Raw genomic sequence first — 57,671 nt, 5'->3', positions numbered from 1 at the left:
CTCCGGGAAATCTGAACGGAGTGTATACCATTATTGATGAGTGGACAAAATCGAATGAGCATAGGCAAACATTGCGTGTTTTAGGTAGTTTTTATGCAAATATCGATCTTGGTAATATATGGAATCCATTAGAAGGGTTGAGTTTTAGAAGCAATTTCGGCCCTGATTTCAGATATTATCGCCGTGGCATTTATATCGATAAGTCTTCAGCTGTACGTCAGGGCAGCACAAGTTATGCTTCCTGGAATTATGACAGAAGATTCTCATGGGTATTGGACAATATCCTGGCTTACAATAAAACGATAAATGACCATAGGTTTGATGTGACATTACTGCAATCTGCCTCTAAATACGATATTGAAACCGCCAGTATGAGTGCAGAGAATATTCCCAAAGAAAGTTATAAATGGAACAATATGGGTTCTGTGGATATTACCAATTCGACTTCGAGAGCTTCTATGGGTACAGGATTAACTCAATCGCAACTTGCTTCTTACATGGGGCGTATTAATTATTCATTTAAAGACCGTTATTTACTGACTGTTTCGGGTCGTTACGACGGATCATCCGTCCTTTCGGCAGGCCATAAATGGGCATTTTTCCCCAGTGCGGCTTTGGGATGGCGATTGGATCAGGAGGCATTTATGCAGGATATTTCATGGTTAGATCAGTTGAAGCTCCGCTTGGGTATGGGGATGACCGGGAACTCCGCAATTGATGCTTATGCTACTTTAGGAAGTATCCGTTCTTTTTATATTCCTTTTGGTGGTACCGGTAATGCATTGGCTTACGGGACCAACGAACCCTATTATTTTTCAAACTCCGTATTGATGGCTAACCCGGCGCTTGAATGGGAAAAAACCACTCAATGGAATCTCGGGCTTGACGTCACTTTCCTGAGAGGACGAATCGGAGGTGCGATTGACCTGTACAAGTCAAATACAAAAGACCTGCTGATGCAAATGTCTATCCCTACCCTGACCGGTTACAGCAGTACAATGGCTAACGTCGGCAAAACCAAGAATAAAGGTGTAGACGTTTCATTGAATATTATTCCGGTTGAAACAAGAAACTTTAATTGGAATTCTACATTGAACGCAGCCTGGCAAAAAGAGGAAATTGTAGAATTGGCTAACGGTAAAAATGATATGGTCGATAACTCATGGTTTATCGGACAATCTATTAGTGTCTATTACGGATATGACAATGCCGGTCTATGGCAGGAAAGTGATGCTGCGGAAATGGCTAAATTCAATGAAAATGGTGAAAAATTCACTGCGGGTAGTGTAAGGCCTGTCGATCAGAACGGCGATTATATAATTGACAGTGAGGATCGTGTAGTTTTAGGAAATCGCAATCCACGCTGGACTTTGGGATGGAGTAATACTTTCAATTATAAAGGTATCGAGTTAAATATTGAGCTCTACGGACGTATGAATTATTTGGTATCAACCGGAGGTGAAACTCAAAACGGCATCCCCAACCAACGCAAGATCGATTATTGGACTCCGGATAATACAGGAGCCGAATACCAGAAGCCGGTTTACACGGGAACACCGGGTGTAAGTGGCGATGCGTACTCCAGTCTGCTCGGCTTTAAGGAAGCTTCTTTCGTCAAATTTAGAAATATCTCTTTGGGATACTTCTTGCCGAACAATATTTGTAAAACAATCGGGGTCAATAATCTGAAAGTCTATACTCAATTACGCAATCCGGGTAACTTGTATTCTTCCATAGATTTCCTCGACCTTGACTTTGGTACAACTTACTATAACAGGGGAGTTACATTCGGTATTGAAATAGGATTTTAATTTATGAATTTATTAAATAAGATCATTTTATGAAATATTTATATAATAAAATATTGATTGCCACAGCTTTATCGTTTTCTATTGGTTTTTCATCTTGTGGTGATGATTTTCTTTACGAAGAAAATACCACTGCCTATACCACACAATATTTTGAAACAGAGGAAGGTCTTACAGCATTAGCCACCTCTCTTTATGGAAATATTCGCTGGCATTTTGGTTATGAATGGGCCTACGGTATTACGCTTTACGGTACCGACGAGTTCACTAACGGTGCAGATTTAACCAGTGAACCGTGGAACACTTACGACAACCGTTTAAATCCTTCAAATGCTACGGTTGCAACCGGTGCCGCCAATAATAACTGCCCTCCGGTAGACGGTTTATGGAATCAGATGTATTACGGCATTTCTTCCGCCAATTTACTAATAGCCAACGGAGATAAAATTTCAAATGAAGAAATCCGTAACAGGTGCATGGGAGAAGCCTATCTCCTGCGTGGTTATAACTATTACCGACTGTTTGCCCAATACGGTGGCGTAGTTGTCCAAACAGAACCGCTGAGTGGAGTAGTACGATACTTTGAACGTGCCAATGAAGAAGAAACCATGGCCCAGATTATTTCTGATTTTGAGAACGCATATGCACTGCTTCCAACTACAAACTGGAGGGGTGTGGGTACATGGACAAAATATGCTGCGGCCCATTTCTGGGCGAAAGCTTTGCTATTCAGGGCTTCGGAAAGAAACAGTAGTTGGAACTCTAATTATATTGAAGCAGATCTTACCAAGTGCATTTCACTTTGTGACGAAGTAATAGCAGCCCGTCCGTTGGCAAGCGACTATTGGGATCTGTTTGCCCGTTGGACAGGCGTGGATAATCCAAACGAAGGATTACCCGAAATATTGATGTCGGCCCAGCACAATGCCGATGCGTCTAGCAAAGGACGTTTTGGCAATCGTACACATTCCTATTTTACTCCTCAGTTTAACACGTTTAGCGGTGGCTGGGTAAGTCGTGGACCGCATATCGGGGGGCAGGATTTTCAACGTTGCCGTCCTACCGAATATAATTACACCACGTATGACAATATTAGTGACGCTCGTTTGTGGAAATCATTCAGGACGGTGTATGGCGTGAATAACATAGTAAATAACGAATTAAATGAATCATTCGGTGAAAGTGCCGTTGACTTAGGGGACGAGGGTATTATCTTTATTCTGAATAAAAAAGACGACAACCGTTTTAACGGAGAACCGTATGGTAAATTCGGACGCCCTGTTACCGGCGGAAGTACATTTATTAATCCGGAAACAAACAAATGGGTGCCGAATGCTTTTCCGTTGTTCCTGAATGGACAATATGTATTGCCTAATTACAACAGTAACGGCGATGCCACCAAGTCCAATGTATTCTGCGGATTAAATAAAACGCAGGACGGAACACGCACGGCAGAAGGAGGAGATGCTTTCCGCGATGTAACGATGGCCCGTACGGGCGAAACATACCTGATTAAAGCCGAGGCACAAGTCCGACAGGGAAATTATCAGGCAGCCATTGCAACAGTAAACATATTGCGTGCACGTGGTCAATGGAAAGCTGGTGAAGATCGTGAATTGTATGTCGATGGTTCTATTGCTTTTCCGTTAAGCAATCCGCTTCATTCAACAACGACTAATTATGCCAAAAACGGCAAAACGGATAATTATGTGAATTGGTTTAGAAATTCCCATCCGGGATATGACAATGGTAATCTTAAGGACGCAGCCGGTAATATATATCTGTCCCGGAACACTTATTATCTGTCTACGGGAATTGAAAGGACAACAGCGGCATCTTCATTACAAATCAGTGATTACAACCAATTACCTGCCGAAGATGAAAGCATTCTTTCTGCATTGGGTGTGACGAGTGATTATGACCGTATGTTGAACTTTATTTTTAACGAGCGTACCCGTGAATTGAACGGTGAATGGAATCGTTGGGAAGAATTGAGCCGTACCGGCTTGTTAATAAAACGCGCCAAAGCGTTTAATCCGCAAGCGGCTCCCAATATTGCAGAGAAACATGTTCTTAGACCAATACCTCAAACCTTCATCGATGGTTTGACCCAAAACGACGGTTCACCGCTTACTGACAGTCAAAAAGCAGCCTTTCAGAACCCGGGATGGTAATAATTTCATTGTAACACAGGCTTTAAAAGTTATAATTAAGGATATGTTAATATGATACATTAATAATAAAGAAAAAGGAAGGGTGCCCCATTACGTATACTCAAAAATCGCCTTCGAGCAGGCACTCTTCCTTTATAATCTTGATTATAACCGATTAAATATCTGAACTTCATGTATACGCTTAAAAAAGATGTGATGATTTTTGGAATTTCTTGAAATGGAATATCGATATAGCTATATCCTCGTCTGCTTACTGATCCCTATAAACAATGTCCTACCCTCCCGGCCTGTTTACGACTACACAAAATAACATCTGCACCCCGGCTTTTATTTTGGCAGCAATTTAATGGAAATTTTTCCGGAAAAAGCGATATAAACAACTTCGGATGTCGTAACTTTGAAAACACCGGATCAAGATGGAAGTTACATACCGGGGATATGCATTGAAAGATCATGTTGATATTATGTTTACAAAATGAAATAGTCTATGAAGAAAAAATATTTTACTGTTTTACTCTTTATTATATCGTGTATCATTGCGTTACCATCCTACGCTCAAAAAAAATCGGATCCGATAAATGATTTTAATACACCACTTCATTTATTACAGCCCGATTATGCTATCCCCTATGGTATCCCCGACAAAAAAGAGATAAAAAGTACACTCGACAGGATATTGACATACCTTGATAATGCAACCCCGGCCACCCTTATAGATAACGCGACCGGAAGAGAAATAAATCTATCCGACATAAACCACAACTCAGGTCTTAAAAGAGGTGATTTCCGGTTAGCCAGCTACGAATGGGGTGTAACCTATGCAGCAATGCTCGCTGCGGCCGAAGCGACAGGCGATAAAAAATACGAGGACTATGTATTCAATCGCTTTCAGTTTTTATCGGAAGTTACTCCTGAATTCAGGAAGATAATCAATGATCATGGTACCGTTGATCCGCAGATACATCAAGTACTGGTTCCTAAAGCGCTGGATGATGCCGGTGCCATGTGTGCGGCAATGATAAAGGCCGGCAGAAAAAATGCCCAACTAAAACTCGAACCGATGATCCGGAACTACATGAACTATATCATGTACAACGAGTACCGGTTATACGACGGGACATTTGCGCGTAAGCGGCCACAGATGAACACGGTATGGCTGGATGACATGTTTATGAGCATTCCTGCTCTGGCTCAGATGGGAGCTTTCACCGGAGAGAACCGTTATTTCGACGAAGCGGCACGGCAAATAAGCCTTTTTGCCGACAAAATGTTTGTCTGGGAAAAAGGATTGTTCCGTCACGGATGGGTGGAATCCATGCAGGATCACCCCTCTTTCTTCTGGGGAAGGGCCAACGGTTGGGCACTGCTGACGTTAGTCGAAACGCTGGATATATTGCCTGAAGGACATCCTCAAAGAGAAACTATTCTGCAATTATTGCGAATGCACATAAAAGGAATAGCCGCTTATCAGTCCGGGGACGGATTCTGGCACCAACTGCTGGACAGGAACAATTCTTATTATGAGACGTCGGCAACGGCTATCTTCACCTATTGCATCGCCCATTCCATCAATGAAGGTTGGATCGATGCGTTGACATACGGCCCGGCAGCGCTATTGGGATGGAATGCCGTTTCGACAAAAATAAACAGTTCCGGACAGGTAGAAGGTACCTGTGTAGGCACAGGAATGGCGTTCGATCACGCTTTCTACTATTACCGTCCTACCAGTGTCTATGCGGCACACGGATACGGGCCTGTCATCTGGGCCGGCGCGGAAGTGATCCGTCTGCTGGATAATCAATACCCGAAGATGAACGACAATGCCGTACAATTCTACTCATCCGCACAAACCACCACCGCACCTATTTTCAGTGTCAATGATGCGACACGCCCCGACCAGATCGTCGCCGGGAGTACCCGGAAAAGTAAAAACGCTCCTGTCGTCATGCTGATAGGTGATTCTACGATGAAAAATGGCCGGGGGAAAGGGGAGAACGGACAGTGGGGCTGGGGAAGCTTCTTCGAACAGTTTTTCGATACCACCCGTATCTCTGTCGAGAATCATGCGTTGGGAGGAAGAAGCAGCCGCACGTTTTATACGGAAGGACTATGGGACAAAGTCTTACCCGGCATACAAAAGGGCGATTACCTCTTCATCCAGTTCGGCCATAACGACGGAGGACCGCTTAATACCGGCCGGGCAAGAGCCTCATTGAAAGGGATTGGCGACGAATCACAAACAGTGATTATGGAGAGGAACGGCGGTCCCGAGGAAGTATTTACCTTCGGCCATTATTTGCGCATATATATCCGACAGGCAAAAACCCGTGGCGCAATCCCCATTGTACTGTCACACACTCCCGGAAATACATGGGATGGCAATAAAATGGTACGTAACAATGAGACATACGGCAAATGGTCGAGGGAAGTGGCCGAACAGGAAGGGGTCCTCTTTATCGATATGAACGACCTGATAGCCACAAAATGCGAAACCTTGGGAAAAGAGAAAACCAATGAGCTCTTTAAAGACAGGGTACATACTTCCTACGAAGGAGCAATACTGAACTGTGAAGCGCTGATTGAAGGGATAGAGACAATGCCGAAATTGGATTTGAGGAAATATATTATTAAATAAAAATTCAAAATTTAAGATTTCTAACTTCTAATTTCTCTAAAAAACAATATCTATTATGAAACGAGATGCATTTAAAATGTTTTTGAAAAAAGGGTGTGAAGTGGAATATGAAAAACGGCATAACGAAATATGGCCTGAACTTGCACTATTATTGCACGAATCGGGAGTGTATGACTATTCCATCTTCTGGGATAAGGATACGAACATATTGTTTGGCGTACAGAAAGTAAAGGGAGATGCCTCTTCACAGGATCTGGGCGACAACCCGATCGTACAGAAATGGTGGGCGTATATGGCGGATATAATGGAGACAAATCCTGACAATTCTCCGGTATCTATCCCGTTGAAAGAAGTTTTCCACATGGATTGAAACCACTCAAATGAACGGACCAATGACGTTACTATCTTTTCTTGGGAAAACAAGTATCCTGTGCCTGTCCCTTCTCTTTTCACTATCGTGCACTACCGGAAAGAACAAAAATTACCAGTTCTATTTCGGTGAAGGGAATAAAAAAGGATTCGTAAAGATTACAGAACAAACCATATACGGCGTTAATTCACCGTATGGTTACGATCTGGACAGTACGCCTGCCGGTAATGATCCTTTCTTTTTCTCTATCGATCTACCCGAAGGAAATTATAAAGTAACTGTTACGCTAGGCGACAGGGATCAATCGACCAATACCACCATCAAATCCGAATCAAGGAGATTGATGCTGGAAAATATCGACGTACCAAAAGGAGAGACTGCCAGCAAATCCTTTATCGTTAACATACGCAATACAAAGATCGGAGAAAAGGATTCAGTAAGGATCAAACCTCGGGAGATAGGCAAACTGAACTGGGACGATAAGCTGACCATCGAAGTGAATGGCATACAGGCTGGACTACAGACGATGGTTATAGAAAGTGTTTCGGTTCCTTCCGTTTTTCTGGCGGGTAACTCCACGGTAGTGGATCAGGACAATGAGCCTTGGTGCGGTTGGGGACAGATGCTGCCCCGATTCCTGAAACCCGCGATAGCCGTCGCCAATTATGCCGAATCGGGTGAAGCGGGCAATTCATTTATCTCTGCGAAGCGCTTTGCCAAGATACTCTCTCAAATGAAGGAAGGGGATTACCTGATGATCGAATTCGGCCATAACGATCAAAAGCAAAAAGGAGAAAACAGAGGTCCCTATACCAGTTATAAGGAGAGCCTGAAGTATATGATAGACGAAACAAGGAGGAAGGGTGCCACCCCCGTATTAATCACGCCGATGCACCGCCGCAGATTCGACGATAACAACCGGGTTATCAATACGCTGGGCGAATATCCCGATGCGATGAGGCAACTGGCTGAAGAAGAGGATGTGATGCTGATCGACCTGAACAACATGAGTAAGGTATTATATGAAGCATGGGGGCCTGAAGAGTCAAAAAAGGCTTTTGTGCATTATCCGGCCGGTACCTTTCCCGGCCAGACCGAGACATTGGAAGACAATACCCATTTTAATGCGTATGGAGGGTATCAACTTTGCAAATGCGTCCTGAAAGGGTTGATAGAGAATGAATCACCATTAAAAGAATATATTGTAGAGGATTATGGTCGATTCGATCCGGCACAGCCCGATGATATAGATAACTTTCTTATTCCCCCTACACCGTTCTATTCCGTAATAAAACCTGATGGAAATTAAAACTATACAATAAATAAAATTATGAAGAGAAATGTATTGGTACCCTGTTTTTTATTCCTTTTTATAGGATCGTTGTTTGCACAGAAAAAAACGGATGAAGAAGCCGTAAGAGCTGTGGCCGACAATATCCTGTCCCAGCCTGTCACCCAATTTGTAGGTGTGGACGACGGCACCGTCTACAACAGTACAGCAGAGATACCCGAAGGGAAAGATGTACGGTTCAAAAGTCCGCTCACCGAATGGCACTATTCGAACGGTGTACTGGATATGGCCATGATCAATCTGGGAGAATATCTTAACGAGGACAAATATATAGATTATGCCAAAAGACATGTCGCTTTCGGCTTCGACAACTATGAATACTTCAAGAACACTTTCAGGCACGACCGCAATCATTGGCACTGGCCTTTCGGACAACTCTGGAACACGAAAGAACTGGATGACTGCGGTGCTATGGGGGCTGCGGTTATCGAAGTATACCAGTTGAAAAAAGAGCAACGATATCTCGATTATATCAATACTGCGGCAGACCATATCATGAACGGTCAGAACCGCCTGGCCGACGGCACCCTCAGCCGAACTTTCCCGAGAAATATGACTGTTTGGGCCGACGATGCGTATATGGGGACCTCCTTCCTGACACGGATGGGGAAATTTACGGGAGATAACCGCTATTTCGACGAAGCAGCCAAACAACTTATCCTAATGGATGAATATTTGTGGTGTTCCGAAAAACAACTCTACTTTCACTGCTATTATACTGACTGGCAGAGAAACGGAGTCGCTTTCTGGGGACGGGCGAATGGTTGGATCATGATCTCGCTGGTCGATCTGATCGAAGCCATGCCACAGGATCATGCCCAACGAGGTAAACTGATTTCCATACTGGAAAAACAGATCGTAGGCGCTTCCCGATGGCAGAATGCCAACGGAATGTGGAATCAGTTGTTAGATAAAAGCGATTCTTACGATGAGTCGTCGGTGACGGCCATGTTTGTGTATGGTGTTGCCAAAGCAATCAATAACCAGTGGATTGATCCCGCTTACCAGAGTATTGCAAAAGCAGGATGGAATGTATTAAAAAACAACGAGATAACCACTGACGGCCGTTTTACCAACGTGTGCGTAGGAACCGGTATCAGCAACGACCTGCCGTTCTACTTCAACCGCCCAGTCGGCGACAATGAAAAACACGGATTGGGATTGATCATCGGCACAGCCATCGAAATAATGAAACTAAACAGTGCACAATGAGAGGAATAAAGACGCTGATTATCCTGTGTTCTTTATGTATCCCCGCCTTTGTCTTTGCCGGATTCAGGATTTCGGAACTCACCTGGGTAAACGACGTGGGAGCACGTACCGGACCCTCCGGTACCAGGGTATTCAATGTCTCCTCCTTCGGAGCTGTCGCCGACGGAAATACATTGAACACAAAAGCGATACAGGCTGCGATCGATGCTTGTGAACGTGCTGGGGGAGGGATTGTAACCTTCTCTCCCGGAAATTATTTGACAGGATCCATCTATCTGAAAGACGAGGTTCATCTCAAAATCCCCCAGGGTGTAACCATTCTGGGAAGTCAACGAATTGAAGACTATCCCGATATCGACACACGGGTGGCGGGGATAGAGATGGTCTGGCCCTCAGCCCTTGTAAATGTTATAGGGAAAAAGAACGTCAGGATATCCGGAAAAGGAGAGATCGACGGACAAGGCAAACCTTTCTGGGATTCCTATTGGGAGATGCGAAAAGAATATGAAATGAAAGGGTTACGCTGGATCGTAGATTACGATTGCAAACGCCCTCGGACACTATTGGTATCGGAATCGGAAGACGTAACCGTGCAGGATGTGACATTCAAACGAGCCGGATTCTGGACGATCCACCTACTCTACTCCCGGTATTGTACCATAGACGGAGTGACCATACGAAACAACATAGGAGGACATGGCCCCAGTACCGACGGCATCGATATCGATTCCTCTTCTTATATTCTGGTAGAAAACTGCGATATTGATTGCAACGATGACAATTTCTGCCTGAAAGCGGGACGTGATGCCGACGGACTGCGGGTAAACAAACCCACGGAATACGTGGTCATCCGCCATTGCATATCCAGAGCCGGAGGCGGCCTGTTCACATGCGGGAGCGAAACCTCAGGCGATATCCGGTATGTGCTGGCGCATGACCTTAAAGCAAAAGGGACATCAGTCGGACTTCGTTTCAAATCGGCCATGAACAGGGGCGGCACCACGCAACATATCTACCTCAAGAATATTGAGATGGAAGAAGTGGGAATAGCCATTGAAGCGACTATGAACTGGAATCCATCGTACAGCTACTCTGTCCTTCCCGAAGAATTCGAAGGGAAGGAATTGCCCGACCACTGGAATAAGATGCTACAGGAAGTAAATCCGCCGGAGAAGGCAATACCCTTTTTCAACAATATCCATTTATCCGGTATAAGGGTTTCCAATGCCACAAGAGCCTTTAGCGTGGAAGGAAGTGAGCTCTCGAAAATGGAAGATTTTTATTTAAGTAATATCCGAATCAATGCACAGCATGCCGGCTCCGTCCGGCATACAAAAAACTGGCGCATGGAGAATGTCAACGTGTGTTCCACGGATGGGCAACCCATTCAATTAACAGTAAGTTATAATGAATAATACAGTAATTATGGCCATCGTCCTGTTCTTTATCCTGACGGGATGTTCTTCCCCCACCGGGGTTGCGGGAGACACTGATTGGCCCCGGATAACCCGGGAAAGTAAACCCTGGACACGCTGGTGGTGGTTAGGAAGTGACGTGGATTCTGCAAACCTGGCATACAATCTGGCAGCGTTGGGCAAGGCAGGGATAGGGGGCGTGGAAATCACACCTATCTACGGCGTAAAAGGGCGTGAAGCGCATTATCTCAATTACCTTTCACCCGAATGGATGAATATGCTGGATTTCACCATTTCCGAAGCGGCCCGCCTGGGAATGGGAGTGGATATGAATAATGGTACGGGATGGCCCTTCGGGGGACCTGAGGTGACCCTGGAGGATGCAGCCACCAGGGCTGTTTTTCAGGAATACCAGCTCAAAGGGGGGCAATCACTCGATGAGCCGGTCACAGTACGGGACGAAAGACAGAAACCGTTTGCCCGGTTAAATAAACTTATCGCATACACCCCGGATGGTGGGAGTGTGGATATTACGGATAAGGTATCGGCGGAAGGGAAACTCAACTGGACGGCGCCGGAAGGAAAAGAGTTCACATTGGTCGCGCTGTTTATAGGAAAAACCCGGCAAGAAGTAAAAAGGGCGGCGCCGGGCGGACAGGGTTACGTGCTCAACCATTTCGATAAGGAGGCGGTCATGCGTTACCTCGGAAAATTCGATACCGCGTTTGCCGAAAATAACACCCCTTTCCCAAACACCTTCTTCAACGATTCGTATGAAGTGTACGGCGCTGACTGGACTCCGGAACTGTTGGACGAATTTGAAAAAAGGAGGGGATACAAACTGCAGGATTATTTCCCCGAATTGCTGGCCAAAGGAGCAACGGAGCTTTCCGTACGTGTTATCACCGATTACAGGGAAACCATTGGCGAATTGCTCAAAGAGAACTTTACCCGACCCTGGACCGAATGGGCACATGCGCACGGGGTAAAAACAAGGAACCAGGCACACGGATCGCCGGCAAACCTGCTGGATCTGTATGCCGCCGTAGACATACCCGAGTGCGAATCATTCGGTATCACCGATTTCGACATCCCCGGCCTGCGGAAAGATTCCATCCGCAAAAAGAACGACAGCGACCCCACCATCCTCAAATATGCTTCGTCGGCTGCCCATATAGCGGGTAAAACATACACCTCTTCCGAAACATTTACCTGGCTCACCGAGCATTTCAGGACTTCCCTCTCGCAGGCCAAACCGGAGATCGACCAGATGTTTACCTCCGGAGTAAACAGGATTTACTTCCACGGTACCACCTACTCGCCCGAAGATGCCGCATGGCCGGGATGGAAATTCTACGCGTCGGTGGACATGTCCCCCACTAATACCATCTGGAAAGATGCTCCTGTATTCTTCGACTATATCGCACGGGTACAATCATTCCTGCAAAGCGGAAAACCTGACAACGATTTTCTGTTATACCTCCCTCTTTACGATATCTGGGAAGGATTGCGCGGAAACTATTTTGCCACATTTGCCATCCACGGAATGCGGGAAAGGATTCCGGACTTCTGTGAAGCGGTGGAAAAGATCATGGAATGCGGTTACGATCTCGATTATATCTCCGATCGTTTCATAAGTACCACTACTGTTGAAAACGAACTGCTGAAAACAGAAGGTGGAACCACCTACAAGGCCCTGATATTACCGGCAGTGAAATATATCCCGGCCGAAACAATGGAACAGATCAGGAAATTGACAGAACAGGGAGCTACCGTGATCATTTCGGATCACTATCCTTCCGATGTACCGGGATTATCCCGTCTGGAAGAGCGGAAAAACCTGTTTCAGGAACAACTGTCGCTATTCCCGGAAGTCGCCTCTTTCGAAAATGTATCTGTCAATATAATGAAAAAAGGGACGGTTATCACCGGTAACGACTACAAGGATATGCTGGCGACATGGAAAGAGAACGAAGAACTCTTCGTATCGGAATTGGGTGGACAACTGATCCGCAGAAAACATGACAACGGACATATCTATTTCTTCTCCATGTTGAAGAACAACCCCGTAGACGGATGGGTTCCATTAGGAGTAAAAGCCGAAAGTGCCCTCTTCTTTAACCCGATGAACGGGGAGAAAGGGTTGGCCAGACTGCGTAAGAATAGCGGTAGAACAGAGCTGTATATGCAGTTGAAACCCGGTGAATCAATTATCCTGAAAACATTCAACAGGAAAAAAATAGAAGCCGAAGAATGGCCTTACTATCAACTCACAGGAAACAACGTCACCCTCAACAACGGTTGGACGTTACAGTTTGAAGAAAGTGAACCGGCAGTTACCGAAAGTTTTGCATTGGATGCACTCGTATCATGGACAGATATCGGTAATGAAGTACTGAAAAAGAATATGGGTACGGGACGATATTCAATGACATTCGATTTCATCAAAACACCCGGATGCGAATACCTCCTTTCTCTGGGTGATGTACGGGAAAGCGCCCGGATAAAGATCAACGGACAGGATGCAGGAACTCTGTATGCCGTACCTTTCGAAACAACGATCGGGTCGTTGCTGCGCGACGGGGAGAACACCATAGAGATCGACGTAACCAACCTCCCGGCCAACCGCATCGCCGATTATGACCGTCGTGGGGTAGAATGGCGTATTTTCCACGAGATCAATTTTGTAAGCATAACCTATAAACCTACGATGTTCGACATCTGGGATATCGCTCCTTCCGGTTTATTAGGGCCTGTCACGATTCAGGAGCTTAAAACCATTTCACTATAATGAAAACAATCTGCCTATTACTCTTTTCAGTTCTTTCTGCCTTTTCCCTTGCAGCACAAAAAACCCGCAACGACTTTCAACGAATAACATAAAACAACATACAATGACAATTCAAAAATCAGCAATATTGATAGTGATGACCGTGGCCGTTTTTATGGTAGCGTGTTCATCCCAGCCTTCCCGTCAATTTGAGAAAATTGTCGTGGAAGCCCCTTTCCCTATGGATACGATTAAGGTGTTGATTTATCCCGATAAAGATTTCCCCATCACTGAATATGGTGCGGTAGAAGGCGGTGAAGCAATCAATACGGCGGCAATTGCCGCTGCCATCGATGCCTGCAATAAAGCGGGCGGCGGGCGTGTGGTTGTTCCCGCAGGTGTATGGTTGACCGGACCGATCCATTTCAAAAGTAATGTAAATCTTCATTTAGGAGAAAATGCAGTAGTAAGTTTTACGGATGATCCTAACGACTATCTGCCAGCGGTAAAGACTTCGTGGGAAGGGTTGGAATGTTACAACTATTCACCCCTGGTATATGCCTATGAATGTGAAAATATAGCCATCACAGGCAATGGTATACTACAACCCAAAATGGACAGATGGAGGGTATGGTTCAAACGTCCGGAACCGCATATGAACGCCTTGGTGGAGTTGCATGAAAAAGCCGTTGCAGGCGTCCCGGTAGAAGAGCGCCAAATGGCGGTCGGCGAGAATAATCTGCGGCCTCACCTGATCCATTTCAATAGGTGTGAGAACATCCTGCTGGACGGATTCAGGATACGGGAAAGCCCCTTCTGGACCATCCACCTGTATATGTGTAATAGCGGCGTGGCACGCAATCTGGATGTCAAGGCACACGGACACAATAACGACGGGGTGGATCTTGAAATGAGCCGGAATTTCCTGGTGGAAAATTGTACGTTCGATCAGGGAGACGATGCCGTAGTAATCAAATCGGGACGGAATCATGATGCGTGGCGGTTGGATACTCCTTGCGAAAATATTGTCATCCGCAACTGTACAATACTCGAAGGGCATGTGCTTTTAGGGATCGGCAGTGAGCTCTCGGGAGGCGTACGGAATATCTACATGCATGACTGTGCCGCTCCGCAATCGGTACATCGGTTTATCTTTATCAAAACCAACCACCGCAGGGGAGGATTTGTGGAAAACATCTATATGGATAATCTCACGTCGGGAAAAACACAGCGTATCCTCGAAATAGACACCGATGTGCTGTATCAGTGGCGGCATCTTGTGCCCACACACGAGACAAGGATCACGCGTATAGAAGGGATCCATATCAGCAATATAACCTGTGAGGAAGCGGATGCCATTTACGAGTTGAAGGGTGATGAAAGGTTGCCGATAAAGAATGTGGAAATGAAGAACATTCATGTCGACCGGGTGAATAAATTCCTGAAAAGATCGGAAAATGCAGAAAACATTACGGAAAAGAATATTACCTATACGGAACTTCTAAATAGAGATTGAAATGAATAAAACGCTTTTCATATTCCTACTGGTCTTTACGTCCATGTCATTTAATACTCCGGAATGCTCAACGTGGCAAGAAAATCAATGAAGTTGTATTACGCAAGAAGAGTCAACAAGGAAGAGAAAGAGCCAGGTGCAATAGAAGTGGTTGAAATCGATTTGGAAAAACTTTTCTCCGACAGCAAATCCGGTAACCTGAAACCAGCTTCAGCGTATGAAAGAGTGTGTGGGATTACCACTCCCGAAATGGGAGCCGGTGGAGACATGGCTCTCGATGGCGGAGAAGAATGGGTATGGTTCCGCGTGGGAAAGGAAGAGGCCCTGAAGTATCTCCCCGAAGGAACCGGAATAGCAGAACCTTTCGGTCCCCGTAACATGGGTCCGGGCCCGGGAGGAATGGATAGTAAATGCCGACGGTACCGGTTTGCGCCCTCTCTACCCGGGTCGGAGCACGAGTGGGTAACCCACGAAGCGGTTATCAGTCCCGATGAGGTGGCATTTGCCATTATGGGACACCGGCCTATCCCCTACACGAACGACCCGGACAGGCCGGAAGGAACGGCGGTAGGAGGTGCTAATCCCGGTCAGGAAGCAGCGTGGGGTCCTTCCGGGATCCGTGAAAAGCCTACCGGCCTCGGCATCGTTAATATCCGGACAAGAGAGATGCATATAGCAGGACAAATCCCTTATGGAAGCGGCTTCTGGCATGTTCATGGTTCACCCGACAAGCGTTTTGCCGTGGGAGATAACTTCGACCGGGAACTCTATCTCATCAACCGCGAAACGGACGAGATGATACTCCTCACGGCAGGCCACAAAACCACCGCAGCAGATCATGTCCACCCTACATTCAGCCCGGATGGTACAAAAATACATATCCAGTCGGCCATGCTTTCAGAAGATAACCGTTCAATGAATATCTGTATTGTCCCCGTACCGGAAAAATGGTTAAAAAAAGAGGAATGAATAACTATAGAAAAATGAAAAAATGGACTTTTGCGTGTCTGACAGGATTATTGATCGCCTGCGGAACGGAGAAACCGGCAAAAATCGACCGGCAAGCTTTGGTCGAAAGAAATAACCCGAAGGTCACTGAATTCGAAGAACTATCATCCCTTTCGGCAGGGAACGGTAATTTTGCCTACACAGTCGATGCAACAGGGCTACAAACCTTTCCTGAACTCTATTCTGCCGGGGTTCCCCTGGGTACTCAATCACAGTGGGGGTGGCACAGTTTTCCAAATCCCGAAAATTTCAAACCGGAAGAAACACTGAAAAACTATAATTTCAGGGGTAAAGAAGAGCCTTATGCCGTCCAGTTCAATGAACCGGGAAGGCAACAGGATGCGGCCAATTATTACCGGATAAACCCGCATCGGTTGCACCTGGGTTATGTAGGGCTGGAGTTGACCAGTCCGACAGGCGATAAAATAAAGGCCGAAGAGATTGGAAATATCTGCCAGACACTTGATCTGTGGAACGGAACCATCATTAGCCGGTATGAAGTGGGGGGCGACTCCGTGTCAGCCAGCACATCCGTTCATCCCGACTATGACCAGTTATCGGTCAGTCTGAATTCAGCCCTGATCGGAAAGGGACAGATGAAAGTCAACTTCCGCTTTCCTTATCCCACTGGTAACCATGCAGATGATGCTACGGACTGGAGCGTTCCGCAAAAACACTCTACGGAGGTGATCCTGCAGGACGACCATTCTTTCGTGCTGAAAAGGACACTGGACACAACCGTGTACTATATGTCGGTTACTTATGAAGGAGGGGCTTCCTTGTCTGAAAAAGAAGCCCATTATTTTGTCCTGAGTCCGGTGAACGACCAATTCTCATTTACCTGTGAGTTTCTGGATAAAGCGCCGGAAGGATCCGGTCAAACTTCTCAACAGGTTTTTGAGGCATCGTCCCGCTACTGGCAATCATTCTGGCAAAGAGGGGGGGCAATCGATTTTTCCGGTTGTACGGATGAACGGGCCAGCGAACTGGAACGCCGTGTCATTCTTTCCCAACACCTGATGGCCATTCAATCGGCAGGGATGTATCCCCCCCAGGAAACCGGATTGACCTATAACAGTTGGTTCGGGAAGTTCCATCTGGAGATGCATTGGTGGCATGCGGTACATTTCGCGCTATGGAACCGGGCCGATTTGCTGGAGAGAAGTATGGACTGGTACGCGACCGCCTATCCGGTGGCAAAGTCAATCGCCGAACGGCAGGGTTTCAAAGGGGCACGCTGGATGAAGATGACCGATCCCTCCGGTACGGAAGCACCCTCAAAGGTAGGTTCTTTCCTGATCTGGCAGCAACCGCACTTTATCTATATGGCAGAGCTGATCTATCGCAGCAATCCTACAGCAGAGGTGCTGGAAAAATATGGGTTCTTAGTGGAAGAAACGGCAGAGTTTATGGCTTCCTTTGCCACCTACGACGAACTGGAAGGCCGTTATGTCCTCAAAGGCATTATTCCCGCACAGGAAACATTGCGTGCTTCGGAAACCATCAATCCGCCATTTGAATTGTCCTACTGGCATTATGCCATGTCAGTGGCCCAGCAATGGCGCGAGCGTGCGGGACAAAAACGTAAACCGCAATGGGACGAATTGATCGATAAGCTCTCGCCCCTGGCATATCTGGATGGTTTATACCTGGCATCGGAAGATGCAACAGATACCTATAAGGATATTCGCTTTACTTCCGATCATCCTGCGGTATTGGGAGCACTAGGCATGATGCCTCAATGCAAACTGGTCCGCCCCGATTATATGCAAAACACCCTGGATTGGATCTGGGATAACTGGAACTGGGGAAAAACCTGGGGATGGGATTATCCGATGACCGCAATGAGCGCTGCCCGCCTGGGTGATCCGGAAAAGGCTGTGGGAGCACTCTTGATGGACAAACGCACCAACACCTATCTGGTCAACGGGCACAACTATCAGGATTCCCGTCTCCGCGTTTATCTTCCTGGCAATGGCGGCTTGCTTACTGCCGTAGCCATGATGTGCGCCGGATGGGATGGAAACGAGACTCCTAACCCCGGATTCCCTAAAAACGGCAAATGGAATGTGGTATGGGAAGATCTGGTACCCATGCCGTAACAAATTATCTGTCTTGAATCTTGTGTCTTGGTTCTTGGCTCTTAATTTTTAGTTTTTATTTCTAACTTCTTCATTCTTAATTTTTCACTCTTAATTCTTCACTTTTAATGTATGCGCCTGGTCCTATCTTTTTTTCTTCTCATCTCTCTCAACGTCTCCCTGCCGGCCCATCCTACAGGATATTGGCACGGCAAAGAACGGGAACTAAGATATATGCCTGAAGGGGAAGATTTCGTGATCCTGAATGGAGATAAACGGTTCAACAGGGCCCTTTACGGCACCAATACCGCTTTCAGGGTAGAAACAGGAGATGTCCCCGAGTTCGGATTGTTTATGCCCGGTATGGGAGGAAATATCCAACTGGGTATTCTGTCGGAAAGCGGGGATTTGTGGCTGAATGATGCAAAACAGATAAAATCGAGGTACAGGGCAGGTAGCCGGATCTATGAAATTAAAGATCCGCTGCTCGGTTCGGGCGAACTGATCATTACGGCTTTGGCGATGGCCGATGCCGAAGGGATCATTCTGAAAGTAGAATCGATAAATATTCCTGAAGATTGTAAATTGGTGACTATCTTCGGTGGGGCAAGCAACAGGGGTTTTTTCCGGAACGGTGACCTGGGAGTCGACGATCCGGACGCTTTTTCCCTGAAAGCCGGCGACTGTACCGGCAACCTGTTCGACATTCAGGATGATTCTTTTTCCCTGATTTACGGAGCCAATACGAAGAACGGCCCGAGAACAACGACAGGTTTCTTTTCAAAAGGCACTGAACTGAAATTGGGTTCTCCCTATGCGATGAACAGTGTCTCTGCGATAACACGATCAAGTATAACCGACGATAAACCGATACTTGTGGCGAAATCCGACTTGTACAGGGAAGGAACATATATAGCCATAAAGGCACAAGATAACAGGAAATTATCATCCGACATGCTGGCATCTGTTTTTAACGATGCCGAGTTTAAACGACAGGAAATAGCAGCGACCGTAAAAATACACACTCCCGATCCCTATTTCAACACCTTAGGCGGGGTTTTAAGTATCGCAGCGGATGGGATCTGGGATGATGCGACCGAAGTATGGCAGCATGGCGCCGTGGGCTGGCGCATGCCGTTAAACGGATGGCGGGCTGCTTACGTGGGTAATGCTATCGGTTGGCACGACAGGGCCAGAAAGCATTTTGATGGTTATGCCGCTTCGCAGGTTACCAATGTTGAGCCGGTGATCCCGCATCCGGCACAGGATCAGGAATTGAATCTGGCCAGAGCAGAAAAGAGATGGGGTACACAAATGTACAGCAACGGGTACATCTGCCGTAACCCACGGAATCCATCCCAGATGCACCACTACAATATGAACCTCGTTTATATCGACGAACTTCTGTGGCATTTTAACTGGACAGGCGATATGGATTATGTGCAGCAAATGTGGCCCGTGTTACAGCGCCATTTAGCCTGGGAGAAAAGAAACTTCGATCCTGACGACGACGGTTTATATGATTCGTATGCCTGCATCTGGGCCAGCGATGCACTGCAATACAACAGTGGCGGTGTTACTTTCTCATCTGCCTATAATTACAGGGCAAATAAAATGGCGGCAGAGATCGCAAAAAAGATAGGTGAAGATCCTGCTCCTTATGAGAGAGAAGCTGACAAAATACTGAATGCGATCAATTCGGTGTTGTGGCTGCCCCGGCAGGGTTGGTGGGCCGAATACAAAGATGTGATGGGAAACAAAATGATACATCCCAATGCAGGGATATGGACTGTTTACCATGCGATTGATTCGGATATCCACACACCATTCCAGGCGTATGAGGCAACCCGTTATATCGACACCCAAATTCCTCACATCCCGGTAAAAGCCAAAGGACTGGAAGATGATACTTATTATACAATATCCACCACAAACTGGTTACCCTACTCCTGGTCGATCAATAATGTGGCATTCGCGGAAGTGGGGCACACAAGCCTGGCATACTGGCAGGCAGGAAGGCATGAAGAGGCATACCGGTTGTTCAAAAGCAATATTCTCGATGGCATGTACCTGGGGACAAGTCCCGGGAACATAGGCCAGGTCAGTTTTTATGATGCCGCCAGAGGCGAATGTTATCGCGATTTCGGTGATCCGGTAGGAGTCTATTCGCGGGTGTTAGTGCAGGGACTGTACGGTATCCTGCCCGATGCGATGAACGATAAACTGGTCATCCGTCCCGGATTTCCTTCGGACTGGCAGTTTGCGTCCATACAAACCCCCGATATTAATTTCGACTTCAAAAGAGAAAATAAAACCGATACCTATACGATCAAATCATCATTTAAAAAGAGGTTGGCTCTCAGCCTTCTGGTAAAAGCACCCTATAGCAGAATCAAAAATATACTGGTAAACAATGAAAAATCGGATTGGTGTATCGAAGAGTCGGTGAACAATCCAATGATACGGATCGACTGCCCACCATCCGCCAACTATACCATTACAATAGAATGGAACGGGGATCAGATACAAAATGATCCGATCAAAATATCGGCTTACCGGAAACAACAAATAGAGATCGGATGCAATCAGACGATAGAGGAGGTGTATGATCCTCAAACAGCGCTGGAAGCGTTGAGAACTTCAGGAAAAACCCTGGCGGGAAGAATTGAGGGCGAACCGGGCCATCGTACCCTTTTTACAAAGGTACGGCAGGGGAGTATGGAATGGTGGCAAACTGTCTCCATCCATATTACCGAACCTCTGCAGATCGAATACGACCCGGAAGATACCCGATTGCGCTTTGTAGTCAGGAACAATACAGACAAAGCCATTACCACCGACATACAGGTAAACGGTAAGGTGATAGCACGAAACAAGATGATTCCGGCCTATCAAACTTCTTCACAAATACAAGTCACAGAACAGGATGCAAGATTCGGGACAAATGTCGTGGAACTTGTCAGCAAAGGGATTACTATCCTGCGTGCGGAACTGATTAACTGGAACCTGAAGAACAGGAATATACACTACGAAACGGTAAACATAGACAAGCATCTCAATGCTTCTGTTTCGCAGATCTTCAAAAATGAGTACCTGACGCCACGTTCACCCTACACTACTCTGCAGATTCCCAAACAGGGAATTGGAGAATGGTGCCACCCTACCCTGACAGCGGAGATAGATGACTCGGGATTGAGGAAATCGAGTAAGGAGATGATTTTTCAAACTCCTTTCGGTATTCCGTTCAGAACTCCTTCCGACCACTCAAACAACATTCTTTTCACCACTTTATGGGACAATTATCCGACTCAGGCAACTATCCCCCTGACAGGTAAATCATCCCACGCCTACCTGATGATGGCAGGATCGACCAATCATATGCAGTGCCATGTGACCAACGGCGCAGTGACCGTCACCTATAAAGACGGTTCGGTATCAGTATTAAAGTTGGTGAATCCGGAAACATGGATGCCTATCGAACAGGATTTCTATATTGACGGCCATGCATTTCAGTCGAAATTTCCCCGTCCTTACAGGGTAGCACTAAAGACAGGAAAAGTAAGCCGTACCTTTGAAGACGAAGTAGATCCCGACGAAGTATACGGCCGGTCTATAGAGGGTGGTGCCGGTGTAATCCTGGATATCCCACTGGATGAAAACAAAGAATTGGAAAGTATAGAAATAAAATCCATTGCGAACGAAGTGGTGATAGGGATGATGGCAATCACCCTGGTCAGATAATATAAATACAACCCTGATAAAAGAGCAGTACTCAAGTGAATAATTGAATTGTGTCTTTATTCTTGACTCTTGGTTCTAAAATTAAAATATATGAAACAGAAAATTGTCCTCGTAATCAGTTTAGCAATAGTATGTTTTTCTCAGGCAACACTGGCGCAAAAGACCGGGATATGGTTTGCCGACTCGGAAATGAAACGTGCGCCACAGGCATGGCAGCTCGATCACGGAAAACGGTTGTATTTCGGATATGCACAGGGAGTGGGATGCCTGGCCATGCTCAAGGTGTGGAAAGAGACCCACGACCGGAAATACCTCGATTATGTGATTCAATGGGCAGATACCATTATCAACGATAATGGAGAGATCCACCTCTACAAAGTGGAAACTTACAACATCGACTATATCAACTCGGGAAAGGTACTGTTTGATGTATATCGCGAGACGGGCAATGAGAAGTATAAACTGGCGATGGACCGGTTGGTCAACCAGATGAAACTCCATCCCCGGACCTTAGAAGGTGCTTTCTGGCATAAACTGATCTATCCCTACCAGATATGGCTTGACGGGTTATACATGGGTTCCCCCTTTCTGGCTGAATATGCAGTCACATTCAACCAACCGGAACTAATCGAGGATGTAATCAATCAGTTTTTAGTATGTGCGAAACACACTTATGACGAAAAAACCGGATTGTACTATCATGCCTGGGATGAAAGTAAAAAGCAACAGTGGGCAAATAAAGAGACGGGGCAGTCTCCCAATTTCTGGGGACGGAGCATAGGATGGTGGTTCATGGCCCTGGTGGATGTGTTGGATTTCATTCCGGCCGATCATCCCCAGCGACCGGAATTGATCGGAATGATCCGCGGACTGGCCGAATCTCTTCCTGCATACCAGGATAAAACCGGCCTTTGGTACCAGGTACTGGATAAAGGAGATAAACCGGGCAACTATCTGGAAGCATCTGTCTCTTCCATGTTCATGTATTCCTATGCAAAAGCCGTAAATAAAGGATATATCGATCAGAAGTACCGCCGGATTGCAGAAAAGGCGTATGACGGCCTGAAGAAAGAGCTTATTGTAAAAAATGAAGACGGAACCCTCACCCTGACGCAATGTTGCTCTGTCGGTGGATTGGGTGGAAATCCTTACCGTGACGGAAGTTTTGAATATTATATCAGCGAAAAGATCCGTGATAACGATTCCAAAGCAACAGGCCCTTTTATTATGGGATGTCTTGAACTCAAAAAATAAATAATGCAGTCATGAAGAACTACGGTCTATTTGCATTTTTACTACTTCTCTCCGTTGTCCTCTATGGACAGGATCCCCGGGAACGGTCCTATTATTACGAAATTCTGGAACCGCAACATACTCCCAAACCTTTAGTAGAGGAATACACAGAGGAACGGGTGGAAGAACAGTTCAACAGGGGACTGGTTGCAGCAAAGACATCGGATGAAAAACAGATCCATCTTAGCTGGCGGTTATTGAAGTCCGACAGTGACAAGGTAGCCTTCAATGTGTATCGCAGTGTGAACGGGAAAACCCAGAAATTAAACAGGAGACCGATCCTTACAACTACCGGTTTTACAGACAACCAACCGGTTTCAGGTCAATCGACCTATTGGGTGGAAACGGTCGAAGGGAAAAACAAGACCGTATCGGAAAAGATCGCCGTCGATGCTGCCGGGTTACAAACGACCAACTACAAAAGCATCAGGCTGAAAGAGCAGGTGACTGCAGGAATGGTAGCTGTGGGCGACCTGAACGGTGACGGTGAATACGACTATATTATCCGGCATCCGAACAGCAATGTGGATCCCGGCGTGCCCAATCCGAACGACGGAACCACCTACAAAATAGAAGCCTATCTCCGTGACGGAACCTATCTCTGGACAAAAGACCTGGGTCACGGCATAGAACCCGGAGTGTGGTATTCTCCTTTTATTGTGTACGACTTGGATGGCGACGGGAAAGCGGAGGTTGCCCTGAAAACAGCCGGTGATGATTTTGTGAAAGATGAAAACGGGCGGATCTGTGGTGGAAGTGAGTACCTCTCTGTGTTAGACGGGATGACCGGAGAAGAGTTAGCCCGGGTCGATTGGCCCGAACGGAACGAACGATACGGGAACATGAATCGCCAAAACCGTAATCAGATAGGGATGGCCTATCTGGATGGGAAAACACCTTCTATACTGGCTGCCCGCGGCACATACAAATTAATGGTAGTAGATGCCTGGCAGTTCCATGACGGAAAACTCACCAGGATGTGGCGCTGGGACGGAGACGAAGAAAATCCTGTTGTCCGGAGCCAGGGAGCACATAATATGGTGTGCGCCGATGTGGATAACGACGGACGGGATGAAATCCTGTTAGGTTCATGCATGCTCGACGACAATGGCTCATTGCTCTGGTCTTCAGGATTAGGACATTCCGATAAAGCTTACCTGACAGATATAGATCCCGATCGTCCGGGAATGGAAGTGTTTTTAGCGCTGGAACCCTGGCATGACAACGGGTACGGCGTATGTTTGTTGGATGCCCGGACAGGGGAACGGATCTGGGGAATCGGCCATAAGACCTATCATGTAGGCGACGGGATGGTCGCAGATATAGACCCAGAACGCCCCGGAATGGAGTGTTTCGCCAGCGAAGACAAGAAAGGAGGCTCTACCGATCAATACATGTTGAGTGCCAAAGGGGAAAGGCTGGCATCAAACGAGGATGTCCCTCCCTGCAGAAACTGGATCTGGTGGGATTCCGGAAATATCCGGCAGACGTTCTTCGGTAGCGACAACCGCTGGGGCGCCAGTTCTTTTTCGGGCGGCAGAGAACAGACAATAGGGTACTGGAAAGGCGAAACTGTAGCAAATAATATCCACGGGAATATTATTATGATCGCCGACCTTTTCGGTGACTGGCGGGAAGAGGTTATTACCGCTTTACCGGGTGAGATACGTATCTATCACACCAATATTCCGGCCAAAGACAAGAAAATGGCTTTAATGCAGGATGCGCTTTACAGAAGCTATGTATTGCAACGGTCCCAGGGATATCCGCAAGCACCTGTACCCTCATATATTTTTTAAACAGACACTAAAAATAATCATTGATGTCCAAAAATAATCTGTTAAGACAATTTAGCCTTATCCTATTGATAGGCTTTGGAATTTCTTCATGTACAAATAACACTACACAATCGTCATATAACTATGACTACCTGTACGAGAATCTGCCTTTTGATATGCCGGTACTGACGCCACCATCCTTCCCGGATTACGATGTCTGTATTACCGAATTCGGGGGAAAGGGAGACGGTACATTTATAAACACCGATGCGTTTGCAAAAGCCATCGAACATCTTTCCCAAAAAGGGGGAGGCCGGCTGATTATCCCTGCCGGCGTATGGTTTACAGGCCCTATTGTCCTGCAAAGCAATATCAACCTCCATTTAAAAGAGAGGGCGATCATATTGTTCTCAGCGGATAAAGATCTCTATCCCTTGGTGGAAACTTCATTCGAAGGACTGGATACGCGTCGTTGTCAATCGCCCATCTGGGGAAAAAACCTGGAGAATATCGCCATCACGGGAGACGGGGCAATCGACGGTAACGGCCATTACTGGCGTCCGCTGAAAAAAGAGAAAGTGACGGAAAGTTACTGGAAAAGGGCTACCTCACAAGGGGGAGCATTTAAACGGGATACCTATTGGATGCCATCGACACAATACCTGCATGGTGACACCATCAGTGACATGAATGTGCCACTACATCTGAAAACAGATGAAGAATGGGCAACGGTAAGGGATTTCCTTCGTCCCGTAATGATCAGTCTCCAAAATTGTACGAACGTATTCCTCCAAGGGGTGATATTTCAAAATTCACCGGCCTGGAACCTCCATCCGCTGATGTGTGAAAATGTGATCATCGACGGGGTACAGGTGCGCAATCCCTCCTACGCACAAAACGGGGACGGACTCGATCTGGAATCGTGCAGGAATACGATTGTCGTCAATAGCACGTTCGACGTGGGTGATGACGGTATATGTATCAAATCGGGGAAAGACGAAGACGGCAGAAACCGGAACCGTCCGACGGAAAACCTGATCGTCTATAATTGCACGGTTTTCAAGGGCCACGGCGGATTCGTGGTCGGCAGTGAAATGTCGGGAGGGGTAAAGAACGTATATGTATCCAATTGCCAGTTCCTGGGCACAGATGTAGGCCTTCGCTTCAAAAGTAACAGAGGTCGTGGCGGCACTGTCGAAAACATTCATATCTCGAATATCAGTATGTTCGATATCACTACCGAGCCGATACTGTTTAATCTGTATTACGGTGGTAAATCGGCGGTAGAATCACTCGCAGACGGAGATGATATCGTGGAGGAAGAAATATTCCCTCCGGTAGACGAAACAACCCCTTGTTTCCGGGATATATATATTGACCGGGTCACTTGTAGAAATGCCCGCCGGGCAATGTATTTTTATGGTTTGCCGGAACAGAATATCGAAAATATCCAGGTGGAAAATGTCATTATCCATTCGAAAATAGGCGCCGAATTGATGGAATCAAAAAATATAACATTGAAAAATGTTGCCATCTATCCGGAAGAAGGTCCGGTACTGACAATGGGCAATGTCAAAAATGTAACGATACATGGTCTGGATACCGATCACTCGATAAAAACGATTTTTGAAATTGGTGGAGACCGAACCGAAGATATTGTGATTCCATCCGGATACAACAAAGATCAATTGGTGCTGGGAAACAACCTGCCGGACAATGCGGTAAAATTCGAATAAATTTCACTCTTAATTCTTAATTTTTCATTTTTCACTCTTAATTATATGAAACGAGTATATCTATCATTATTTTGCATTATGCTGAGTTTGCCGTTTTTGGGAAATAACGTATTCCCCGACGGTACACCCATTCCGGATTGGTTCAACCAAAATGAAATTATTGATATCAATACTTTGGGAAAGCATTACCGGATTACAGATTATGGTGTGGTGAATGACAGTACACTATTACAGACGGAAGCAATCCAGTCGGTTATTGATCAGGCCCATCAAAACGGCGGGGGAGTAGTACTCATTCCCAAAGGTGTTTTTTTGAGCGGTGCGCTCTTTTTCAAACCGAAAACTCATTTGTATTTAGACCAAGATGCAGTATTAAAAGGAAGTGATGATATCAGTGATTTCCCCATCCTACCCACCCGGATCGAAGGACAAAGTATTAACTACTTTGCTGCACTGGTCAACGCCGACGGATTAGACGGCTTTACCATCTCCGGTAAAGGAACGATTGACGGGAACGGATTACGTTACTGGAAATCGTTTTGGCTCCGAAGACAAGTTAATCCCCAATGTACGAATATAGAAGAACTTAGACCCCGTCTTGTATATATATCCAATTGCAAAAACGTGCAGCTTTCGGGAGTGAGGCTGACCAACTCTCCTTTCTGGACAACCCATCTGTATAAATGCGAAAAAGTGAAGTTACTGGATTTATACATATTTTCCCCCGAAAAACCGGTCAAGGCGCCAAGCACCGATGCGGTGGATATCGATGCCTGCACTTATATTCATATTAAAGATTGCTATATGTCGGTAAATGATGATGCGGTCGCTTTGAAAGGTGGAAAAGGACCGTTGGCCGACAAAGATGAAACGAACGGAGGAAACCGGAATATCATTATTGAAGACTGTACGTTTGGGTTCTGCCATAGTGCGCTCACATGCGGAAGCGAGTCGATACACAATCGCAACATCATCTTCCGCCGTTGCAAAATCAATCGGGCTCAACGCCTTCTCTGGTTGAAAATGCGCCCCGACACTCCTCAAAACTATGAATATATCCTGGTTGAAGATATTACGGGAAACGCATCCCGTTTCTTATATATCAAACCCTGGGCTCAGTTTTTTGATCTGCAGGGACAAAAAGAAATGCCACTTTCTTACGGTAGTAATATAACCATGCGCAATATCACGCTGAATTGCGACATATTTTTCGACGTAAGCAAATCAGACCAGTATATCCTGTCTGATTTTACGTTCGAGAATCTGAATATCCAGACAAAAACACCGGATATTTACACAGATCACATTACAAATTTTACAGTAAAGAATGTACGAATAAACAGTAAAGAATACAAATTTACCTATCTGTCGCCATCATAATCAGTCACTGACCGGAAACTATAAAGTCCAGATCATATTCGGCGATCATATAAATGACATTTTCAATGTTGATAATATCGTTTTATAATGTTGTTATGAAAATTATTCTTTCTATATAGCATAAAGCCTCATACCCGTTTCACAAAGAGAAATAGTATCCTTTTTGGAGCCACTGATTGTATTTCTATTTGTTGAATTTATAATAGAAGGCTCCGCGTTTAGGAGTTGATTTATCTTTGTCACCCTGTTTTTCGAGTATATCCATTTCCAGTATCCTTTTGCGAAAATTGCATTTATCCAGTTCCTCCCAGCGAGCGTTGTGTATTTTACACAATCTTCGACGAAGAATTCAAGGTCTATCAATGCATAATAAGAACGAATTATACATATGTTTAACATTTATTATCTGCTCAATATACAGAGTGGTCTTTTGGGAATATAAGTATTTGACAATATATAAGTTGTAAAATAGGTGAAATTAAAGAGTCAAAGCCAGGAGAACCGGAAAATTACCCTGTAATAAATAATCCATTTTTTATTATAACAATTTATTCGCATTGTTATAAAATGGAAGTTTTTTGTTATTTCATTCCTATATAAAGAAATAATTTTGTGAATGAACTTTTTTTATTATTTCTTAAAATATTAAACCTATGGGAAAAACATGGTATGAGAAAATTTTCCTTTCTCTTGTTTTACATTTATTTATGACTTTCTCTCTTATTGCACAGACTTTAAAGGTGGAAGGAAAAGTGACTGACACAAATGGAGAAACTCTTACGGGCGTGAATGTTGTGCTCAAAGGAACCTCAATTGGAACAATCACGGATATGAATGGATATTACAGCTTTGAGACTCCGTCTGGCCAACAACAAATACTGGTCTTTACTTATATCGGGTTCAAGACAACAGAAGTGAATATTGTACCGAACCAGGGTAAGTACGATGTGACGATGGAAGAAATATCGACAGGGCTGGATGAAGTGATCGTCATTGCTTATGGTGTACAGAAAAAAGCAACTCTTTCCGGATCGGTTTCGGCCATAAGTGGCAATGAGATCATTAAATCTCCGGCCATGAACGTGACGAACTCCTTAGCCGGCACCCTCCCGGGACTCGTTGTAGTCGGCCAAAGCGGAGAACCCGGGAACGATGCTTCACAATTATATATACGTGGGCAGAGTAGTTTGAATAACAATAATCCGCTGGTTGTTGTCGATGGCGTTCCGAATCGTTCTTTAGAGCGTATAGACCCCAACACGATTGAGTCTATCACTGTGCTGAAGGATGCCTCAGCGGCTATTTATGGTTCTCAGGCGGCAAATGGAGTTATCCTGGTAACTACCAAACGCGGAAAGAGCGAAAAGATGAAAGTGGAGGCAAGCTATCAGACCGGATGGTCTCAGCCGACACGGATGCCCAAACTGACTAATTCTGCAGAATATGCTACATTAGTCAATGAAGTCAATTACTATTCGAATCCGGATGGGGGACACTTCCAAACCTATAGCGAGGAAGCCATTCGTAAATTTGCAGATGGAAGTGACCCGTGGGGATATCCCGATACCGATTGGTTAGGGGCTGTAATGAAAACATGGTCCCCCCAACAGAATGCAAATATAAGCATGTCAGGCGGTAATGATAATGTGCAGGCTTTTGTTTCGCTCTCTAGCCGTTATCAGGATGGGTATTTCAAACAAAGCGCCAGCAATTATACACAACATGATCTGCGCGCTAATGTGGATGGAAAAATAAACAAATATATAAAGGTATCAGTGGATGCCGGTATACGTATGGAAGATGCCGGTTTTTTAAGAATCGGATCCGGCACTATGTTTAACAGTCTGCTGCAGGCAGCTCCTGTGTTTCATGCATTCTGGCCCAATGGCTTACCGGGCCCTCCCATTGATGATCAGCAATCGAGTAATCCGGTTGTGCATGGGACAAAACAATCAGGATATAATGACAAAGAGAACTATATATTGAATGTCAATGGCAAGATAGACATCAAAGTACCCTGGATTGAAGGGCTGTCATTGACTGCCATGGGTGCAATTGACCGTGGAATTTATCTGACAAAAAAGTTTGATAATCAGTATAAACTATATACCTGGGATGGTAATACAGTTGATGAAGATGGTACACCCATACTGGAAGAGGGTCTTTATGGTGGATCTCCTCTATTGACACAAACATCCAGCATAAGCAGAAGGTATTTGACAAACCTCCTGCTGAATTATCAACGCCAGTTCGGAAACCATGATATAAATGCCCTGGCAGGGATAGAAACCATTGAAGAAGATTCAAACTGGTTCACAGCCGAGAGACGGAATTTTGCCGGAAGTTTCCCGGATGAGCTTAATTTTGGAGATCCGAATTCCCAATATGCAAGTGGCTCCACTCCCGGTAAGAACCGGTGGTTAAACTATTTCGGGCGTGTGAATTATTCTTTTATGAATAAATATATTGCTGAATTCGTGTGGCGGTATCAAGGGTCCAGTAAATTCCATTCTTCAAACCGTTGGGGATTTTTCCCCGGTATCTCAACGGCTTATCGTATTTCTGAAGAAAGCTTCTGGCAAGAGTCTTTAAAGAATATAATAGATGATGCAAAATTACGGGTTTCGTGGGGAAAAACAGGGAACGACCTGATTGCACCGTATCAATTCCTTTCCCAGTATGCAGTATATTTTCAAACATTTGTAACAGGGGACGGAAAAAATAACCCGGTCATTCGTGAAAACCTGACCGGTAACCCATACGCTCAATGGGAAGAAGCAGACCAATGGAATATAGGAATGGATTTATCTTTCCTGAATCAAAGATTAAATTTCACGATAGATTACTTTAATAATCTTCGTACCAAAATCCTTATACCTCAGACCTCTTCAACTCCCTATTTTACAGGGATATCAGGGATACTCCCGGATATAAACCTGGGAGAAGTCCGCAACCGGGGATTCGATTTTTCGTTGAACTGGAAAGATAATACGGGCAACCTTACTTACGCTGTTACACTCAATGGAGGATACGCCAGGAATAAGGTTTTATTCTTTGACGAAGCAGCCGGCGCTCTCCCCTGGCAAATGAATACAGGCTATCCGATGCACTCAGGATTGTATTATAAAGCCATCGGGATTTTTCATACACAGGAAGAGATCGAGAACTATCCCCATATGGAAAATGCACGTCCCGGAGATATCATCTTTGAAGATGTAGACGGAGATGAAGAAATCACAGGAAACGATAAGGTTCGTATCCATAAAAGCAGTGTACCTAAATGGACAGGCGGTTTAAACCTCTATTTTGCATATAAAGGATTTGACTTGTCTACGCTGTTCAATGCGCAGGCCGGCGCCGTACGGTATGTACAAGCGCGAGGAAGTGCCTCTGCCAGATTCAATTACTGGAAAACATTCTACGATAATCGTTGGACGGAAGATAATATATGGGCAGACTATCCCCGAACTTTTGACCGCAATAATGAATATTGGATGAGTTCGGAAAATCCGAATACATTCTGGCTTAAAAAAACCGATTTTATCCGTTTAAAGAACCTGGAATTAGGATATACATTACCCCATTATTTTACAGGAAAATTAGGTTTGGAAAACATACGTCTTAGCGTAGGCGCTATGAATCTTTTTACATTCTCACCGGACATGAAGGATTTCGATCCGGAACTGAGTTATTCCGGATTTGCCGGAGAAGGCTATCCATTACAAAAAATGCTTACCGTGGGCGCTTCTGTCAAATTTTAAATCAAATGATTATGAAACAGAATTTTAAATTATTAATAATCGCAATAGTGGCTGTATCTACAGGATGCAGCGATTATCTTGACACCTTACCCGGCGACAAATATGATGATGCAAGCGTATGGGGAAATGCTGTCTATACAGAACAATTTGTATTTAATATCTATCAGGGGATTCCTTATCCATACCAATGGTATATGAGTGGCGCTCTTGTCGACGAACAGGTGCCTAACCAGGTGGATGGGATCGTTACACGTGTGACCGAAAGTAATCTGACACCTGATGACTTAGGCGCTTTTGCTGACAACTGGGGTGCCTGCATGCAAGGATGGTGGTGGAATGACGCTTATACTAAAATCAGAGCATGTAACAAATTCTTTGAAAAAGTAGAGCAGGTGCCTTTCCCTAATCAGGAGAAAAAAGAGCAACTGATTGCTGAAGTCCATTTTTTACGCGCTTATTTCTATTACGTTCTGATGGCTCAATATGGAGGTGTTATCCTATTGGATAAACCTGTAGAAATGGGAGATAACTATAATATACCCCGTTCTTCCTTTGAAGAAACAATTAATTTCATCGTTGATGACCTGGATGCCGCAATAAACAGTGAAGTATTAGCTACCCAAACAGATAAGACCCGTGCAACAACAGGTGCGGCGCTTGCATTGAAATCACGTGTTTTGCTGTATGCTGCCAGCGATATGCACCATGATCTTTCGTGGGCCGGTTCGTATGATCATTTGGAGTTAATTGGCTATCCAAATTCTACTGTTGCTTTGCGTCGGTCTCTCTATGAGGGGGCAAAAAGAGCCGCTGAATTATGTATGGACCAGGGTTATTCATTGTATAATGTGAATGCCGATAAGGCAAAGAATTTCAGCGACCTTTTCTTACAAATGAGTTCGACAGAGCAAATATTCATTACTAAATACGATAAGCTCAACTGGAGCTATTGGGCTACCGATTGGCCGGCATGGATAACAGGACCGCCCAGCTTTGGGGGATATGCCCTTAATACGGTCACAGCCAATCTGGCCAATGCTTTTGAAAATAGTGACGGAACTCCTTTTGATTGGGAAGCACAACGTTGGGATCCATATTCCGGACGCGATCCCCGGTTTGAAGCCTCTATCCTGCATAACTATTCACAGTGGTATGCCTGGGGGTATGAAAACTGGATTGATATTGCCTCACCATGGGGTGCGGATTATGTGACTCTTGAAAAACAGGGTACCGGTTATTTTATGAAGAAGTTCATTTCTCCATTAGAAAATAATTGGTATTACGGGACCCCTCAGCCTCAACCCTATATCCAGATCCGCTATGCAGAGGTATTGCTTAATTATGCCGAAGCCTGTTTGGCCCTGGAAGAAGAAGTGTCTGCACGTTCAACAATGAATGATATAAGAGAAAGAGCCGGAATGCCCGAAATACCGGCGTCAGAAAGTGGAGCCGCTCTTTTGGAACGTTACAGAAACGAGCGTAGGGTAGAGTTAGCTTTCGAAGGTCATCGTTTCTTTGATGTCAGACGGTGGCTGATTGCCCCGGAAGCTTATGTGCCGGCAAAAGGAGTGAACTTTGATTATTCTGAATATAAAGAGATCGTTGTGGATCCAAATCGCAAATGGAATAATTCTCACTATCTGATTCCTATCCAGCGTACAGAAATGAATAAGAATACAGCGTTGATACAAAACCCTCATTATAAATAGAAACTATCGCCAGGCCGTCTTATCCGAATAATGTGGCGAAATCCGCTTCGCTCCTTTCGCCACATCGGGCTGCCTGGACTGTTTGATAATTCCGGGGGTGATCGGGAAATTCATGGATGTGAAGAAGAAAAATGAATATAGATGAATAATAAGATACTGATCTCAATATTACTGATAATAAACCTGTCAATATCAGGGTGGGCTCAAAACAAATATACAATTGATGTAAGCAACACAAGCATACCCCTCGAAAAAGGACATTTAAAAATGGGTAATCCCGGACCGCAGGGAAAAGAAATAGAGGTAAACAACCTGTTTATGACCATCGGGGGAAGAGCTGTATTACCCGTAATGGGCGAAATGCATTTCTCACGCATGAAGCCCGATCAATGGGAAGACTGCATTCTCAAAATGAAAACAGCAGGAATAAATATTATTTCCACTTATCTGTTTTGGAACCATCACGAAGAAATAGAAGGACAATTTGTCTGGAATAACGACAAGGATCTCAGATCTTTCATTCAATTGTGCCAATCCCATGATATGTTCGTCTATCCCCGTATTGGGCCATGGTCGCATGGAGAAGCCCGAAACGGAGGAACACCCGATTGGATACTGCGTAAGAAAAATATACAGAACAGATCGAATGATATTGTGTATCAAAAATATGTAGAGCGTTATTTCAAAGAAATAGCCACCCAGCTAAACGGGCTTTACTATAAAGATGGGGGTAATATAATAGGCATCCAGTTGGAAAATGAATATTGGTATGCAAAAAAAGGAGAACCTCATATACAATGGCTTAAAGACACAGCAAAGAAGTATGGTATGGATGTTCCCCTTTATACTGTAACCGGATGGGGAGGAGGTTCGGTTCCTCCGTTAGAGGTTATTCCATTGTGGGGCGGTTATGCCGATGAACCATGGATAGAAAGCGTACATAAAAATGTATTGCCATTCTATTTCAGGTTCGATTCTTTCAGGGACAGTAAACATATCGGAAACGATCAGATCGACCATAAGGAAGAATATATGACGTATGAGCGTTACCCCTATTTTACATGCGAAATGGGTGTAGGTATCCCTCAAATGTATCATCGCCGTCCTGTCCTTTCCCCAATTGATGGCTATGCCATGATGATCGCCAAGTTAGGATCAGGCAGTAATCTACTTGGCTATTATGTATTTGCGGGAGGAACGAATCCCCGGGGCGAGCTTCATTCAAATGAGGAAGAACAAGAAGAAACCGGTTACTGGAGTCGTACACCGGTTAAGTCTTACGATTTCCAGGCGGCAATAAAAGAGTCCGGAGAGTTATCCCCGTCATATCATCAGGTAAAGAAGTTGCATTATTTCATCAACGATTTTGGAGAAAAGCTTGCTCCTATGCTGCCGACCCTGGCAAAAACCAATGATGACGATTTGCAGTTGGCTGTACGCTCAGATAAAACATCCGGCTACCTCTTCGGCCTGAATTATTGCCGGTATGTGCCTAAACCGGAGCGGAAAGACGTCCTGTTCAGTGTACAACTGGACGGGGAAATTATACAATTTCCCCAATCAGGCGTAAATATACCTGATAGCACGGTCTTTATCTGGCCCGTAAATCTCAATATTGGCGAGGCGCTACTAAAATATGCGACAGCACAACCCCTATGTATGGCTGATGACACTTATATTTTCTTCCAAAATAAGACAATAACACCCGAACTGGCATTTGACAACAGCGCTGTAGCAGACATTCATATATCTAAAGGAACAGTGTGGAGAAAGGGAAGCATGATCATTGTGTCGGATATAAAGCCAGGGAAAGATTGTCTTATTACTTTGACTCTGACAAATGGTAAGCAACAAAAGCTTATTGTTCTTACAGAAGAAGAAGCGACAAATTCTTGGTTACTGGAGCGTAATGGCAAAAAAGAATTTTACGTGTCGAAAGCAAATATGTATGCAAAGCACGGTGATATATTGGCTTTCTCTTCCGAAAGGAGTATTGTTGTTGGCGAATTACAGGATGGCAGATTTACAGAACGTGTATATACAACGGAATCAATCGACAGCCGTTTGAGTTTAACAGAGCGTCCTGTCTTTGCCGGTGCAAAATGGTTAGAGACTGCGAATTTTAAAAATCTGCCGGCTTATCAGGAACGCTATCACCGCTTTTTCTTCAAAGAGTTTAGCCTGGACAATCCGTCCGGTTTCCGAAAGGTCACTCTCTACATTTATCCTGAAACAGCAGGTAAACTCAGTGTAAATTATAATTGGGTAAGACAAGACCTTGTCCCTGATCAACTGAATGCAATTGATATAACAGGATATGTATCGAAAGGAGAAAACATGCTGTTTGTCGATTTTCCATATATTGAGGGCAAAGCCAGGTTTGCAGCAAGAGTAATTGCAGAATACAGTAACTACGACAGGGTAGAATTTTCAACTGACGAATCATGGCTGACTACAGATATGTATACGAACCCTTCGGCTACACGAGTTTATAATCGTCCTGAAAAACCAATAGTCGTGGAAGCCCCTGATTTTGCAAAAATGGTAAAGCATCCTTCATTTGGTGAATGGGATATAGAATTACCATACGGATCATTAGAAGGGTTAAGCGCATTATATTCACACATCAGCTATATAGGAGACCGGGCTGAAATCTATAACGGACATATACTTTGTTGGGATGATTTTAATTTCAATACTCCCTGGCAAATAGGCTGGCAACGCATGACTCCACCAATGAACGGGAAAAACCTGCGCCTGGTAATCTATCCGTTATCAAAGGAAACTAAAATGTTTTTCGACGTTATGCCCGGAGCAGATGAATACGAAATGACACAGGTAAAAAGTATGAATACTACCGGTGAAAATTGCTTTACAATAAAATAACAGAAAAAATGAAAAAGTATCTCATTCTGATTTTGATACTATCCTGTATGTATTCTTGCCAGAAAGAACAGAAGTATGCCGGTTACTATCTGGAATCTGTAGGGCACAGTGAAAAAAGTGACGGAACAAAAGAGTTTCCCTGGATATCACTGACTGCTGAAAACAGAGCTTTGCTGAAAGCAGGTGATACACTCTATATTGCAGGTACAGGTTATTCCGGAGAAACCATAACCATTGACTCCCTGCAAGGAAGCAAGACACGGCCTATCGTGATCAGGAGTATCCCTGAAACAACAGTAAGGTCGGGCAATAAGGGGGGAATACATATTTCCCACTCACAGCATCTGTTGGTTGAAGATCTACACTTGATCGGTAGCGGAAGAAAGGAAGGGAACACATCTGACGGATTACTTATATCCGGAAGCAAGAACGTTACTGTAAATAATATTGAAGTGGAAGGTTATCAGAAATCAGGGATCCATATCAATTCTTCCAAAGGCATAGTTATAGACAATGTGTATGCACATAACAACGGTTTTTGCGGAATATATGTCAGTGGCAAAGCAAATTCTAAAGCTACCTCCCGGGATATTATAATTAAAAATAGTGTAGCGGAAAATAACCCCGGCGATCCGACCAATTTTACCAATCATAGTGGAAACGGAATATTGGTAAGCCACTGTACCAATGTGATTATCGAATACTGTACCGCGACCAATAACGGCTGGGATATGCCACGTACGGGAAACGGCCCTGTGGGAATATGGGCATATGAGGCAGACAGTGTATTGATCCAATATTGTATTTCATATAAAAATAAAACATCTCAAGGAGGGAAAGACGGAGGCGGCTTTGATTTGGATGGCGGGGTAAGCAACTCTATCATACAATATTGTTTATCATACGAAAACGAGGGAAGTGGTTATGGTCTTTTTCAGTATAGCGGCGCCAGTCCCTGGTTCAATAATATTGTGAGATATTGTATAAGTGAGAACGACGGCAATATATCCAATGGCATGGGTGGTTTTTTTGTCTGGAATGATACGGGTGATCCCGACCAACTGAGAGACTGCATTATTTACAATAATACGACGTATAATGCCTATGGAGGTGCCATATGTTATGATATCGACAGCAGCAATGAGAACTTCTATTATTACAATAATATTTTTGTCGGCAAAGACGATCTCGTGAAAGGTCTTAAAGAGTTACCCAGTTATTTTATAGCAAACAACTGGTATAGCCTGGATAATAAAGGATTCAACATCGGCGGGATCAGAGATTTCGAAGAATGGGCGAAGAAAAACGGAAAAGAGCAATCAGACGGAAAAATAGTAGGACTGAACATTGACCCGCAATTTGAGAATCCGGGACAAACGACCCTTACAGACCCTGCATTATTAAAAACATATGATGCATATGAATTACCTGAAAATTCGGTATTAAGAAATAAAGGATTTGATTTCTCCGGAAAACATAATATTCAGGATGATTTTATAGATTTCAATGGTAACAAAACAAATACCGACCTTATTGGTGCTATTCATTAACTCAAATATTAAGTAAAAGAAGAGTATGTTAAAATCTATCAGAAAAGAAGTTCTCCAAGCCAATCCAGGCCTTGTCAAGTATTGTCTTCTCATTTTCACTCTGGCATCTTATATATATGCATGTACACAATCACAAAAAGAGGGAGCGGAAATTATTCCGGGAATTATATGGTACGATACGGAGGGTAATCCAATCAATGCTCACGGTGGCGGCATCATGTATCATGAGGGAACCTACTATTGGTATGGGGAGTATAAGGGAGATTCCACCTATCGCCTTGAATGGGTAACTACCTGGGAATGCTGGCGTGCCGATGCAGGAGGGGTATCCTGTTATTCCTCAAAAGACCTTCTGAATTGGAAGTTTGAAGGAGTTGTTTTGCCAAGTACACCCCACGATACAATTTCAGACCTTCATCCTTCACAAGTGATAGAACGTCCTAAAGTTATTTATAACGACAAAACAAAGAAATTTGTTATGTGGATGCATATCGAAAGTCCCGATTATGAAAAAGCGCATGCCGGCGTTGCAATTAGCGATACACCCACCGGACAATTTACCTATCTGGGATCTTTTAAACCCAACGGAAATGATAGCCGCGACCAGACTGTCTTCAAAGATGATGACGGACGTGCCTATCATATTTATTCATCAGAATGGAATAAAACATTGTACATTGGATTGTTAAATGATGAATATACCCAACATACAGGTAAATACACCCGAAATTTTATAAATTTGTCGCGTGAAGCACCGGCTGTGTTCAGGCATGAAGGGAAATATTATCTGATTAGTTCGGGCTGTACAGGTTGGGATCCGAATGTGGCAGAATGTGCCGTTGCCGACTCTTTGCTTGGAGAATGGCAAATCATCGGAAACCCTTGTGTAGGTAAAGACGCGGACAGTACTTTTTTCGCACAGAGCACGTTTGTGCTTCCTGTTGCGGGCAGGAAAGATACGTACATAGCCATGTTCGACCGTTGGAATAAAACAAACCTGATCGACTCCCGGTATGTCTGGTTGCCGCTTACATTCAAGGATGGTAAGCCGGTAATAGAATGGAAAGACAAATGGACTTTAGACTAAAACATATACATCTAAAATACCTATAGGAATTATGAATACAGCACGACTAACTATATTATTTTTTCTATTATACCATATTTCAATAACTGCTCAAAATTTAAAATTGGGTTCAATATTCACGGATAATATGGTAATGCAACAACAGGTAAAAGCGCCTATCTGGGGTTGGGCAAAACAAAACGCTACAATTCGCATAATAACATCATGGGACGGGAAAGTATATGACGTTATACCCGATAGAAACGGTAAATGGAAAACCCTGGTAACAACCCCTATAGCAGGAGGTCCGTACAATATACAGATAAATGGTTCGGATACAATCAAACTGGAAAATATATATATCGGCGAAGTTTGGCTTGCCAGCGGACAATCAAACATGAGTATGCCACTTAAAGGGTATCCTAATCAACCTGTAATGGGCTTTACTGAAACTATACTGAACTCGAAAGGGAAAAAAATTCATTTTATCAATATTCCGACGATGGCGGCATATAAATCTCAGGATGAGTTCAAAAGTGCTAAATGGGAAACGGCTTCACTTTCTACAACCGGAGATTGTAGTGCCGTTGGCTGGTTTTTTGCAGATTTACTTTATCAGCAACTGGATGTCCCGGTGGGTATTATAAATGCCAGCTATGGAGGATCCAATGTTGAAGCATGGATGACAGATGCCGCTTGTGCCGAATTTGAAGATATAGTTGTTCCACCAAAAAGTGACGAAACATCGCCATGGATAAACAATGTGCCAACCCTGCTGTATAACGGAATGATTCATCCTGTGAAGGGATACGGCATAAAGGGTATGATTTGGTATCAGGGGGAGTCAAATATATTTAATGTGCCGCGTTATGCTCCTTCACTTGCTGCCATGGTGAAAGATTGGCGAAAAATATGGGATCAGGGTGATTTTCCTTTTTACTTCGCTCAAATAGCACCTTACAATTATAAAGAGTGGAATTTCTTTACACCCCAATGGCCTGAGATATCTGCCTATCAACGTGAAGCACAGATGAAAGCACAGACTTTAATCCCCAATAGTGCTATGGCTGGTTTATTGGACGTAGGAGAAGAATTCCAGATACACCCGCCTCGAAAAAAAGAAGTCGGACAACGTCTTGCTTTACTGGCATTGGCAAAAACTTATGGAATGACCGGGTTCGAATTTGAGAGCCCGGAATATGAACGCATGGAAATTGAAGGGAATAAGGCTATTATTCATTTTTCAAAACAATTTATGGGACTTACTACCTACGGAAAAGAACTTAGCTTATTTGAAATCGCAGGAGAAAATAAAGTTTTTCAAAAAGCAAAAGCCTATATCAACGAAGAGAATGGGACGGTTACAGTATACAGCCATCTGGTAAAAGAGCCTATAGCTGTACGATATGCCTTCAAAGATTTTGTAGATGCCGAATTATTCGGTACCGGCGGACTACCGGTGTCTTCGTTTAGAACTGATGATTGGTAATAAAAATCAAATAAGCAAATACCCCGTTATGAAAAGTATTGTTAGATTCATTGTTTTATCACTGGCAGCCATATCAATCTCATGTACACCACCGAAGACTACCACCAACTATTATTTCGATGCTATAAATGGCAACGATTCCAATTCCGGTACAAAACCCGGAGATCCATTGAAAAGTCTGAGTAAGTTGGGGGATATTGCGGTAAAACCGGGTGATAGTATATTGCTTAAATCGGGATCTGTTTTTACTGATAAATTATATTTTTCAGGGAAGGGAGAAGCAGGTAAACCCATTGTAATAGGTAAATACGGAGGAGAAGCAATGCCTCATATAAAAGGAGATGCTACTTCTCTGGAAATGGTACATATTTTTAATAGTGAACATATCATCATTCGCGACCTTGAAATATCGAACAAAGGAGAGAAAATCCGTCCACATCTTAGTGGATTACTGATTGAATTATATAATTACGGTAAGGCTGAGAATATTACTATTGATAATCTTTTTATCCATGACGTATATGGTTCACTTATAAAGGGAGAAGGACATGTGCATGAAGACGCAGGTGGCGGACAAGCCATGATGTTAAGGAATTTCAAGGATGACGGAACAGACTCTGTTCTTTCTTATTTCGATGGACTATTCGTGCACAACTGCTTAATAAAAGACTCGCAACGTAATGGCATTGTGATGTGGGGTAACTGGATAAGGAAACAATGGTTGCCCAACCTGAACGTCGTCATCCGTAATAATATAATAGACGGTGTTCCCGGTGATGGTATTGTTCCTACGGCTTGTGACGGTGCAATAGTGGAATACAATGTGATGAGGAATTGTCCTCCCACTCTCCCTGCCACTGAGGCTTGCGACGGAATATGGCCATTTTCAAGTGACAATACTATTGTACAGTACAATATTGTGGATGGGCATAAATCACAAACGGACGGCTATAGTTACGATTCGGACTATAATTGTAATAATACTCAATTCCGGTATAATCTGAGTAGCAACAGTGAAGGAGGTTTTCTTTTACTTTGCAACTCGGGTGGATGGCCGGAAGAGTGGAGTGTTGGGAATAATGGAACAGTTGTGGAATATAATATCAGTATAAATGATGGTATCAGAAAACACATAGTAACTGAAAAGAAAACAGAATATTATTCTCCGATCATACATATTACAGGACCAACACGTAACAGCAGAATAGAAAAAAATATTTTCTATGTCTGCAAAAAAGAATTGCCCGAAATGGATAAACGAATTATCCATTCCGACGATTGGCGCGGATATGCCGATAGTACATTCTTTCGTAACAATTATATTTTTGTGGAAGAACCAACTATAGCGTTTGAGACAACAAAATCGACAAACAATTTTATAGAGGCCAATCTTTATGTCGGACCGTTGAAATATAGCGGGGAGGGTTTCAAAAAACATGCGGGAAAATTTAATAGAACTTTATGGTATGATGCAGAAGATGAAAATTGGAGCAAATTGATAGAGTTTGTAAAGGACAAAAAAGTTATGTTGAATGAAAAAGAAATTCCAGTATTAGAAATTATTGGGTATAACTAACTTTAAAAGGAACCAATAAATGAAACGTATTATTTCCATACTTTTTGTTCTTATCGTACCCCTGTTCCTTTTTGCACAGGAATATATCCATTATACCACTATCGACGGTTTATCGGGTACAGACGTTACAGCCATTTGTGAAAACGAAAACTATCTTTGGATAGCCACAAATGACGGATTAAATCGTTTTGACGGCCGGGAATTTAAAGTATATAGAAATAATAGTACTTCCCATAATTGCCTTACGGAAAATAATATCGAAACACTGATGTTCGATTCCCGGGGATTACTATGGATCGGGTTCAAAACAGGGGGAGCGGATATTTTTAATCCCCGTGAAAATAAGTTCACCCATATCAGCGAAATTACAGATGATTACCCCCAAAGGATAATTTCTATCTATGAAGATTCGCAAAATAATATCTGGCTCGGAAGTTGGGAAGACGGTCTTTATCAGTTAGAACCTACCGATGACAGTGGACTGTTATACAAAGTATCAAAACATTATCCGCAGAATATTATATCCGGCATTATAGAAAAACCGACGGGAAAGCTTTGGATCGGAACCTATTTCGGCTACTTCTTATATGATATTAAAAAACGGGAAGATATAAATATAGAAAGGAATCATTACGCCATCACCCAATTCCTTGATACCGGCGAACCAAATAGTTTGTGGTTTTCCACATGGACAAACGGATTGCATACACTGGAATGGGACGAAGATACTTTTTCTGTAACGGAAAGAGCAGTAAACAGTGATGTGAAGGATGTATATCGAATTTTTTCTACGGCAGACAATCAGTTTTATCTGGGTACATGGGGCGACGGTGTAAAAAAAATAAATCTGAAACACGGCCCGTCAGTTATTCCTCTAAAAACGGATGCACCCGTGATTATGTCCTTCTTTCAGGACCGGTATAATAAAATCTGGATGGGCACATATGGAAACGGACTGTATCGCTTGGATAATGAAAACCGGGGTATCACAGGACTTTCCCCTATCAACAGAAATGGTTTTTCAGCTGTTTATACACTTCGCTATTTTGGTGATAACTATATGCTTGTAGGGACACAGGGAGACGGACTTTTCCTTTATGACATCGATAAACAGGTTTTGTTGCCCAAGGAAATAAAAGGCACAGGAAATTCTTTTCATAATTACATCTTATCCTTATACAGTGACGACAAGCTGCTTATTGTCGGCAATGATGAAACGGGTATGATGTATACCTCGCTGCAAGAAGATGGTTACGCGGATTTCTCTTTAAAAAAATTCAGTGTCGACAACAATTTTGGCAAAGTAACATCCATATTCCGAGACAGTAAATCCCGTTTTTGGATTGGGACAAAACAGTTTGGACTCGTGTCAGTCAAATATGATTTTTCCAATGATATATTTACCGACTACGTTCATTATGATTCTTTTGGCATGGACGAAATAACCGGGTTTGCTGAGGCTTTTGACGGACAAATATGGGTCTCTTCCCATAGCGGTATTTATCTGTTCAATCCGTCTACCAATAAGATACAACAGTATGGTGACAGTATTTCGGAAATGGTCTACAGTCTTACTGACGACAAGAAGAATAAATGTTTGTGGCTGGGAACATCGTGCGGATTACGCAAACTTGATTATTCAGAGGTTGATAAAGTAGAAAATCCGTTTTCACCTGAGATGTTGCCCGATGGCGCCATCCGGAATGTGATTCTCGATGAATATGATAACCTGTGGTTCTCCATTTCGAGTCGTATATTTTGCTATGTGAACGCGAATCATGAATTGAAAGAAATAAATCCGGGAGCATTGAATAAACAGGTATTCTTTTCGTCTGCTCATTGCGAGATGAATAATAAACAATATATTGTATTCGGAGGGACGGAAAACCTTCTGCTTATTGACCCGCAAACTGTACTGAGTCAGCCTAACCACACCAAGATATTGCTCACAGAACTGCAGATAGACCATCAGATAGTGAATGTAGGGCAGAAAGTACATGGAAAAGTCATTCTTCACGAAGATACAGAGTATATAAACTCTCTTACCTTGTCATATTTATGTAAATGGATAAGCCTTTCTTTTACGGAAGTGGGATGGGATAATTACCAGAATAGCTACCAATATCAGATAAAAGGCTTTAGTGAAGAATGGCAACATCTTGATATTTCGAAACCGATCACATTCTCACGATTACCTGCGGGAGATTATACGTTGCTGATTCGTTCCAACGGTGAATCGTTGACTGAAAAAAATGAGCCCTTCTGGAGTCTGCATATTTCCATATCGCCTCCATGGTGGCAGACAAATCTATTCTATCTGATATTATCAGCGGTAATATTGCTTATATTGTTCTGCTTATCCCGCTATACGAAGAATTATTACAAAAAACGCCAGCTTCAACGGCTCGAAGAAATAGAAAAGAAAAAGAAGGAAGAGCTACTCAAGGAAAAAGAAAGTTTTTTTGCAGGATTATCGCATGACTTGTTAACGCCTTTCTCTCTGATTATTGCCCCTGTTAAAGATTTAATGAGGGACAGGAATATGAATGAAGACCAGCAGGAAAAACTTGAAATTATATCCAAAAATGCTACTTTCTTATCCGATATATTCAATACCATCCTCGATTTCAAACGGGCGGAATTGATAGATACTGAGGTGAAAGAAAAGAACGTGGAACTCATCTCTTTTATCCGTATAATAGTCAATGCGTTCGATTATCTCGCTAAATCCAACGGGATAGAGTTATCATATAAGCCCGATGTTACTACACTGTTTGTGTCTATTGATACCATCAAACTTGAACGGGTTTTGTATAACTTAATAAGCAACGCTCTTAAGTTTACAAAAGAAGGAGGCAGGGTAGAGGTGATACTTAATTATAATAAATCGGCTGGAGTTTTTTATATAATGATCAATGATACCGGGATTGGTATCAATGAACAAAATCGCAACAAGGTTTTCGAGAAATTTTACCAGGAAGGAAAAGTCGCTAATACACAAGGCCTCGGCTTAGGTCTATATACTGCAAAAAAATTTATTCATCTGATGGGTGGAGATATAAATGTAGATTCGGCGCCGGAAAAAGGTACGACGATTACTATCAATCTGCCTGCAAAAATAGCAGAAACGGTAGAACCTGTTTTTGAAGATAAAGAAGATACTGATACGAATAATTTGTTTACTATTTTACTGGTTGAGGACAATGATCAATTGCGGGATTATCTGAAAAATAAGTTATCGACACACTTTGAAGTCGGGTTAGCCTCTAATGGTGTTGAGGCTTTAGAATTTATTAAAAATAACCTGCCTGAAATAGTGATTTCAGATGTGATGATGCCCGAAATGGATGGGTTTACTCTCTGTTCCACAATTAAGAACACACCGATGTATTCGGATATACTTGTTATTCTGCTTTCGGCCAAAGCTTCAACAGAAGATGAAATGCAGGGCTATAAGGCAGGAGCGGATTTTTATATTAAGAAACCTTTTGATGCTGATATACTGATAAACCAAATGGTAAATGTGTATGCTACCCGCCAGCAACACAGAAAACAGATCATTGCAGATTTACTTTCACCTCAGAATGAAAATTCCCAATTACAGCCAAAGGATGACTTTCTGCAACGTGCTATACGGGTAATCGAAGAACATCTGATGGATGAGAATTTTAAACTGGACGAATTTGCTTCTGAAATGAACCTGAGCAAAACAGTTTTGCATCGTAAGTTTAAATTAATCATCGGCGAAACTCCGAATATCTTTATCCGTAATATCCGGTTAAAGAAGGCGGCCAATATGTTAAAAGAGACTGAACTTTCCGTGTCGGAAATAGCCTACCTTTCCGGCTTTAATCAAGCCCATTATTTCATCAAATGTTTTAAAGATCTATATAAAACTACCCCAAAAAATTTCAGGATACAAAATAAAGGCAAATAAAATAATCAAACATGAATCTAAATAATTTCATACGATTATTTTATTTCGGTGTATGGAACTCGCTATATTGACTACGTCGATTACTTCGTAATTCATGTTCACGGATGAGAAAGGTTCTCATGCTCGTTTCACAAAGAGAAGTAATACCCTTTTTGAAGCAACTGATCGTATTTCTCCTTGTTGAATTTATAATAGAAGGCTCCGCGTTTAGAAGTTGATTTATCTTTGTCACCCTGTTTCTCGAGTATATCCATTTCCAGTATCCTTTTACGAAAATTGCGTTTATCCAGTGTAGTCTGATAAATGGCTTCGTACAAAGATTGCAATTGCGGTAAGGTGAACTTTTCGGGGAGCAGATTAAAACCTAATGGCTGGGTAGCTGCTTTTCTTCTCAGTATTTCTATTGTATCCTCCAGCATCTGATTATGATCGAAGATCAATTTACCTACCTTATCCAGTTCCTCCCAGCGGGCGTTATGTTTTTTACACAGTTCCTCATCGAATAATTCAAGGTTTATAAGGGCATAATAAGCGACAGAGATCACACGCTCACCTTCGTCACGGTGGATACTTCCATATGTGCCCACCTGTTCCATATAAACATCCTTAATGCCGGTATATTCATATAGTACGCGCGAAACAGTATCCTCGAGATTTTCGTCAGAACGCAGGAATCCTCCCATCAGGGTATCCTGGTTTTTCAACGGCTCGAATTTTCGTTTCGAGATCAATAAATACAATTTCCCTTTTTTAAAGCCAAGTATTATACAATCGACCGATAGTAAAAACTTCTCTTGTTCTATATAAAACGGCGCCATTAAAAATATCTCCTTTTTTGTGTTTTGCGCAAAGGTACAATATATTTCACCAATCTCCTGTATTTGAATATATGTAATACCACTGCATACGATTATCATGAAAAGATCATCTTGATATAATAACCTTAGTATGAGGTAAAAATGAATATCTTCAATTTTATGTTTTTAAACATAAAAAAATAAGTGTACGTTATTACACTTATTATTAACTTTGTCACAATAAATCTATTTCATTAAGCGAGAGAAAATAATAGTATTTTATCATCATGAAGAAATTATTGACTTTATTATTAACGATTTGCCTGTTTCAGTATATTTCTGCCAATGATTTCATTATAGTGAGTCCGGATAAGAATCTGCAGGTTTCGGTTTTTCTGAAAGAAGGAACTTTGAATTACAATGTAAACTATAAAGGGAAAGTTATTCTGGAAGATTCTCCGATGGGAATGATCACCAATGTAAGTGACTTCAGCAAGGATCTGGTATTTATAGAGAAAAGGGATCAGGTTGTCAATAAAACATACAGTGAGCCTAAGATTAAGAAAAGCCATGTGGAATACCTGGCAAACGAAGTGGTCTATACCTATCAGACACCGCAGGAAGAAAAGATTACCGTTACTTTTCGGGTCAGCAACAACGATATCGCGTTCAAATACGCATTAGCTCAAAATGGTGAGACAGCCCGCTGCATCATTGAAAAGGAATTGACGGGATTCAAATTTCCGCAACAGACCACTACATTTCTCACACCTCAGGCAACACCCATGACCGGTTGGATGCGCACCAAACCGAGTTACGAAGAGGAGTATATACCCGATGAACCGGTCGGCACGCCTTCAAAATATGGTGTAGGATATACTTTTCCGGGATTGTTCCATGTGGGGGATAACGGTTGGGCGTTAATCTCAGAAACCGGTGTCAGCAGTCTGTACTGCGGATCAAAACTGAGTGAAGGAACAAAAGAGGGGCTTTACACAATTGCCTTTCCGGAGGAGGGTGAGAATAACGGTATCGGCAGTGCCAAACCGGCGATTTCATTGCCGGGTGAAACACCCTGGCGTACAATTACGGTGGGTGACAATTTGAAACCGATCGTTGAAACCACTATTGCGTTCGACGTAGTGGAACCATTATATGAGCCTTCAAAAGAATACGGGTTTGGACGTTCTACATGGAGTTGGTTGCTTTGGCAGGACGGAAGTATCAACTACGAAGACCAGAAGACATTCATCGATCTCTCTTCTGAATTGGGGTATGAACTGGTACTGATAGATAACTGGTGGGATACCCGCATAGGTCGTGAAAAGATAGAAGAACTGGCGCAGTATGCTGCTTCTAAAAATGTAGGTATTTGCCTGTGGTATAACTCTAACGGATTCTGGAGCGATGCTCCACAAGGACCGAAAAACAGGATGAACACTTCCGTAGCCCGCAAGAAAGAGATGGCCTGGCTAAAAAGTATCGGTGCGAAAGGGATAAAGGTGGATTTCTTTGGCGGCGACAAGCAGGAAACCATGAAGTTATACGAAGATATCCTGTCGGATGCCAACGATTACGGTCTGGCGGTGATCTTCCACGGGTGTACATTACCGCGGGGATGGGAACGGATGTATCCGAACTTCGCAGGAAGTGAAGCAGTGCTAGCTTCCGAAAATCTGATCTTCACCCAACATGCCAATGATACCGAAGCCTATAACGCAACCTTGCATCCGTTTATCCGGAACAGTGTGGCGTCCATGGATTTCGGGCCGGTTTTACTGAACAAGCGTCACAACCGTAATAACGACGGAGGAACCGAACGCAGGACAACAGAAACATTCCAGTTGGCCACAGCCATACTCTTTCAGACGCCCGTGCAGAATTTCGGTATTACCCCCAACAACCTGGTCGAATATCCCCCGTTCGTTATCGATTTTATGAAAGAGGTGCCCACCCTCTGGGATGAGACAGTGTTTATCGACGGTTATCCCGGGAAGTATGTAATACTGGCCCGTCGTTACGCCGAGCAGTGGTATGTGGCAGCCATCAATGCCGAAAAAGAAATAAAGAAACTGAAGGTGAAACTTCCGATGTTCTCTGATACGAAAGTGAATATATATTCCGACAGAAAAGACCGTTCTCCGCAATTGGAACAGGTAAATATTGAAAAGAGCGGTGAAATCACATTGGAAATACAATCCGGCAGTGGAATGATATTGAAAAATTAAAGAAGTATCCCTGATACATGAAGCGCCAGTTATTATCTGTATGCCTGTTGCTCCCTCTCTCCCTCCATGCACAGCATTTACAATTGTCCGGAGACAATTGTAATATCTCTTATCTCACTATGGAAGATGGGCTATTGCATAATTATATAGATGATATCTACAAGGACAGCAGAGGTTTTATCTGGCTTTCTACCGGGGGCGGATTGTCAAGATATGATGGTTTTTCCTTTACGAATTACCAGATGGAAACTTCTCCGGTTACACTGAAGGGGAATTCTGTACACAGGGTGTACGAAGATAATTTCAACAGATTGTGGATCGCATCTGACGGCGGATTGGATATTCTGGATCTTGAGAATTCAGAGTTGGTGAATTTGTTCGAAGAGATTGATCCTGAAATGACAGCATTTCTGAAAAATCCGGTAAAAAATATCATAAAAGACAATAAAGGAAATATCTGGCTTTTATCAGGATATATCTATAAAATACATTTCAATCAAAAGGGAGGGATAGCTGATATATTCAGGCTTCCTGAAAATTTGCAATCGGTACGCTATATAGCGATGAACGATGTGGACGGAGACGGTAATATCTGGGCGGGATATAACGATAACATATATAAACTATACACCCATAATAATCATAATTTGAGAGCGGTTCCCATATCAAAAAACCTGAAATTCAGGAGTAACAGTATCCTGACGAAATTTCTTCCCGACAAGAATGAAGTCTGGATCGGAACCGTACACGGTTTGTACAGATACTACAGGAATGAAGACGCTGTAAAGGTTTATGAGAATAATCCTTTGGACCTCACCTCCTTATCCCATAATTATATTTCTGATCTGGCATTAACCGAAACCAATCAGGTAATAATCGGAACATTGAAGGGAATAAACATCTATAACCCTATGACAGATGGTTTTGAACAGGTGTTCTCCGAAAGTTCCGGCAGCATAAACGGACTCAACAGTAATTTTATCAGTCGGATCTATTATGACGGGAATAGTCTATGGTGCGGTACTGAAACCGGTGGGGTCAATAAGATCAATTCCAACACATTGGACATAAAAAGCTATTCCCATAGGAACAATGAAAGAGGAAGCATTTCACAAAATCCGGTCAATGTCATATTAGAAGACGAAAAACAGAACCTGTGGGTTGGTACTGTTGAAGGAGGATTGAATCTGAAGAAGGAGGGAGAGGAAACATTCTCTCATTTCACGGACTCTTCTTCTACCCGTCTCAGCCATAATTCCGTAAGTGCTTTAAGTATTGATAATAAAAGCCGGCTATGGGTAGGTACCTGGGGATATGGTATTTCGGTTATTGATAAAGATAATCCGTTTAAACCCTCATCCATCTATATCAACTCCGGTAAATACCCCGAACTCCTGATCGACCTGATCGGCGGTCTTTTTTATGATGATATCAACAATGTCATGTGGATTGGCTCTAATCAGGGATTATACTTCTATGATCTGGATAACGACAAATTAATTATTCCGGCTCCCATTGATACTTTTGCCAATATCCAGGGTATTATCGGGATGGCTGTAGATAATAAGGGATTTTTATGGGTAGGAAGCCAGGAAGGTGTGTATGCGATTGACCTGAACAGTAGAAACCACAACCAATTCGGTTTTCACCATTACAGATATAAACTGGATAATCCGCAATCTTTTTTGGTCGAAAAGATTACAAGCTTCTGTCTCGACTCTGACAATGTGCTCTGGCTTGGAAGCGACGGTTTCGGCTTTTATAAAAGAATTGAGAACGGCGACGGAACTTATTCGTTTCAATCGTACAATATCGCAGACGGATTGGCGAACAATAGTGTTAAAGGTATATTGGAAGACGATTTCGGGAATTTATGGATCAGTACCAGCCATGGACTCTCTTGTTTTAACAGGGAAGAGGAGAGTTTTATCAATTTTTTCAGGAATGACGGGATCGAAAATAATCAATTCTACTGGAATGCTTATCATAAAGCCAAAAACGGCACACTATATTTCGGGACTTTAAGCGGATTGATAGCGCTCAACCCGGCACTTATGAAACCTCAACCAGTAAATTACAGGGTGACCTTAACTGATTTTTATCTGGAAAATGAAAAGATCTACCCCGGGAAGATCATTGAAAAAGATATTTCCCGGATAAATAAAATTGTTTTGCATGAGAAGTATAAATCCTTTTCAATTGATTTCTCTGCCCTGAACTTTACTACCACGCCCAATTTTGTATACGCATACCGGCTGGCAGGATATGAAGAGAAATGGATTGAACTGGCGCAAAATATGCATTCCGCGAGATATATGAATCTGCCTCCGGGAAATTATACTTTCCAGGTAAAGTATGTACCGAAAAATCAAATCGACCTGGGAGAGATCACTGAATTGCAAATTTATATCAGACCCTATTTCTATAAAACAACATGGTTTGCACTGATTGTCCTGGCTCTGCTTATTTCAGCTTTTCTCCTATGGTATTTTCGTCATATAAGATCTTACGAAGCACAACAGAGAGCTCTTGAGCAGATTGTGGAAGAACGTACCAAAGAGTTGGAATTGCAAAAAGAAACATTGGTTGAACAGAAGAGAGAATTATCCCAACAAAATCTGATCCTGAGTCAGCAAAATAAAAAGATCACCCAACAAAAAAACCAATTGATAAAAATGTCCCGCAAAGTACACAGAATGCACGTGGACAAACTGGAATTTTTTACCAATATTTCCCATGAATTCCGGACTCCGATCACGTTAATCATAGGACCGGCACAACGTGCCATACGATTGAGTTCCGATCCGTATGTGATTGAACAACTGAATTATGTGGAAAGAAATTCCAGATACCTGTTGAGTCTTGTGAATCAGTTAATGGATTTTCAAAAAGTGGAATCGAAAAAGATTGAGATAACATTTGCTAAAGATAATTTTCTGCATTCCATAGAGTCAATACTCTCCTCTTTTGAACCACAGGTACAGGATCGGGATATATCCCTGCTGAGACGGTTTTCACTGTCCGACCCGCTGTTTTTTTTCGACAGTGAATCACTGCATAAAATATTGATAAATCTCTTGTCGAATGCTATCAAATATACCCCGAATGGAGGCAATATAACTGTCTATGTAAGGCCAGTCCATGACAGGAAAACAGACGAAGAAAAATTATACATTGCTGTAAAGGATTCAGGAGCAGGTATCCCGGAAGAAGATCTGGGAAAAATTTTCAAGCGCTTTTATCAATCCCGCCATCGCACCATATTTCCGGTATATGGGCAAAGTAGTACAGGGATCGGGTTATATCTGTGCAAACAGCTTATCCAACTCTTAGGGGGATCTATATGGGTTAAAAATAATAAAAAAGCGGGATGTACATTCCGGATCCTTCTCCCGCTATACAGATCAAACCCGCAATCGGGCGGGACAGACCATCAAATGGTCGATAAACGCGGTGATTCCGAAACAGGGCAATCGACAGAAAAACAGAAAAACAAACAGAAAGGGAGATTGACGTTTTTAGTGGTCGAAGACAATCACGATATGAGAAATTACATCTGTTCTATCCTTTCCTCCAGCTATAATACACTCAAAGCCACCCATGGCGTTGAAGCGCTTACAATACTCGACAGCCATCATGTCGATTTTATCATCAGCGATCTGATGATGCCGGAGATGGATGGCATAGAACTGTCGAAAAGGGTGAAAGAGAAGATGTCCACCTCACATATCCCCTTCCTGATGCTTACAGCCAAATCATCTGAAACAGCCCAGCTCGATAGCTACCGTGTGGGTGTGGATTCCTATATTATAAAACCATTCGATGAGGAGATGCTGATAACCCGTATCAGGAATATCCTGAAGGCACGGCAACGCTATCAGCAATTGTTCTCCGAAAAGATGAGTACTGATATTTTAGAGATGGATGAGGAGTCGAATGATAAAAAGTTTATGGATCGCGTATTAGAGGTGATGAAGGATAATTATCAGAATCCGGATTTCTCGGCAGGAGATTTTGTAAAAGCAATGGGAATGAGTAAATCTCTTCTCAATAACAAACTGAATGCACTAAGTGGCAGATCATCAGGGGAATTCATAAGGGTTTACAGACTCAATATAGCTTACAGCCAGATCCTCCATAATAAGAAAACAAAGAATAAAAACATTTCAGATATAGCTTATGATGTGGGATTCAACGATCCGAAATATTTTACCCGTTGCTTTTCCAGACATTTCAACATAACTCCAAGTAAATTAATCGATAATGATGAAGATAAACCGTAAAAAAACTGTTATTTCCTGTTTTAAGCTGAATTTCCTCTTTAAATGGTCATTTGTCCACCTTAGGAGGTCACTGGCTTTTTATTTTTGTGATATCTATATACGATCTCACTTAGGATTAAGAATTATGCGATGTAATAATTACTAATCAGATTGACAATATAGGTAATAAAATAATAAGTATTAACTTTACGCTTATTTGTCTGTTATCTGAAAAATGACTATTGCCGTGTTCTGTAAACGAGACCTTTATGACTTATATCTTACATAAAATCAGATGAACATAAACAATAAAAAAGCAGAGACTCATGAAATCAAAAAGAACATTCCAAGTGGCACTACTACTGCTTATCGGTAGTATATCAATCTCGGCCCAGAACCGATTGATCATCGAGGCCGACCGTGGACAGAACACCATCAACCGGCATATCTACGGCCACTTTTCCGAACATCTGGGACGCTGTATTTATGGCGGCTATTGGGTAGGTGAAGACTCGTCAGTTCCCAATACACGCGGTATCCGTAACGATGTGGTGCAGGCACTGAAAGATATCCGTATTCCCAACCTTCGCTGGCCGGGTGGTTGCTTTGCCGACGAATATCATTGGATGGACGGTATAGGTCCCCGTGAGGATCGCCCTAAAATGATCAATACCCATTGGGGAGGAGTTGTGGAAGATAACAGTTTCGGTACGCACGAATTTCTCGACCTGTGCGAACAACTCGACGCAGAACCCTATATCAGCGGAAATGTAGGCAGCGGCACAGTAGAGGAGATGTCGAAATGGATCGAATATATCACTTTCGATGGTGAAAGCCCAATGGCTAATTTGCGGCGCAAGAACGGTCGTGAAGAACCTTGGAAAGTGAAATTCTGGGGTGTCGGGAACGAAAGCTGGGGTTGCGGCGGTAATATGACGCCTGACTACTATTCCGACCTGTATCGCCATTACGCCACCTATTGCCGCAATTACGGCGACAATCGTCTTTACCGCATTGCCTGCGGTGCTAACGGGGGTGATTATAACTGGACGGAGACTGTGATGAAGAACGCTGCCCGCCATATGCAGGGCTTATCACTGCATTACTATACTGTACCCAGGAATTGGGGTGATAAAGGTTCGGCAACCAATTTTGATGAAAAGGAATATTTCACTACTATCGAAAAAACACTGTTCATGGACGAACTGATCACCAAACATTCGGCCATCATGGACCGTTACGACCCGCAAAAGAGAGTAGGAATGATTATTGATGAATGGGGCACATGGTATAATGTGGAGCCCGGTACTAACCCTGGTTTTCTCTATCAGCAGAACACCTTGCGCGATGCCATCGTAGCGGGTATCAACCTGAACATTTTCAACAACCACAGTGAGCGGGTACAGATGGCCAATCTGGCCCAGACAGTGAACGTGCTGCAGGCTGTGATACTTACCGACGAGGAAAAGATGATACTTACTCCTACTTACTGGGTGTTCCATCTCTACAAGGTACATCAGGATGCGACGCTTTTGCCCATTTCCTTTACCAGCAATAAGTACCGCCAGGGTGACAAAGAGATAGACGCGGTAAGCGTTTCCGCTTCTAAAAATGCCGGGGGTAAAATTCATATCACGCTGGTAAATGCCGATCCTAACAATGAACAACGTATCTCAACACAGTTGGTTGGTGCATCGGCAAAGAAGGTGAGTGGCAAAATGCTTACTTCCGCAAAAATAAACGATTACAATTCTTTTGAACAACCGTCTAAAGTAACAGTGAGTGACTTCAAAGGCGCTTCGCTCTCCAATAGTGGTCTTTCGGTGGTATTGCCGCCTAAATCGGTGGTATTGATCGAACTTCAATAAATTATACAACTAAATCCTCGACTGACGATATTTTGTGACCCATTATAGCTCTCATTCGCTAAAAGAGTAGAACTCGTTTCACTCAGACAGCTACTCTTTTTACGCTCCTTGCAAGCTATGGGTTCCCACAAAATATCTAAATGTCTCCGCTTTAGTGGTATATATACGAAACTTCTATAAATAAGAGTAGACAATGAGCATACAAGAACTGAAACAGCAGGTATTCCAGGCTAACCTGGATCTGGTAAAACACGGTCTGGTGATCTTTACCTGGGGAAACGTAAGCGGTATCGACCGGGAAAAAGGATGGGTCGTTATCAAACCCTCCGGGGTGTCGTATGACGACATGAAAGCCGAAGATATGGTAGTAGTGGATATGGACGGCAACATAGTGGAAGGTAATCTGAAACCTTCGTCCGATACACCTACTCATCTGGAATTATACAAGGCATTCCCTTCCATAGGTGGGATAGTACATACCCATTCGACTTATGCTACGGCATGGGCACAAGCCGGATGTGACATCCCCAACATCGGCACCACCCATGCCGATTACTTCAGCGGAAATATCCCCTGTACGCGTGATATGACCGAACCTGAGGTGAAAGGCGAGTATGAAAAAGAAACAGGTACCGTCATTATCGAGCGTTTCAGTGAACTCAACCCGGCTCATATTCCCGGTGTACTGGTGAAAAATCACGGACCTTTCTCCTGGGGAAAGGATCCGCACGAAGCAGTTCATAATGCCGTCGTAATGGAACAGGTGGCGAAAATGGCTTTTATCGCCTATCAGGTCAACCCGAACCTCACCATGAACGAATTGCTTATCCAAAAGCATTTTTTCAGGAAACACGGGCCCGGTGCGTATTACGGACAGAAATAATATTTCAGATTCAAAATTCAAGATTCAAAATTCAAGATTTCATAACTCTTAATTCTTAATTTTTAATTCATAACTCATAAACGTTCAATATTATGCAATTCAAAGATCAGGAAGTATGGTTTGTTACAGGAGCACAACTCCTGTACGGGGGCGACGCGGTAGTAACCGTCAATGCCCATTCGGAAGAAATGGTCAAAGGGCTGAATGACGCGGGACTACTCCCCGTAAAAGTGGTTTATAAAGGAACTGCCAATTCATCGCCCGAAGTGGAGAAAATATTCAAAGAAGCCAATACGGATGAAAAATGTATCGGTGTGATCACCTGGATGCACACTTTTTCTCCTGCCAAGATGTGGATCAGAGGTTTACAAAATTTCAGGAAACCGTTAATGCATCTCCATACCCAGTTTAACAAGGAGATACCCTGGAATGAGATCGACATGGATTTCATGAACCTGAACCAGTCAGCACACGGCGATCGTGAATTTGGACATATTACAAGCCGTTTGCGAATGCCCCGCAAGGTTTTGGTTGGCTATTGGAAAGATGAAGAGACGCTGCGGAAAATTGCGTCATGGATGCGGGTTTGTGCCGGTTGGGCTGACGCTCAAGGGATGTTGATCATCCGCTTTGGAGATAATATGAACAATGTGGCTGTAACGGACGGAGACAAGGTAGAAGCGGAAATACGTCTGGGATACCATGTCGACAATGCACCTATCGCAACCCTGGTTCCGTATGTGGAAGCAGTTACAGATGACGAAATCGATGCCCTTGTTTCCGAATATGCACAAATATACGACTTTGCTGACGATTGCAGGAAAGGCGCCGAAAAACATCAGTTTGTACGCGATGCCGCAGCACAGGAAATAGGATTGCGCCGTTTCCTCCAGGATAAGGGTGCCAAAGCCTTTACAACCAGCTTTAACGAGCTGGAAGGCATGAAACAGTTGATGGGATTCGCTTCTCAACGACTGATGGCCGAAGGCTATGGATTTGGTGCTGAAGGCGACTGGAAAACTGCTGCCCTTGTACGTACCATGTGGGTAATGGGGCAGGGTTTACCCGGTGGACAATCGTTCCTCGAAGATTATACCCTGAATTTCGATGGGGAGAACAGTACCATCCTGCAATCGCATATGCTCGAGATCAATCCCGATATTACAGGAACCAAACCACGCATTGAAGTGCATTTCCTTGGGATAGGTGATGCCCGTACCTGTGCCCGTCTGGTATTCCAGGCGCATGAAGGGAAAGGGGTGGCTGCCACTATCGTGGATATGGGTAACCGATTCCGCATGATTGTCAATGAGGTGGAAGTGGTAAAACCGCAAGCTTTACCCAAATTGCCGGTTGCCTGCGCATTATGGAAGCCAATGCCTAACCTGGAG

The 57,671-nt window shown here is 43.5% G+C and carries 29 protein-coding genes and 3 pseudogenes (2 of these 32 cut by a window edge); 30 read left to right on the top strand and 2 right to left on the bottom strand.

Going from position 1 to position 57,671, the window contains the following annotated elements; translation table 11 throughout:
- The 17 genes and pseudogenes from PSM36_RS04580 to PSM36_RS04505 form a co-directional block, all read left to right on the top strand.
- Positions 1-1,811, top strand: the 3' portion of a protein-coding gene (locus PSM36_RS04580; RefSeq protein ID WP_083710929.1) for a SusC/RagA family TonB-linked outer membrane protein. Its footprint begins 1,321 nt before the window's first position; 1,811 of the gene's 3,132 nt are visible here — the last part of the coding sequence; the start codon falls outside the window, past its left edge; it ends in the stop codon at positions 1,809-1,811.
- Positions 1,812-1,840: 29 nt separating this feature from the next.
- Entirely contained in the window at positions 1,841-3,982 is a 2,142-nt protein-coding gene (locus PSM36_RS04575; protein WP_076929259.1) for a RagB/SusD family nutrient uptake outer membrane protein, read from the top strand.
- A gap of 487 nt (positions 3,983-4,469) precedes the next feature.
- A pseudogene (locus PSM36_RS17695) lies at positions 4,470-5,864 on the top strand (glycoside hydrolase family 88/105 protein); the annotation flags it as partial.
- A gap of 63 nt (positions 5,865-5,927) precedes the next feature.
- Entirely contained in the window at positions 5,928-6,617 is a 690-nt protein-coding gene (locus PSM36_RS17690) for a rhamnogalacturonan acetylesterase (protein WP_317042245.1), read from the top strand.
- Between the two features lie 55 nt (positions 6,618-6,672).
- Positions 6,673-6,987: an L-rhamnose mutarotase gene (rhaM, locus tag PSM36_RS04565; RefSeq protein ID WP_076929255.1), complete on the top strand. Its 315-nt coding sequence runs from the start codon at positions 6,673-6,675 to the stop codon at positions 6,985-6,987.
- Between the two features lie 22 nt (positions 6,988-7,009).
- Positions 7,010-8,296: a rhamnogalacturonan acetylesterase gene (locus tag PSM36_RS04560; protein ID WP_173823120.1), complete on the top strand. Its 1,287-nt coding sequence runs from the start codon at positions 7,010-7,012 to the stop codon at positions 8,294-8,296.
- 21 nt (positions 8,297-8,317) lie between these two features.
- On the top strand, positions 8,318-9,550 hold the full coding sequence (locus PSM36_RS04555; RefSeq protein ID WP_076929253.1) for a glycoside hydrolase family 88/105 protein: 1,233 nt from the start codon (positions 8,318-8,320) through the stop codon (positions 9,548-9,550).
- Positions 9,547-10,965, top strand: a complete 1,419-nt coding sequence (locus PSM36_RS04550; RefSeq protein WP_076929251.1) for a glycoside hydrolase family 28 protein — start codon at positions 9,547-9,549, stop codon at positions 10,963-10,965. The genes PSM36_RS04555 and PSM36_RS04550 overlap by 4 nt, the downstream gene beginning before the upstream one ends.
- On the top strand, positions 10,958-13,756 hold the full coding sequence (locus tag PSM36_RS04545) for an alpha-L-rhamnosidase (protein WP_083710928.1): 2,799 nt from the start codon (positions 10,958-10,960) through the stop codon (positions 13,754-13,756). The genes PSM36_RS04550 and PSM36_RS04545 overlap by 8 nt, the downstream gene beginning before the upstream one ends.
- A 154-nt stretch (positions 13,757-13,910) precedes the next feature.
- Positions 13,911-15,251: an alpha-d-galacturonidase gene (locus PSM36_RS04540; RefSeq protein WP_394333049.1), complete on the top strand. Its 1,341-nt coding sequence runs from the start codon at positions 13,911-13,913 to the stop codon at positions 15,249-15,251.
- Between the two features lie 87 nt (positions 15,252-15,338).
- On the top strand, positions 15,339-16,220 hold the full coding sequence (locus tag PSM36_RS04535; RefSeq protein ID WP_076929246.1) for a hypothetical protein: 882 nt from the start codon (positions 15,339-15,341) through the stop codon (positions 16,218-16,220).
- Between the two features lie 14 nt (positions 16,221-16,234).
- Positions 16,235-18,361: a hypothetical protein gene (locus PSM36_RS04530; protein ID WP_076932043.1), complete on the top strand. Its 2,127-nt coding sequence runs from the start codon at positions 16,235-16,237 to the stop codon at positions 18,359-18,361.
- A 111-nt stretch (positions 18,362-18,472) separates the two neighbouring features.
- Positions 18,473-22,081, top strand: coding sequence for a DUF4450 domain-containing protein (locus PSM36_RS04525; protein WP_076929244.1), 3,609 nt, complete (start codon positions 18,473-18,475; stop codon positions 22,079-22,081).
- A gap of 171 nt (positions 22,082-22,252) precedes the next feature.
- Positions 22,253-23,335 (top strand): annotated as a pseudogene (locus PSM36_RS04520) (glycoside hydrolase family 88/105 protein); the annotation flags it as partial.
- Positions 23,336-23,346: 11 nt separating this feature from the next.
- Positions 23,347-25,173, top strand: a complete 1,827-nt coding sequence (locus PSM36_RS04515) for a rhamnogalacturonan lyase family protein (RefSeq protein ID WP_076929240.1) — start codon at positions 23,347-23,349, stop codon at positions 25,171-25,173.
- Between the two features lie 23 nt (positions 25,174-25,196).
- Complete coding sequence (locus PSM36_RS04510; protein WP_076929238.1) at positions 25,197-26,888, top strand: glycoside hydrolase family 28 protein; 1,692 nt, start codon at positions 25,197-25,199, stop codon at positions 26,886-26,888.
- Positions 26,889-26,933: 45 nt separating this feature from the next.
- Positions 26,934-28,268 carry a rhamnogalacturonidase gene (locus PSM36_RS04505; RefSeq protein WP_083710926.1) on the top strand — a complete coding sequence of 445 codons (1,335 nt, stop codon included), beginning with the start codon at positions 26,934-26,936 and terminating at the stop codon, positions 28,266-28,268.
- Between the two features lie 184 nt (positions 28,269-28,452).
- Here PSM36_RS04505 and PSM36_RS17855 read toward each other — a convergent pair.
- Positions 28,453-28,569: pseudogene (locus PSM36_RS17855) on the bottom strand (NrtR DNA-binding winged helix domain-containing protein); the annotation flags it as partial.
- A gap of 352 nt (positions 28,570-28,921) precedes the next feature.
- Between PSM36_RS17855 and PSM36_RS04495 the strand changes: the two are divergent.
- From PSM36_RS04495 to PSM36_RS04460, 8 genes are all read left to right on the top strand, one after another.
- Entirely contained in the window at positions 28,922-32,029 is a 3,108-nt protein-coding gene (locus tag PSM36_RS04495) for a SusC/RagA family TonB-linked outer membrane protein (protein ID WP_076929232.1), read from the top strand.
- Between the two features lie 11 nt (positions 32,030-32,040).
- Positions 32,041-33,738: a RagB/SusD family nutrient uptake outer membrane protein gene (locus PSM36_RS04490; RefSeq protein WP_076932042.1), complete on the top strand. Its 1,698-nt coding sequence runs from the start codon at positions 32,041-32,043 to the stop codon at positions 33,736-33,738.
- 141 nt (positions 33,739-33,879) lie between these two features.
- On the top strand, positions 33,880-36,624 hold the full coding sequence (locus PSM36_RS04485; RefSeq protein WP_076929230.1) for a beta-galactosidase: 2,745 nt from the start codon (positions 33,880-33,882) through the stop codon (positions 36,622-36,624).
- Between the two features lie 8 nt (positions 36,625-36,632).
- Positions 36,633-38,174 (top strand): right-handed parallel beta-helix repeat-containing protein, encoded by a 1,542-nt coding sequence (locus PSM36_RS04480; RefSeq protein WP_154670961.1) that lies wholly within the window; start codon positions 36,633-36,635, stop codon positions 38,172-38,174.
- A gap of 25 nt (positions 38,175-38,199) precedes the next feature.
- A complete protein-coding gene (locus PSM36_RS04475; RefSeq protein WP_076929226.1) occupies positions 38,200-39,261 on the top strand; it encodes a glycoside hydrolase family 43 protein in 1,062 nt (353 codons plus the stop codon).
- A gap of 127 nt (positions 39,262-39,388) precedes the next feature.
- A complete protein-coding gene (locus PSM36_RS04470; protein WP_232001516.1) occupies positions 39,389-40,729 on the top strand; it encodes a sialate O-acetylesterase in 1,341 nt (446 codons plus the stop codon).
- A 28-nt stretch (positions 40,730-40,757) separates the two neighbouring features.
- Positions 40,758-42,305, top strand: coding sequence for a right-handed parallel beta-helix repeat-containing protein (locus tag PSM36_RS04465; RefSeq protein WP_076929222.1), 1,548 nt, complete (start codon positions 40,758-40,760; stop codon positions 42,303-42,305).
- A gap of 19 nt (positions 42,306-42,324) precedes the next feature.
- Entirely contained in the window at positions 42,325-46,242 is a 3,918-nt protein-coding gene (locus tag PSM36_RS04460) for a hybrid sensor histidine kinase/response regulator transcription factor (protein ID WP_076929220.1), read from the top strand.
- A 128-nt stretch (positions 46,243-46,370) separates the two neighbouring features.
- Here the strand turns inward: PSM36_RS04460 and PSM36_RS04455 are convergent, their stop codons facing one another.
- Complete coding sequence (locus tag PSM36_RS04455) at positions 46,371-47,060, bottom strand: NUDIX hydrolase (protein ID WP_076929218.1); 690 nt, start codon at positions 47,058-47,060, stop codon at positions 46,371-46,373.
- Between the two features lie 266 nt (positions 47,061-47,326).
- Between PSM36_RS04455 and PSM36_RS04450 the strand changes: the two genes are divergently transcribed.
- The 5 genes from PSM36_RS04450 to araA form a co-directional block, all read left to right on the top strand.
- Positions 47,327-49,267, top strand: a complete 1,941-nt coding sequence (locus PSM36_RS04450; protein WP_076929216.1) for a glycoside hydrolase family 97 protein — start codon at positions 47,327-47,329, stop codon at positions 49,265-49,267.
- Between the two features lie 17 nt (positions 49,268-49,284).
- Positions 49,285-53,550 carry a two-component regulator propeller domain-containing protein gene (locus tag PSM36_RS04445; RefSeq protein WP_076929214.1) on the top strand — a complete coding sequence of 1,422 codons (4,266 nt, stop codon included), beginning with the start codon at positions 49,285-49,287 and terminating at the stop codon, positions 53,548-53,550.
- A 305-nt stretch (positions 53,551-53,855) separates the two neighbouring features.
- A complete protein-coding gene (locus PSM36_RS04440; protein ID WP_173823118.1) occupies positions 53,856-55,397 on the top strand; it encodes an alpha-N-arabinofuranosidase in 1,542 nt (513 codons plus the stop codon).
- Between the two features lie 193 nt (positions 55,398-55,590).
- A complete protein-coding gene (araD, locus tag PSM36_RS04435; RefSeq protein WP_076929212.1) occupies positions 55,591-56,280 on the top strand; it encodes an L-ribulose-5-phosphate 4-epimerase in 690 nt (229 codons plus the stop codon).
- Between the two features lie 92 nt (positions 56,281-56,372).
- On the top strand, positions 56,373-57,671 hold the 5' portion of the coding sequence (gene araA / locus PSM36_RS04430) for an L-arabinose isomerase (RefSeq protein WP_019537837.1). Its footprint extends 204 nt past the window's final position; 1,299 of the gene's 1,503 nt are visible here — the first part of the coding sequence; the start codon lies at positions 56,373-56,375; its stop codon lies beyond the right edge, outside the window.

This window comes from Proteiniphilum saccharofermentans (assembly GCF_900095135.1).
GTDB lineage: Bacteria > Bacteroidota > Bacteroidia > Bacteroidales > Dysgonomonadaceae > Proteiniphilum > Proteiniphilum saccharofermentans.
Note: the sequence above shows the minus strand (reverse complement) of the source record. Positions and strands in the feature narration are given on the sequence as shown.

Bases quoted from the DNA above. Each gene is read 5' to 3' on its own strand.
- PSM36_RS04575 (WP_076929259.1), top strand. From the start codon at position 1,841: ATGAAATATTTATATAATAAAATATTGATTGCCACAGCTTTATCGTTT.
- PSM36_RS17690 (WP_317042245.1), top strand. From the start codon at position 5,928: ATGCTGATAGGTGATTCTACGATGAAAAATGGCCGGGGGAAAGGGGAG.
- rhaM (WP_076929255.1), top strand. From the start codon at position 6,673: ATGAAACGAGATGCATTTAAAATGTTTTTGAAAAAAGGGTGTGAAGTG.
- PSM36_RS04560 (WP_173823120.1), top strand. From the start codon at position 7,010: ATGACGTTACTATCTTTTCTTGGGAAAACAAGTATCCTGTGCCTGTCC.
- PSM36_RS04555 (WP_076929253.1), top strand. From the start codon at position 8,318: ATGAAGAGAAATGTATTGGTACCCTGTTTTTTATTCCTTTTTATAGGA.
- PSM36_RS04550 (WP_076929251.1), top strand. From the start codon at position 9,547: ATGAGAGGAATAAAGACGCTGATTATCCTGTGTTCTTTATGTATCCCC.
- PSM36_RS04545 (WP_083710928.1), top strand. From the start codon at position 10,958: ATGAATAATACAGTAATTATGGCCATCGTCCTGTTCTTTATCCTGACG.
- PSM36_RS04540 (WP_394333049.1), top strand. From the start codon at position 13,911: ATGGTAGCGTGTTCATCCCAGCCTTCCCGTCAATTTGAGAAAATTGTC.
- PSM36_RS04535 (WP_076929246.1), top strand. From the start codon at position 15,339: ATGAAGTTGTATTACGCAAGAAGAGTCAACAAGGAAGAGAAAGAGCCA.
- PSM36_RS04530 (WP_076932043.1), top strand. From the start codon at position 16,235: ATGAAAAAATGGACTTTTGCGTGTCTGACAGGATTATTGATCGCCTGC.
- PSM36_RS04525 (WP_076929244.1), top strand. From the start codon at position 18,473: ATGCGCCTGGTCCTATCTTTTTTTCTTCTCATCTCTCTCAACGTCTCC.
- PSM36_RS04515 (WP_076929240.1), top strand. From the start codon at position 23,347: ATGAAGAACTACGGTCTATTTGCATTTTTACTACTTCTCTCCGTTGTC.
- PSM36_RS04510 (WP_076929238.1), top strand. From the start codon at position 25,197: ATGTCCAAAAATAATCTGTTAAGACAATTTAGCCTTATCCTATTGATA.
- PSM36_RS04505 (WP_083710926.1), top strand. From the start codon at position 26,934: ATGAAACGAGTATATCTATCATTATTTTGCATTATGCTGAGTTTGCCG.
- PSM36_RS04495 (WP_076929232.1), top strand. From the start codon at position 28,922: ATGGGAAAAACATGGTATGAGAAAATTTTCCTTTCTCTTGTTTTACAT.
- PSM36_RS04490 (WP_076932042.1), top strand. From the start codon at position 32,041: ATGAAACAGAATTTTAAATTATTAATAATCGCAATAGTGGCTGTATCT.
- PSM36_RS04485 (WP_076929230.1), top strand. From the start codon at position 33,880: ATGAATAATAAGATACTGATCTCAATATTACTGATAATAAACCTGTCA.
- PSM36_RS04480 (WP_154670961.1), top strand. From the start codon at position 36,633: ATGAAAAAGTATCTCATTCTGATTTTGATACTATCCTGTATGTATTCT.
- PSM36_RS04475 (WP_076929226.1), top strand. From the start codon at position 38,200: ATGTTAAAATCTATCAGAAAAGAAGTTCTCCAAGCCAATCCAGGCCTT.
- PSM36_RS04470 (WP_232001516.1), top strand. From the start codon at position 39,389: ATGGTAATGCAACAACAGGTAAAAGCGCCTATCTGGGGTTGGGCAAAA.
- PSM36_RS04465 (WP_076929222.1), top strand. From the start codon at position 40,758: ATGAAAAGTATTGTTAGATTCATTGTTTTATCACTGGCAGCCATATCA.
- PSM36_RS04460 (WP_076929220.1), top strand. From the start codon at position 42,325: ATGAAACGTATTATTTCCATACTTTTTGTTCTTATCGTACCCCTGTTC.
- PSM36_RS04455 (WP_076929218.1), bottom strand. From the start codon at position 47,060: ATGGCGCCGTTTTATATAGAACAAGAGAAGTTTTTACTATCGGTCGAT.
- PSM36_RS04450 (WP_076929216.1), top strand. From the start codon at position 47,327: ATGAAGAAATTATTGACTTTATTATTAACGATTTGCCTGTTTCAGTAT.
- PSM36_RS04445 (WP_076929214.1), top strand. From the start codon at position 49,285: ATGAAGCGCCAGTTATTATCTGTATGCCTGTTGCTCCCTCTCTCCCTC.
- PSM36_RS04440 (WP_173823118.1), top strand. From the start codon at position 53,856: ATGAAATCAAAAAGAACATTCCAAGTGGCACTACTACTGCTTATCGGT.
- araD (WP_076929212.1), top strand. From the start codon at position 55,591: ATGAGCATACAAGAACTGAAACAGCAGGTATTCCAGGCTAACCTGGAT.